This is a genomic window from Microvirga sp. GCM10011540 (genome assembly GCF_042650665.1).
In the GTDB taxonomy this organism is placed as follows: domain Bacteria; phylum Pseudomonadota; class Alphaproteobacteria; order Rhizobiales; family Beijerinckiaceae; genus Microvirga; species Microvirga lenta.
In genome coordinates this window covers 1-56153 of sequence record NZ_JBHSBQ010000018.1, presented here as the reverse complement: position 1 = coordinate 56153, position 56153 = coordinate 1, and the positions used below count along the sequence as shown (strand labels likewise).

Below are 56153 nucleotides of genomic sequence, written 5' to 3'. Positions count from 1 at the left end.
AGTTTCATCGGTTTCCTCCCTGAAGCCTCTGTCGGGCAGGGCTTCTGTCGAACGGGCGCGGCACGGCGCACCGGCCGGCACGTTCCCGGCACCCGCGATACTGCAGATAACCAAGTTGCCTGACAAGCAGGAATTTTCTGTTCTCGTTGCTTTTGAGGGACGCTCCAGATGAACGAAACGGCGGGGCAGTGGGACTGCTCTTCCCTGCCCCGACCAACTCACCTGATCGCATCGAGATAGCGTTCGACCGATATGTCGAAGGCTTGGCGGGCGTTGCCTACGATGTTGCGCTTCCACCAAGCCCCGAAAATGCTGTCGAACCCGTAGGGGACCAGAGAATCACGGATGCGCTCAACGGCAGCCGCATTCACGGGGATGAGGTTGGGATAGCTGTACATGAAGCTGACATGCCGCCGGTCCTGCACCACCTGCAGGATGTCGCCCGTCAGCAGAGCGCCCTGCCCCTCCGCACCGTCGGCCCAGTGCAGCACGGCGCCGCCCTCGAAATGGCCGCCGCAGCGGATCAGGGTCAGGGACGGAGAGAGAGCGTGGGTCTCGCCGCTCCATGCCACAATCGACGGGTGGAGCCGCTGCACCCACTTCATGTCGTCGGCGTGGATGTAGATGGGAATTCCGCCGAAAGCCTCGCTCCATTCGACCATGGTCGTGTAGTAGTGCGGGTGGGAGATCGCGATCGCCTTCAGCCCGCCCCTCGCTTCGATCCTCTCGACGATCTCGTCGTCGATCAGGCTGATGCAATCCCAGAGAACGTTGCCGTCCGCAGCTTCCACGAGGAGCGCCCGCTGACCGATGGCGAAGCTCGGTGTGCTCCCGATCCCGATCAGGCCGGCTCCCTCCTCTTCCCAGCGCAGGCTGTGGGAGGCCCGGATCTCCTCCAGCGTCGTCCATGCCTGTCCCTCCCAGCGCACATATTGGCGCTCGTCCTCGCAGATGGGACAGGCATCCGGTGGCGCCTCGGTTTCGGCGTATTGGGTTCCGCACTCGCGGCAGATGAAGTGGGGCATGGGCCTTCTCTCGTCTCGGTCGTCTCCTCGCCAGTATCCCTGCCCCTGCCCGTACGGCAAAGCGAAACTGCTACGTCTGGCATAAGCCTACCTTATCGCACGGGAGCATCACCATTCGGGTGGCGCTCTGCGAATTGATATCGCTCAAGGACAGAGCAAGACCGTCGCTGCAGGGTGGAGGCCGGACAATCTCAAGTGCCGATGAATGCCGGGCCACCGGCATCAGGTGCAAATAATCGAGAGGGAAACATGACCGCCAAGATGAAAGCAGCCATTTTCGTCGAGCCGAACCGGATCGTCCTGGACGAGAAACCGATCCCCGATGTCGGCCCCCTCGATGCGCTCATCCGCATCACCACCACCACCATCTGCGGCACGGATGTCCATATTCTCAAGGGGGAGTATCCCGTGGCGCGGGGGCTGACCATCGGCCACGAGCCCGTGGGCATCATCGAGAAGCTCGGCTCCGCCGTCGAGGGTTTCGAGGAGGGACAGCGGGTCATCGCCGGCGCGATCACGCCGAGCGGGCACAGCGCCGCGTGCCTGTGCGGCTGCCATTCACAGGACGGGCCGCGCACCAAGTACGGGTTCAAGCCCATGGGCGGCTGGCGCTTCGGCAACACGATCGACGGTGCGCAGGCCGAGTACCTGCTGGTGCCCGACGCCATGACGAACCTGTCGCCGATTCCCGACAGCCTCACGGACGAGCAGGTGCTGATGTGCCCGGACATCATGTCGACCGGCTTCTCTGGCGCAGAGAGCGGCAAGGTTCGGATCGGCGACACGGTGGCGGTGTTCGCGCAGGGACCCATCGGCCTATGCGCCACGGCCGGCGCGAGACTCATGGGAGCGACCCGGATCATCGGCGTCGAGGCTGTTCCGGCGCGAATGGAGATCGCGCGAAGGATGGGCGCCGACCACGTGGTGGACTTCACCAAGGTCGACGCAGTGGACGAGATCATGCGCCTGACGGACGGGCGCGGCGTCGACGTGGCCATCGAGGCTCTCGGGCGCCAGGAAACCTTCGAGGCGGCTCTCCGGGTTCTCCGTCCGGGAGGCACTCTCTCGTCCCTCGGGGTCTATTCGAGCGACCTGAAAATTCCTCTCGACGGGTTTCTCGCAGGTCTCGGCGACCACACCATCGTGACCACCCTCTGCCCCGGCGGGAAGGAGCGGATGCGCCGCCTGATGCAGGTCATCGCCTCCGGACGGATCGATACCCAGGCCCTCGTGACCCACCGCTTCAAGCTCGACCAGATCGAGGAGGCCTACGATCTCTTCGCCCATCCGCGGGATGGCGTTCTCAAGGTCGCGATCACGCCTTGAGCTCTGTCCCACCCGTCCGCACCGACAGGCCGAGGGAGCTGGTCTCACGGCCTGCCGGCGACAACCCACCATTCGTTCGAGGAAGAGGAGAGCGACCGGCGATGGACAGATTCGTCTCCAGAAAAGCTGCTCCAAATCCGCCCGAACCCTCACAGGACCGGCCAGGGGCACCTTCGCGGGCAGGTGAGCCGTGGCATGCCCTTCCTGATGCCGATGTTCTCTCGGCCCTGGCGGCGAACGCATCCGGACTGTCGAGCGAGGAAGCCGCAGAGCGTTTGCGGAGTCACGGCCCCAATCGCCTGCCTCAGGGATCGAAGCGCAGTCCTCTCGCGCGCTTCCTGCTGCAGTTCCACAACCTGCTGATCTACGTTCTTCTCGGGGCCGGCGCTCTTGCGGCCCTCATCGGCCACGGTACGGACGCACTCGTCATCGTCGCTGTCGTCCTGGCCAATGCGATCATCGGCTACGTGCAGGAGGGACGCGCCGAGCGGGCGCTGGACGCGATCCGGGGCATGATCGATCCCCATGCGTCCGTGGTCAGGGACGGGCACCGGGTCACCATCTGCGCCGAGGATGTGGTGCCGGGCGATGTGGTGATGCTGGAGGCCGGCGACCGGATTCCGGCTGACCTGCGCCTCCTCAAGGCGCGCAGCCTGCGAGTGGACGAGGCGGTCCTGACGGGCGAGTCGGTGCCGGTCGACAAGGCCGTCGCACCCGTCGAGGCCGACGCTGCCCTCGGCGACCGCGCCTCCATGGCGTTCTCCGGCACCTTCGTGACTGCGGGCCAGGGCACCGGCATCGTCGTCGCCACCGGCGCCGACACAGAACTCGGGCGGATCAGCACGATGATCGGCGAAGTCGAACGACTCACGACGCCGTTGGTCCGGCAGATGGACCAATTCGCGCGGCAGGTCACCATTGCCGTGCTCGCGGTCTCCGCCCTTGTCTTCGCCTACGCGGTTCTCGTCCGGTTCTATGCGTTCAGCGACGCGTTCATGGCTGTCGTCGGAATCGCGGTTTCGGCGATCCCGGAAGGCCTGCCGGCCGTCATGACGATCACGCTTGCCGTCGGCGTCCAGCGCATGGCGAGACGCAACGCCATCATCCGGCGCCTCCCGGCCGTGGAAACGCTCGGTTCGGTCTCCATCATCTGCTCCGACAAGACCGGCACCCTCACGCGCAACGAGATGATGGTGAGCACGGTCGTGACCTCCGTCGGCAGAATCGAGGTCGAGGGTGTCGGCTACCGGCCCGTCGGCGGCTTCCTTCTGGACGGGCGACAGATCAATGCCGTTTCCGACCGGGTCCTGGAGGAGCTGTCACGCGCGGCTTTTCTCTGCAACGATGCCGAGCTGCGGCAGGCGGACGGAACATGGTCGATCGACGGCGATCCCATGGAAGGCGCCCTGACCTCGTTCGCCGTCAAGGCAGGCCACGACATCGCGGCAGCGCGGGCGTATCTGCGGCGCCTGGACGAGATCCCGTTCGACTCGCGGCACCGCTATATGGCGACCCTCCATGGAGGCAGCGGCGCCCCCGTCATCTACGTCAAAGGCGCACCCGAGCGGATCCTCGCCATGTGCGACCGGGTTGCTGCCCCTGAAGGATTGCGGCCCATCGTGCCCGATGAGTGGCACCGTCGGATCGAGGCGCTCGCGGCGAACGGTCAGCGGGTCCTCGCCCTCGCCTCCGCCCATCCGCCACAGGGCACGAGAGGCATTGCCCCGTCCGACGTGGAGCAGGGCCTGACCCTGCTCGGCCTCGTCGGAATGATCGATCCCCCAAGGTCAGAGGCCGTTGCCGCGGTGGCCGAGTGCAGGGCAGCCGGCATCCGGGTGAAGATGATCACCGGAGACCATGCCGCGACGGCGCGTGCCATCGCGCTGCAGCTCGGCCTCGCGGAGAACCCGATAACCGTCACCGGCCGCGATCTCGACAGCCTCGACGAGGCCGGTTTCCTCGCAAGCGCCCGCGAAGCGACCGTGTTCGCGCGGACCAGCCCGGAGCACAAGCTGCGGCTGGTGGAGGCACTTCAGAAGGACGGCTCGGTCATTGCCATGACCGGGGACGGCGTGAACGACGCACCGGCGCTGAAGCGCGCGGATGTGGGTGTCGCCATGGGCCGGAAGGGCACGGAGACCGCCAAGGAAGCGGGCGAGATGGTGCTTGCCGACGACAATTTCGCCTCCATCGTCGCCGCGGTCCGGGAGGGCCGCACCGTCTACGACAACCTGACCAAGGTCATCGCCTGGACGCTGCCGACCAATGGCGGAGAGGCCTTCACCATCATCCTGGCGATACTGTTCGGCCTCACGTTGCCGGTCACGCCGATCCAGATCCTCTGGATCAATCTCGTGACCGCCGTCACCCTCGGCCTGACGCTGGCCTTCGAGCCGACCGAGCCCGGGGCCATGCGCCGCCCGGCACGGCAGGCCAACCAGCGGCTTCTCTCGGGCCGCCTCCTGTGGCGGATCGTCTTCGTTTCGGCATTGATGGTGATCGGCACCTTCCTGATCTATGCCTGGGCCATCGGCCGCGGGCTCTCGGTCGAAACGGCCCGGACCATGGTGGTGAATGCGCTGGTGACGATGGAGATCTTCTATCTCTTCAGCGTGCGCTACGTTCACGGCACGTCGCTGTCATGGAAGGGGGTTTTCGGTACGCGGGCCGTTCTGATCGGCGTAGGCACGGTGGTCGTGGCGCAGTTCGCCTTCACCTATCTGCCCTTGCTGCAGCGCATCTTCGACAGCCGACCGGTCTCGCTGACGGACGGGTTCGCCATCGTGGCCCTGGGTGCGGCGCTCCTCGTCGTCGTGGAGGTGGAAAAACGCGTCGCTGCCCGGCTTGGAGGTTCGCCAGGGCAACGGTAAACCCGGCGCGACACGGGTGTCGCGGGGAACGCCGTTGGTGTTCCTCAGTACCGGCTGACGGCCGCGTCCCTTGCCCGATCCGGGTGAGTCCGGGTGACGAGGCTGAGGCCGATTTCGGCGATGCCGATGATCAGGTGCGGCAGATAGGTGCGGTCGGCGAAGCCGAAGAGCCACGGTGAAACCGCGAGCAACGCTCCGCCAAGCCCATCGACCGCCAGATGCGCCCCCATGGGAATGACCTTGGCGACGCTCACCTCATAGTCGGTCATGAGGCTCATCAGGATGATGGCGACGCCGAGCAGCACCGGAACCCATTGGGCAGCGGTTCCGTCGGCGAAGCCGAACAGCCACGGTGCGACGATGAGCAGGCCACCGGTGAGATAGTCGATGATCCCGTGAACACGGGTGGACAGAAAACGCATGGCACGACGCTCCATAAGGACGGGTTCTGCCAGTCAATGATCGAATTGTGTCGCATGTTCCCCAGGAATTTGGCCCCATCGGTCACAAAGGCGGCCTCGGCCCTGGAGCCGCCGGGCCTCGCGCCCGATGGAAGAGCATTAGGAATGTCGACTTGACGCACTCTCCTCCAGGACCGGCAAGCAGGCTCGGGACAAGCTTGCTGGCTTAAGAATTCGTTAACCCGGCGATCAGAGAGAAGCACGATGAATCACGAGCCGCGCCTGCCCCGCGCGATTTCCTTGGCGGAACTCAGCCGCGCCGCCGGCAGCTCCATCGGGTTCGGGCGCAGCACCTCCGGCGAGCAGCCGCAGGCCGACGGTGGCGAGGAGCGGACCGGCAGAAGGACGCCCCTGAGCCTGAGGAACATCGCTCATCCCCTGCCCCTTCCCCGCGGAACGGAGCTGATCTCGCTGACGACCTATGACGGGCGGCTGGTCATCCTGACCAACAAGGGGCCCTATCTCTGGCACGGTAGCGAGTGGGAGAAAATCGTCGCTTCAGCCTCGCAGCAGGAGGCCGCTGGAATCTAAGCTCCCGCCCCTGCCGCGCAGAACAGGAGTAGGGATCGCGCAGCCCTACTCGGCATCCTCGGTGCAAGGCCACGATTGAGGCGCGACGAGCCCTGCAGGCAGCTTTGTCTCGGCCGTGCCGCAGGCAATGTCGACTTGGGCCTGCGTCAAACCCGTCGTGCCGCTCAGGTCGGCCCCTCCGAGCTGGGTGAGATAGAGATAGGACCGCGTCAGATCGGTGCCCTGCAGGTTTGCGCCGGTCAGCCGGGCGCGTGAAAGGTTGGAATATCCGAAACTGGCGCCGGAAAGATTCGCGCTCTGGAAGTTCACGCGAGCCAGTTCCGCCTTCGACATGTCGGCCCCCGAAAGGTCGGCGCCGCTGAAATCGGAACGGTTCAGTTCGGACTTGCTGAAATTGGCACCGGCCGCGCGGACCTGGGCAAAGTTCGAACGGCCCATATCCGCCGCATGGAACACCGCTTTGGTGAGATTGGCCTGACCGAAATTGGCACGCCAACCGATCGCCTTCGTGAAATCTGCGAGGGACAGGTCCGCGGCCTCGAAACGCGTGCGGCTGACCTCCGTCTCCACCAGCTTCGCACCGGTCAGCTTGGAGCCGCCGAAATCGCTCAGGGTCAGCAGGGACCGGGTGAAGTTGCTCCCGCTCAAGTCATCGTTGGCAAGAAGAAGCCGGGCCTTGGAGCAGCCGGACCAATCGACGCCCGCATCCGGCCCGTCCTGGCACTTGGCCGAGGCTCCGCCGCAGAGAAGACCAAGGAAGAGCACCGCGCCAGTGAACCGCTTTGCACTTCCCGCACCTGACGGGACGATCCCAGACGGCTTGCCTTCGCTGCGCTGCATCATTCCCTCTCGAACCCCGCCTGCTTCAACCCCCGATCCGAGCCGGCTGTTCCGGGAGGACAGGGAGACCGCTCTTCCGCGCGCGAGTTTCATCAATTCGGGAGCGGGAGACAAGCATTCATGGCGCTGCGCGACAAACAATTCCAGGAGGATCCGCATAGATGAGGGCATTCCTGGGGCCAAGAGCATAGAAGAACCTGCCACGCGCTGCTCTGCCCTTGAATTTCCTGTCGATTTCCTCTTTTCGATCCAGCGCGCTCCGGCACAAGGACTCGACTTCTCGCCGCCATCCCTTACGGTTCCTCTCCGTCACGTCCGGAGGAAACAATGCGTCACCTTGCACCGATCCCTGCCCTTGTTCTGGTCGGAGGTCTCCTTGGCGGCTGCAACACGGGTGCTCCTCAAGGCGTTCTGCCGCGCGACCCGCTTCCGCCTCCTCCCTCGCTGAACGCCTCGGCCTCACGTCAGACGGCGACCGCAACGGCGCGGGAGGCCGGCCCAGGCGTCCGGCGCCGGGCCATCAGCGTGCCGGACCGGATCGAGACGCCTCGCCCTTCGTCGCCGAGCGTCGAGCCCGTGATGACGCCGAGCGGCGCCGGCGCCGGCTTTCGTTTCTAAGCCGGACGCGGACACTCCCCCTCTCCTCGCAACCCAACAGAAAAAGGCAGGACCTTTCGCGCCATGGCCCACCACCCCAAAAGGCAACATCCCGCCATGGAGCGGCCGCGCCACCAGCGCATCATAGCCGCCGTGGTCGTCCTCATGATCCTCGCCCTCGCGATCTACGGCTATCAGTTCTGGTGGGGCGAGTAGCGGCAACAACGAAAGCGAAAGGCGGGCCTAGTCGCCGAAGATGTCGCCGCAACGGGACAGCGAGAAGGCAGCGCCTTCCGTATCCCGGTTGATGCGAACGGCTTGAATGATCCCCTGGTCATCCGCGGTGATCTGCGCCTCGCAGACCAGATGAACATGCTGCGGAGGCCGAACCATCGTCGTGACCTGCGGCGCGGCGAATCCGAAGGACGAGCTCGTCGTCTTGGAGCGGGTGACGGTGACACCCGGAGCCGGGTGGGCGGTCACTGTCGTGGTCCGCTCCGAAACCTTCATGGGGCTCGAGAAGGCCGGGCGCGTCTGGTACTGGGCAGGCCGGACGAAATCCATCTCGCCGCCTCTCCAGGTGTAGATCGTGCCGCCCGAATCCAGGGCATAGCTCGAAACGGGCGGGCCGTTCTCCACGAAGAACCGGTCGATCGGTTCGCCGATCCACTTGGCGCGCACGCTTCTCGCAGCCTCTTCCGTTGTCTTGCACCCGGCCAGAGCCAAGGCGGCCGCAAGCACGGCGCCGACGGATTTGATCATGGTTAAGCCCCCCACTCCCCTTTGTTTGAGGAGCATTTGCCGCAAGGGAAGCAGAGAAAGCAACCCCAAATTTGGGACGATTTCCCTTGTTTCCCTTGGTGCACGACGGGACTAGGTCACTTCACGAAGGTCTTCGACAGGCCGACCGAGCGGTCGACGATCATGACGACCGCGAGGGTGAGCAGGATCAGGAGGACCGAGACGCTCGCGACCAGCGGATCGGCCCGGCTCTCCACGTGATGGAACAGTTCGACAGGCAGGGTCGTCAGGCGCGGACCGGTGAGGAAGAGCGTGATGACGACCTCGTCGAAGGAGACGAGGAAGCACAGGGCCGTGGCTGCGACGATGCCGGGCGCCATCATGGGCAGCGTGACGCGGCGGAACACCGTGATCGGGCGGGCGCCGAGGGTCGAGGCCGCCTCCTCGCAGGCGAGGTTGAGGTTGCCCAAGGTCGTCGCGAGAACACGAAGCGCATAGGGCAGCGTGATCACGAGATGCCCGATGATCAGTCCCGGGAATGTTCCCAGGAAGCCGATCGACGCGAAGACGATGAGGATGGCGAGGCCTAGGACGATGGTCGGCAGCAGCAGCGGCGCCGTGAAGAGATTGTAGAGGAAGGACGATCCCAAGGTGCGCATCCGGACGATGACGTAGGCGGCCGGAATGGCGACGGCGAGGGAGATCGCCGTCACGATGGCGCCGAGCAGGAGGCTCGTCCAGAACGCGGAGATCATCTTCGGGTTGTCGGCCAGTGCCGCATACCAGCGCAGCGACCAGCTTTCCGGCGGGAAGGAGAGGATCTGCTCGCCGCTGAACGAGAGCGGCACCACAAGGATCACGGGCGCCAGGAGAAAGACGAACAGGAGCGCCACGAGGATCTTCATGGGCACGGAGGTGTTGTCGGCTTCCATGTGTCCCTCCTCAATCGATGGCGCGCAGGATGCGGGCATAAACCGCGAGCGCCGCTCCGAAGATGATGAGAACCAGCATCGAGAGCGTCGCCGCCAGGGGCCAGTTCAGGGTGACGATGGCCTGGTCGTAGATCTCGGTCGCCAGGAGGAACACCCGCCCTCCCCCCAGGAGCTTCGGCGTGATGAAGGACGACACGGCGAGCACGAAGCAGAGCAGGCATCCGAGCGCGATGCCCGGAACCGTCAGAGGCAGGATCACGCGCCAGAAGGTCTTGATCGGCGGCGCGCCGAGGGACATGGCGGCCTCCTCCACGCGGGGATCGAGGCGGCCGAACCCGGCGAGCAGGGACAGGATCATGTAAGGCATCAGGATCTCGGTCAGGCCGATGATGACGCCGGTCGTGTTGAACATCAGCCGCGGCGGAGCAAAGCCCAGGGCCGCGATGCCGCTGACGATGGGCCCCTGATCGGCGAGCAGGGCGATCCAGCCATAGGTGCGCACCACAGCGGAGGTCAGCAGCGGCGAGATCACGAGAACCGTGAGGAAGGTTCGCCACCGTCCCGTGCTCCGGTGCAGGTATAGGGCAATGGGGTAGGAGACGACGAGGGTCGCAAGGGTGATGCTGAGGCTCACGGTGATCGAGTTGAGGATCAGCTCGACGTAGAACGAATCCCCGAAAAGCCCCGTCCAGTTCTCGAACGTCACCGTTTCGCGTACGCCGCCTCCGGCCAGCGCCTCGTTGAAAGACATCCGCAGCAGGTTGAGGACGGGCAGGATAAATCCGATGGCGTTGATCAGCGCTATGGGGAGCAGCAGCGCGATGGCCGTTCCCGTGCGGCCGAGCGCCAGGCGCGGCGCCGCGGGAGGTGCGGAAGCCGTGATCGCCGTCATGCGCTCCTCCCGAACACCATCGTGTCCTCGACCCGCCAGGCGAGCGCGACAGGACTTCCGACGGAGCGGATGCCCCGGCCGTGATCGGAAGCGGCCTCGACGACGATCTCCGTCCCCCCGACATCGACCTGATACTGGAGCAGGTCGCCCACGAAGGTGACCCGTGTCAGGCGCCCGGAGAGGAGATTGGTGCCTTCGCCCGATGCGCCTTGCGCCGCATCTGCGTCGAGCAGCCTGATCCGGTGTGGACGCACCATGATCTCGACATTGCCGCCGGGACGTCCCGGCACCTGCACGCTCATCGACCCTACGTTCACCGTCCCGTCGCCCCGCGCCTGCCCTTCGAGGCGGTTCGTGCGGCCGACGAACGACGCTACGAACGGGGTGGCCGGGTGCTCGTAGACGTCGATGGGGGTTCCCACCTGCTCGAGCTTGCCCGCCCGCATGACGACCACCTTGTCGCACATGCTCAGGGCTTCGACCTGGTCGTGGGTGACGAAGACGGCGGTGATGCCGAGGCTCTGCTGGATGTCGCGGATCTCGTTGCGCATCTCGTCCCGCAGCTTGGCGTCGAGGTTCGACAGCGGCTCGTCGAGGAGAAGGATCGACGGGCGGATCACCAGGGCGCGGGCCAGCGCCACGCGCTGCTGCTGGCCGCCCGACAATTCGCGCGGCTTGCGCTCGGCGAGAGCCTCGAGCCGCACCATGGCGAGCGCCTCCTTCACCCGCCTTTCGATCTCCGCCTTGGGAACGGAGCGCATTTCGAGGCCGAAGGCGACGTTCTTCGCCACCGTCATGTGCGGGAAGAGAGCATAGCTCTGGAACACGAGCCCCATGTCGCGCCGGTAGGTCGGCATGGCGGTGATGTCGTTCGAGCCGACGACGATGCGCCCGCCGGTGGGTTGGATGAGACCGGCCACCATGCGCAGGGTCGTGGTCTTGCCGCAGCCGGAAGGTCCCAGGAGAGCCACGAGCTCACCTTTCGGCACCGACAGGTCCAGAGCCGAAACGGCAACGGAATTGCCGTAGGTCTTAGTCAGTCCGTCGAGGCGCAGGTGCACATCGCGGTCGTCGGACACGGTCGGGCTCCCCGAAAGGATCGTCTGATGCATCATGGCGTTCTCCATGCGGGCCTTCGGCTGCGGCAGGTCTGGTCGATCAGCGGCTGAGCGGGATGACGCGACGGCGCCACTGCTCCGTGATCGCATCGCGGATGCCGGCGACGGCGATCCAGTCGATCCCGATCATGTCGTCCATCGATCCGGCCGCCGTGCGGGCCAGGGCCTCCTTGGAGATCTTCTCCTGCGCCTTGGAATTGGTCGGCGCGTAGAACATGGCCTCCGTGAAGGCGGCCTGCGCCTCGGGGCTGAGCGCATAATCGATGAAGGTCTTGGCCGCGTCATTGGCCGGGCTGTTCTTCACCAGGTTGATCGTGTTGATCTGGAAGCCGCTGCCCTCCTCCGGCAGGGCGACGCCGAGCTTGCTGCCGGCTGCATCCGAATAGACTTGCGCACGGGCGTTCCAGCCGATGCCGAGAGCCGCCTGTCCGTTGGCGATGGGCGTGTACACGTCCGGCCTCGGGTCCCAGGTCTGCACGTTCGGGGCCAATTCGCCGAGCTTCTTGATGCCCGGCTCCACGGTCTTCTTGTAGTCTTCCTCGCCGGCCATCTTGTTGGCGATGATCGTCAGGGTCGTGCCCTGAATGTCGGGAACGGCCGGAATGGCGACCTTGCCGGCGTATTGCTTGTCCCAGAGGGCGTTCCACGAGGTCGGCGCCGTCTTCACCTGATCCTCGTTGTAGAGGAGAACGAGGTTGTCGAAAGTCACCCCAACGCCGCCCACGCCCTCCGCGCGAGCTGCCGGATAGAGATCCGCGACGTGCTTCGAGACGCTCTCGTCCACCTTGTCGAACAGACCCTCGTCCGTCGCCGCCTTCGCGACGGACACGTCCATGATCATCACGTCGATCTGGGGCGAGGCCTTCTGGGCGCGAAGGGTGCCGAGCATCTGAGCCGAGTTCGGCATTCCGTAGAACTGGACCTTGATGTCCGGATGAGCCTTCATGAAGGGCTCGACGACCGCCTTGGTATAGTGGTCCTGGAAGATCCCGCTATAGGCAGCGAGCGTCACCGTTTTCTCCTGGGCGAAAGCGGGCATCGAGGCGGCAAATGCGAGCGCCGAGATGCCGAGCAGAGCCGTACGCCGTTTCATCATCGTCATTGTTCCCTCTGTTTTTGACTGCTCTTCCCGTAACCGGCGCGTCAGGCGACGCGCCGGGCCTTCTCTTCAACGATGCGGGTCGCGCCGGAAATGTCCGGCAGCTTCTCGCCGTTGCGAAGCCGCTCCAGCAGCTTGATCTCGGCCTCCTGCATTCCGATGGCCCGCTCGGCCACGGCTTTCGCCTCGGAGGGATGGAGCACGATCACGCCGCTTTCATCCGCGAGGATCGCGTCGCCCGGCTCGATCACCTGCCCGCCGACCGTGACGGGCACGTTGATGGCCCCTTCGAGCCCGAGGATCTTGGTGGTGATGGGCGACGGGCCGCGGCACCACATGGGCATCTCGACCTGGCGGATCTCGGAGAAATCGGTGGCCGGACCGTCCACGATGCCGGCCTTCACGCCGGCGAGCTTCATGGAGTGGGTGACGACACCGCCCCAGCAGGCGTGCTTGTCGTCGCCGCAGCGGTCGACCACCACGATGTCGCCCGGACGAACCAGCTTCGTGAGGTAGTGGAGGACCGTGCTGTCCGCATGGGGCAGCCGTACGGTGACGGCGGTTCCGGCGACGCGCTTCTCAGGGAGAACCGCGCGCAGTTCGCGGTTCACGAAGCCGGAATGCAGGAAATGGCCGACCGTTGCGGTCTCGACCTGCTCGAGGAGCGAGATCAGCTCCTCGGAGATCTGCTTCGGCATCTGATTGACGGTGAACATGCTGTGCGCTCCTCAGGCCAGGACGTGGTGCTGAGCGACAGGTACGTTGCGACGCACGTGCCCCACATAATCCAGGTCGAGGCGGGAGCTGGTGCTCGCGACCTTGTCGGAGCACTGCGCCACGATGTGCCCCCACGGGTCGATGACCATGGAATGGCCCCAGCACCACTTCTTGCCGTCCGAGTTGGACAGCACCTGCCCGACCGCCAGGAAATAGGTCTGGGTCTCGATGGCGCGGGCGCGGGCGAGCGTCTCCCAGTGATCCTTGCCGGTCATGAGGGTGAAGGCGGCAGGCAGAACGATCACGTCGGAGCCGGCGTCGCGCAGCTTCCGGAACAGTTCGGGGAAGCGGATATCATAGCAGATGGCGCAGCCGACCGTGACATCGCCGACCTTGTACGTCACCACGTCCTCGCCGCGGCTGATCGTGTCCGACTCGCGGTAGCTGGTGCCTCCCGGAATATCCACGTCGAACAGGTGGATCTTACGGTAGCGGGCGATCTCCTTGCCCTCGGGCCCGAACACCACGGTCGTGTTGTAGTGGTTGTTGCCCACGCGCTCCACGACGCTGCCCGCATGGATCGTCACGCGGTACTTGGCGGAGAGCTCCGCCATGAGCGTGTAGGCCTCGCCGTCGGGAAAGGTCTCGGCGCTGGCATGGATGTTGTCGCGCCCTTCCCCGAGGAAGGCGTAGTATTCCGGCAGGACGATCAGATCGGGCGTTTCCTCGTTGACGGCCTTTTCGATCATCGTGGCGGCGGTTTTCAGATTTTCCGCCTTGTTGTTCTGGGAATTCATCTGAATTAGACTGACTTTCACGTCACGGCCTCCATTGATCCGAGCCCGAAGTGTGGGCGCGCCGGCCGACCTGCGACAAACACGAAATACTTTTCCTGCAGGCTAAGTTTTGCTTGTTCTGCGCTGCACAACCAGCATTCCCAACGTGTTCGGGGAGCGGCCTACCAGGACGCTCCGTCCGTCTGAGCATGTGAAAATCCATGGGCGACCTCCTGCGCCATTCTCGCCGCGACTGCCGAGATGAGATTGTCCGGATGATCGGAATAGACCGCGTGGAAGCTGAGAGGCGGGAAAGCGGGCGTGACGTCGAGCGCCACGAGGGTTCCGGCCGTGAGCTGCTCCCGCACGATCACCTTCGGCAGCGGCGTCACTCCGATTCCATCCTGCGCAAGGCGGATCACCGTCGCCAGGGAATTGGAATTGTAGATCGTCGGATCCTCGATGCCCGCATCGGCGAGCTGCTTCAACAATCTGTGATGAGGTATGCTGTCCCGCGAATAGGCGAGGATCGGATGGTCGGCCATCTCTGCCAGGGTCAGCGGCCTGTCGGGCAAGTTGAGCTTCGGGCTTGCGAGCCACGTGCAGGCGAACGTGCACAGATCGAGATTGATGATGTCGGGCGCGATGACAGGGCCCATGATCAGGGCCAGGTCGATGCGCCGCTCGGCCACCTCACGCGCCATGTGGAGACTGGTATCGGTGTTGAGGTCCACCGCGACACTCGGATAGCGTGCCCACAGCCGCTCGATGAACTGCGGCAGCCAGGCATGGGCGATCGAATCGATCGTGCCGATCCTGATCGAGCCGCGCAGGCTGCCGGGATCGCTCACGGCCTCGCGAAACTCGTTGGCGACCCGAACCAGCTCCTCCGCCTTGGCGACCGCCTGCTGCCCCAGGCCGGTGAGGCGGACGCAGCGGACATCCCGCTCGAAGAGCCGGATTCCCAAATCCCGCTCGAGGGTGGCGATGCGGTTGGAAATCGCCGCCTGCGTCGTGTTGAGCCTCTCGGCCGCAGCGCTGAAGCTGCCCAAGCGCGCCACCCAGAGGAAAGTCTCCACGAAACGCAGGTTCATTTCTTCGAATACCCTCCAGTCATCGAGACAGAACTCAAAGTCTAAATGCCCTCATCCTCTTCGATACGAAATATCGAAATATCGCCTGATCCCTTTTTGCCTCAGGCGTACTTTAGGACCATCCATGCACGCAATCTATCGGGATGAGGATCAAGCACACATCGAAAATTCGAATATTATATCGGTTGCAGCAATATCTTTCGAAGTATGTGGGAATATTATTCAACCTCTGTCATCGCAGTGCTGCACCCGCCCAACCAAACGGTGCACACCTAAGAACATGCCTGCGGCTCTTGCCCACATGTGCGCGGTCGCATATCCCACCTGACTTCCGCCAATCGATGTTATATGCCGTAACGGTATTCACCATCACGGATGGGTTCCATGACTTTGACCATGACTTGGGTCGAGGCACTCGGCTGGCTCGGTGCGGCTTTGGCCATCACCGGCAGCGCGATGAAGACGATCATTCCTCTGCGCTGCCTCGGCATCGCGACGAACGTGGTCTCGCTGACTTATTCATCGTTCATGGGCCTTTACCCGAGCATGACGGTCAACCTGATCCTGCTCCCGCTCAACAGCCTGCGCCTCTACCAGATGCTGCGGCTGATCAGGAAGGTGAAGCAGGCCTCGAAGAGCGACCTGTCCATGGAATGGCTCAAGCCCTTCATGACCCGCCGGCCGGTGAAGGCCGGCGAGATCCTCTTCGCCAAGGGGGACAGCGCCTCCTGCATGTTCTACACCCTCTCGGGTCGCTACCGGCTGAAGGAGCTGGGCATCGAGCTGCCTCAGGGCCACGTGGTCGGAGAGATGGGCTTCATGTCGCCCGACAACAGGCGCACGCAGACGCTCGAATGCCTGGAGAGCGGCGAAGTGCTGAGCATCAGCTACGACGAGGTGCGCCAGCTCTACTTCCAGAACCCGGAATTCGGCTTCTATTTCCTGCGCCTGGCCAGCGAGCGGCTCTTCAACAACATGGAGAAGATGGAGGCCGAGATCGCCCGTCTCAGAGCCGCCTCCGAAGAGGTCGTCCCCGTCAAGGAAAAGCTGTCGGCGTAACGCCTGCGCGACGGACGTCTGCCCCGCCAGGAAGATCCGTTCGAAAACCCGTGCGCCCGGTCGGGCTCTCCGGTCCATGGACCGTGGTCGCGACGGGCCGCGGGCGAAGGCGATGCAGGTTGCCACCGGCCTGTCGCGTCGCGCTCCATCTTAGAGAGCTTCCAATCTGGGGCCAGTTTAGAAACCCTCTAAATCATTGATGTTACAGAGTTTTTTATTGACCGGATTCGAGGCACGTGTTTTTTGCAGTTTATACGGAGGCTGGCAGAGGCCGCTTCCTGACGTGTGACTTAGGGATTTCCACGATGAAGATGAAAATCGCCCGCACCCTGCTGCTCGGCGCCACGGCCGCCGGTCTCCTGGCAGGGTCGTCCCTGGCCGCCATCGCCCAGGAACTGAACCTCTATACGTCCCGCGAGCCCGGCCTGATCAAGCCGATCCTCGACGAGTTCACGAAGGAGACCGGGATCAAGGTCAACACCGTGTTCGTGAACAACGGTCTCGAGGAGCGCATCCGCACGGAGGGCGAAAACAGCCCCGCCGACGTGATTCTCACCGTCGATATCGGCCGCCTGCAGGCCGCCAAGGACCTCGGCGTCACCCAGCCGGTGAAGCTGACCGCCCTCGAAGAGACCATTCCGGCCGCGTACCGCGATCCGGAAGGCCACTGGTTCGGCATCGCCCTGCGCGGCCGCGTGGTCTATGCCTCGAAGGATCGCGTCAAGCAGGACCAGATCACCTATGAGGAGCTTGCCGATCCGAAGTGGAAGGGCAAGGTCTGCATTCGCTCGGGTCAGCACCTCTACAACATCAGCCTCTTTGCCGCGGTCATCGCCCACAAGGGCGAGGAGAAGGCCGAGGAATGGCTCAAGGGTCTGAAGGCGAACCTCGCGAAGAAGCCCTCCGGCGGCGACCGCGAGCAGGCCAAGGACATCCTGGCCGGCGTCTGCGACATCGCCATCGGCAACACCTACTACGTCTCGCTGATGCGCAACGGCAACAACGAAGAGCAGAAGAAGTGGGGCGAGGCGATCAAGGTGATCCTGCCCACCTTCGAAGGCGGCGGAACCCACGTGAACGTGTCGGGCCTCGCGCTCGCCAAGAATGCGCCCAATAAGGCCAATGCCGAGAAGTTCATGGAGTACATGGTCTCGGACGAAGCCCAGCGCCTTCATGCGGAGGCCAACTCCGAATACCCGGTGAAGGCCGGCATCAAGATCCACCCGACCATCGAGTCGTTCGGACAGCTGAAGCCCGACAACGTGTCGATTGCCGAGATCGCAAAGCTCCGCAAGAAGGCCAGCGAACTCGTCGACAAAGTCGGCTTCGATCAGTAAGCCTGAACGGTCTTTCGACCGTACCGAACCTGAACAGGGGGCGCTGCCGTCATCGGCAGCGCCATTTCCATTGAGCGCCACCGCCACCGCAACGACCGCGCCCTCTCCTGCCCGCCGGCGCCTGGCGCGGCAACTTCCCGGATGGCTGAAAGCCGCCGTGGCCGCGACAGGTCTGCTGGTGCTGATGCCTCTCGTCGCCCTGATCGGCATTGCCGCCGAGGGCGACGCGGAGATCTGGCCTCACCTCATCGCCAATGTTCTGCCCTCGAGCCTCAGGGACACCCTGGCTCTCCTGACCGGCGTCGCGCTGGTGGCCGGTTCCATGGGCATCACCACCGCGTGGCTCGTCACCGCCCACCGCTTTCCGGGGCGTGACATGCTGGTGTGGCTCCTGCCGCTCCCCCTCGCGGTGCCGACCTACATCACCGCCTACATCTACGTCGAAGTCTTCGACGCGGCCGGGCTCGTGCAGATGGCCCTGCGCGATGCCACGGGATGGTCGCGGGCCGATTACTGGTTTCCGGAAATCCGCTCCCTGTCCGGCTGCATCCTGGTGATGTCGGCGGTGCTCTACCCCTACGTCTACATTGCCGCCCGGACCATGTTTCTCACCCAGAGCGCGAGCATGATGGAGGTGGCGAGAACCCTCGGGGCCGGCCGGTTCAAGCTGTTTCGCGTCATTGCCATTCCCCTCGCGCGCCCGGCCCTCGCGGTCGGTCTGTCGCTGGCCCTGCTCGAGGCCCTGAACGACATCGGCGCGAGCGAGTATCTCGGCGTGCGAACGCTCACCGTCTCGGTCTTCACCACCTGGCTCAACCGCGGCAGCCTCGCCGGAGCGGCCCAGATCGCCTGCGTCATGCTGGCCTTCGTGATCGCGCTGATCCTGATCGAGCGGTACGGCCGCCGCGACCGGCGCTATGCCCTGTCCACCAAGCGGCCCCGCGTCGCGCAGCCCGTGCCTCTCTCCGGCGGGCGGGGCTGGTTTGCGGCCGTCCTGTGCGTCATGCCGGTGATCCTGGGCTTCTTCCTGCCGGCGACCTTCCTGCTGCGGGAGACCCTGCGCGGCGGGCTCGTCCGCCAGCTGGACACGACCTTCCTTGCGCATCTCACCACGACGATAGGCCTTTCCACCGTCGCGACCCTGGCGGCCCTCGCTCTCGCGATCCTGCTCGTCTCCGCCTCCCGCCTCACGAAGATCGCGCTTACCCGAAGCGCTCTCTTCGTGGCCGGCCTGGGCTACGCCGTTCCCGGAACGGTGCTCGCCATCGGGCTGATGACGCCCCTCATCGCGTTCGACAACATGGTCGGCACGATCTGGCGCAACCTGACGGGCCAGCGCATCGGATTGCTTCTCATGGGAGCGGCAGGTGGGATCATCCTCGCCTATGTGATCCGCTTCCTGCCCATCGCCACCGGCGCCCTCTCGGCCGGGTTCGAGCGTGTCTCACCAGGGCTCGAAGATGCGGCGCGCACGCTTGGCGCCAACCGGCGCGAGCTGATCAGGAGGGTGCAGGTGCCCCTGCTCCGGCCCGCCCTCGCGAGCGCCGCCCTGCTCGTCTTCGTGGATTGCATCAAGGAGCTGCCGGCGACGCTTCTGCTGCGTCCGCTCAATACGGAAACGCTCGCCACGCTCGTCTACGGCCATGCGGCGCGCGGCGCATTCGAGGACGGCTCCCTCGCCGCCCTCGTGATCGTTCTCGTCGGGCTCCTGCCGGTGATCCAGCTCACCCGAAGCGCCGAAAGCCGCCGGAAGGCCGCGGGCACCGCTTCTCCCTGAGAAAGGACAGCCCCGAAGGGCCGCCCCGCCTCAGGCCGCGTCGGACTGCTTGGAATCCAGCGCGACCTTGAAGTCGGCCTGGGTCTTCGCCTTGATCTCATCCAGCGTGACGCCGTCGGCGAGCTCGATCAGGGTCATGCCGGTGCCGCCCTTCTTGTCGATGGAGAAGACGCCGAGATCGGTGATCACCAGATCGACGACGCCCGTGCCGGTCAGGGGAAGGTTGCACTCCTTCAGGAGCTTCGGATCCTCGGACCCGTCCTTGCCCTTCGCCACGTGCTCCATGACCACGACGACGCGCTTGACGCCCGCCACCAGGTCCATGGCGCCGCCCATGCCCTTCACCATCTTGCCTGGAATCATCCAGTTGGCGAGGTCGCCGTTCTGGGCCACCTGCATGGCGCCGAGGATCGACAGGTCGATATGGCCGCCGCGGATCATTCCGAAGGAATCGGAGCTGGAGAAGTAGCTCGTGGTGGGCAGCTCGGTGATGGTCTGCTTGCCCGCATTGATGAGGTCGGCGTCCTCTTCGCCCTCGTAGGGGAACGGCCCCATGCCGAGCATGCCGTTCTCCGACTGGAGCTGCACGCGCATCCCCTTGGGGATGAAGTTGGACACCAGGGTCGGAATGCCGATGCCGAGGTTCACGTAGTAGCCGTCGCGCAGTTCCTTGGCGGCGCGGGCGGCCATCTGCTCACGGGTCCAAGCCATCAGATTTCCTCCCCTGCGCCCGCGGGAGCGGCCGCCTCGGCGCGCTTGCGGGTCGTGCGTTGTTCGATGTGCTTTACCGGGTTCGGCACGTGCACGATGCGCTTCACGAAGATGCCCGGCGTGTGGATGCAGTCCGGGTCGATCTCGCCGGCATCCACCAGATGCTCGACCTCGGCGATGGTGATCTTGGCGGCGGTGGCCATCATCGGGTTAAAGTTGCGGGCCGTCTTGCGGTAGACGAGGTTGCCCTCCCTGTCGCCCGTATGGGCGTGGACCACGGCGATGTCGGCGAAAAGACCGCGCTCCATCACGTATTTCTCGCCGTCGAACTCGCGCACTTCCTTGCCTTCGGCGATCAGGGTGCCGACGCCGGTCTTGGTGAAGAAGGCCGGGATGCCCGCGCCGCCCGCGCGGATGCGCTCGGCGAGCGTGCCCTGCGGGTTGAACTCGAGCTCCAGCTCCCCGGAGAGATACTGCTGGGCGAAGAGCTTGTTCTCGCCCACGTAGGAGGAGATCATCTTGCGGATCTGGCGGGTCTCGAGGAGCCGCCCGAGGCCGACGCCGTCGACGCCCGCATTGTTGGAGATGAAGGTCAGGTCCTTCGCCCCCGAATCACGGATCGCCTCGATCAGCGCCTCGGGAATGCCGCAAAGGCCGAACCCACCGGCCATGATGGTCATGCCATCCTTGATGAGCCCGGCCATGGCCGAGCCAGCATCGCTGTAAACCTTATCCATCCACCCCTCGTCTATTGGGACTGTGCCTATTTTGCACCACCGACGGCGCTCAGGACGCCACCCTGCAACCTGGCCTCAATTTAGACAATCCCTTCGTATGGATATATGGAAACCTCGATTTCCGGTGCCGTCATCCCCCGGCGGTTCCCCACCAGCGCTTCCGAAGCGAAACCATTAGGTCTAAGACGTCAATCCATGTCGCGTCGCGTCGTATTTCTCATCGCGTTGATCTCGCTTGCGGTCCTGGGAGCGGCGGCCGTTCCCTGGACGCTGACCGGGAGCAGGCTGTCGTCGACCGTGGCCGGGCACCTGCGGAAGAGCTACGGCCTCGACCTCACGGTCGAGGGACGCAGCACCTTCGCCGTGCTGCCGACGCCGCGGGTGAAATTCGAGAACATGACCCTGGCCGCGGCGGATGGATCCGCGAAGGCCGAAGGGGGAACCCTGCGGGGCGAACTGCGCCTCCTTCCGCTTCTTTTCGGGCGGCTTGAGCTGTCCGAAGTCATGATCAGCGAGACCAGGATCACCGCGTCCCATGAGGCCCTGCGAGCCCTGGATTGGGCCGGCCTGTTCAAGGAGGGGACCAAGCCGATCCCGGCCCGGCGCCTGATCGTGGCGGCATCGTCGCTTTCCTGGACCGACCTCAAGAACGCCTCCCTCGACCGGATCAACGGCGTGATCAACTGGGAAGGGGCGAGTTCCCCGCTCTATGCCGTGGGCTCGGCCTCGTGGCGTGGAGAGACCGTGACGGTCGAGCAGGCCTCCTTCACCCCCAACCTTCTTGCGGCCGAGCAGCTGAGTCCGTTCTCGCTGACCCTTTCGGCGCCCTCGGGCCGCCTTGCGGTTACCGGCGAAGCCCTGCTCGGAAGCGATCCCCGGGTCACGGGCGAGAGCCTGATCCAGGCCAAGTCCGTCCGCAACTTCACCCGCTGGAGCGGGCTGGAGCTGCCTTTCGCCTCTCTGATCGACGACCTGTCGATCCAGGGCGATGTCTCGATCAATCGCCGCCGCCTCTCCTGGCCCTCGGTCGCCGTGACCCTCGGGGGAGACAAGCTCGACGGCACCCTGTCGGTGCGTCTCGACGCGGAGCGCCCACTCATCTCGGGCACCCTGGCTGCGGAAAACCTCAATCTTTCGGATTTCGTCCGCCCCCTGGCCGAGGCCCGCGCCCGCTCGGGCGGCTGGAGCGAGGACGCCATCGACCTGACGCGCGCCACCGGCAGCGATCTCGACCTGCGCCTCTCGGCCACGAACGCGCAGTTCGGGCGGATCCTCGTCAACGACATGGCTGCGGGCGTGCTGGTGCAGCCCGGCCGCATCGAGGCATCCATCGGACGCGCCGATTTGGGTGAAGGAACCTTCAAGGGCCGTCTGTCCCTCGTCTCGGTGAACGGTCCGGCCGAACTGAAGGGACAGGCCAGCTTCGAGCGTGTCGATCTCGGGCCGTTCCTGAAGGCCATCGGCGAGCCGCGCTGGATTGCCGGACGCGCCCAGGGCCAGTTCGCGCTCGAAGGATCGGGCAAGAACCCGGCCGAGCTCATGCGGAAAGTCCAGGGACGCATGTCCGTGACGGTCAAGGAAGGCGAGCTTATCGGCATCGCCCTCGACGACGCCCTCCGCAGGGTGGAAAAGCGCCCTCTCCTCGCCTTCCTTCATTGGAAGGGCGGGCGGACGCCCTTCGACCAGGCCCAGGCCCACGTCTCGGTCAAGAACGGCATCGGCGTCATCACCGAGGGGCGCCTGACCGCTCAGGAACTGATCGCCAGCTTCCAGGGAGACATCTCCCTCGCCGACCGGGCCTTGGACGTGAAGGCGGACGTCACCCTCGCGAAGGGAGCTCCCGATTCCTTGTCCGCGATTGCCTTCGAGGTCAGCGGAAGCTGGGACAACATCCTGGTGAGGCCCGAGGTTCGTCCGCTGATCGAAAGATCCGGCGCCGCCAAGCCCCTGTTCGGCCCCAGGCGTCCACCCCTAACCAATCAGGCTCCTCTGGCGACGGCTCAGTGAATGTTGCGCTGGGAGCGCAGCAGCGAACGCTTGCTCAGCAGGGTCGCGGTCGTGACGCCGAGGGCCACGATCCCGATCAGGATCGTCGAGGCCGCGTTGACCTCCGGTGACAGGCCCAGCCGCACCTGGCTGTAGATCCGGATCGGCAGGGTCGTCGCCCCCGGTCCCGTGTTGAAGCTCGCGATGACGAGGTCGTCGAGGGACAGGGTGAAGGCCAGCAGGAATCCGGCAACGATGGACGGTGCGATCAGCGGCAGCGTCACGGAGAAGAACGTGCGCAAGGGCGGCGCGCCCAGGTCCATGGCGGCCTCTTCGAGGGACCTGTCGAAGGTCATCAGCCGCGACTGCACGACCACGGTCACGAAGCACATGGTGAGCGTGGTATGGGCGAGCGTGATCGTCCAGAAACCCCGGTCCAGGCCGATGGCGACGAAGAACAGCAGCAGCGACAGGCCTGTGATCACCTCCGGCATGACCATCGGGGCATAGACCATGCCGGTGAAGAGCGTCCGGCCGGTGAAACGCCCGTAGCGGGTGAGCGCAAGCGCCGCGAGGGTGCCGAGGACGGTCGCGAGGGTCGCCGACAGGAGCGCGATCCGCAACGTGACCCAGGCGGCCTCCACGAGCGCCTGATTGCGGAAGAGCGCGACGTACCACTGGGTCGAGAAGCCGCCCCACACCGTGACGAGGCGCGAGGCGTTGAAGGAATAGACCACGAGCAGCAGGATCGGCAGATAAAGGAACGCGAAGCCGATCACGAGCGACGTGACATTGAAGAAGCTCAGGCGGCGGGTCATGCTCGAGTCTCCACACGGCGCGACTCCACATCGCGGTAGATGACGATGGGCACGACCAGGACGATCAGGAGCAGGATGGCGACGGCCGAGGCCAGCGGCCAGTCCCGGTTGGAGAAGAACTCGCTCCAGAGCTGGCGCCCGATCATGAGGGTCTCCGATCCGCCCAGCAGGTCCGGAATGACGAACTCGCCGACCGCCGGAATGAAGCAGAGAAGCGAACCGGCGATGATACCCGGCATGGCGAGCGGCACGGTGATGGTCCAGAACGCGCGCCAGGGGGTGGAGCCCAGATCGAGCGCCGCCTCGAGGAGCGTGTCGTCCATCTTCTCCAGCGTCGCATAGAGCGGCAGCACCATGAAGGGCAGATAGGCATAGACGATGCCGATGAAGACTGCCGCCTCCGTATTGAGAATGGTGAGCGGTTCGCCGATCACTCCGAGGCCAATAAGCGCCTGATTGAGCAGTCCTTCCGGCTTCAGGATCGCGATCCAGGCATAGATGCGGATGAGAAAGCTCGTCCAGAACGGCAGGATGATGAGGGCGACCAGGAGCGAGCGGTAGCGCACCGGCGCCCGCGCCATGGCGTAGGCGATGGGAAAGCCGACGAGGAGCAGCAGAACCGTCGATATGCCGGCGATCCGCACCGACGAGAGGGTCGCGCTGAAATAGAGGTCGTCGCTGGTCAGAAGCTCGAAGTTCTCGAGATCGAGCCCCTGGAAGAACCCGACGATGTCGCCCCACTCGAAGGTGGGCTTGTAGGGCGGCTGCGCGACCGCCGGGTCCGAGAGGCTGATCTTGAAGACGATCAGGAACGGCACGAGGAAGAACAGGCCGAGCCACAGATAGGGCACGGCCGGCACGAGGCTCTCGGCCAGCTTCTTGGAGAAGGAGGGTCTGGGCGTCATGGCTATTCCGCCAGGATCACCGCCGCATCCGGCGCGAAGGTGACATAGACCTGCTCGTCCCAGTCGATGGGATGCTCGACATAGCGCGACCTGTTGGCCCGGGTCACGCGCAGGATGGCTCCGGAGGCGAGCTTGACCCTGTAGACCGTCCAGTCGCCCAGATAGCCGATGTCCCAGACCTCGCCGGTCAGGACGTTGATGGCGTCGGGACCCGGCGGGTCGCGCCGGATCACCATCTTCTCGGGCCGCACGGCGATGGCGACGGCCTGATCGGAGTGCAGCACCTCGTCCGGGTCGTCGATGGTGAGCGGAGCCTCCGCGGACGGGGTCTGGACCCGCCACAGGCCGTTCTCCTGGCCGAGCACGTTGCCCTCCAGGATGTTCACGTCGCCGACGAATTCCGCGATGAACCGGGTCTTGGGCTGCTCGTAGATCTCGCCCGGGGTGGCGACCTGGACGATGCGCCCGTGATCCATGACGGCGATCCGGTCCGCCATAGTCATGGCCTCCTCCTGGTCGTGCGTGACGACCACGAAGGTCATGCCGAGGTCGTGCTGGATGTCCATGAGCTCGAACTGGGTCTCCTCGCGCAGCTTCTTGTCGAGGGCGCCAAGGGGCTCGTCGAGGAGGAGCACCTTCGGCTTCTTGGCGAGGGCCCGGGCCAGGGCGACGCGCTGGCGCTGCCCGCCCGAGAGCTGGCTCGGATAGCGCTTGGCCAGCCGCTCGAGCTGGACCAGGCGCAGCATCTCGTCGACCCGCGCCGCGATCTCGGCCTTCGGCAGCCCGTCCTGCTTGAGCCCGAAGGCGATGTTCCGCTCGACGCTCATGTGCGGGAAAAGAGCATAGGACTGGAACATCATGTTCACGGGCCGGCGATAGGGCGGCACGCCCGCGAGGTCCCTGTCCGCGAGGGTGATGCGGCCCTCGCTCGGATGCTCGAATCCGGCCAGCATCCGCATGAGGGTGGTCTTGCCGCATCCGGACGGGCCAAGGAGGCAGAAGAACTCGCCTTCGAAGATGTTCAGGGAGAGATGATCGACGGCGACGGCGTCGCCGAACCGCTTCGTCACATTATCGAAGCGGATGAGCGGCTTGGCTTCGGGGTCCGACCAGGGCGCGAAGGAACGGCGCACGGCGCCGACGGAGGCGGATTGGCGGGGAGGAGGCAAGATGTTCGCACTTCAACCTGAATGATGAGGAAACTGCGGGGCAAACTAGGATGTTCAGGCTGGAAGAACAACAGCTTAATGCCCCCTTCCCCATCCGTGCCGATCTCCGGCCGGTGGCCGCCCTCACACTTGAACCGCTGCCAAGCTTTTCTAGTTCACCCTGCACGTGAGTGGAGACGAACTTGCAGAACGACGATGGATTGAGCGGCGCCGATCTGGCGACCGTCGAAGCGAACTCCTGGAATCACGACGCAGACAGCAGCCTGTCCACCGCAAAGACCATGAGGGCAGCGATCCTCACGGGGCCGGGCCGCATCCGGATCGATTCCGTTGCCCGCCCCGAGCCGGGGCCGGGACAGGTCCGCATCCGCCTGGAAGGCTGCGGCGTCTGCGCCTCCAACCTGACGCCCTGGGCGGGGCCGGAATGGATGCAGTTTCCCACCGAGCCCGGCTCCCTCGGCCATGAGGGCTGGGGCGTGGTCGATGCCCTGGGCGACGGCGTCGAAGGGCTCGCGGTCGGCGACCGGGTGGCGGCCCTCTCCTACAAATCCTATGCCGAATACGATCTGGCCGAGGCGGACGCGGTGGTGCGCCTGCCCGAAGCGCTTGCCGGCAAGCCCTTCCCGGGAGAGCCGCTCGGCTGCGCCATGAACATCCTGCGCCGGAGCGACATCCAGCCGGGGCAGACCGTTGCGATCGTCGGCATCGGCTTCCTGGGCGCGATCCTGACCCGGCTCGCCACGGATGCGGGCGCGCGGGTCATCGCCATCTCGCGGCGCCCCTTCTCCCTCGACGTGGCCCGGGAGTTCGGAGCGGCCGAGACGATTCCGATGGAGGATCATCACGCCATCATCGAGCAGGTGAAGGAGCTGACCGGAGGCATGTTCTGCGACCGGGTGATCGAGGCGGTCGGCAAGCAATGGCCCCTGGACCTCGCAGGCGAGCTCACCCGGGAGCGGGGCAAGCTGATCGTCGCCGGCTACCATCAGGACGGGCCGCGGCAGGTCAATATGTGGCTCTGGAACTGGCGCGGGCTCGACGTGATCAACGCCCACGAGCGGGACCCGAAGATCTATATCCAGGGCATTCGCGAGGCCGTCGACGCGGTCGCCTCCGGCCGCCTCGACCCGAGCCCCCTCTACACCCATACCTATCCCCTCGACCGGCTGGACGAGGCGCTCGACGCCACCCGCGACCGGCCGGACGGTTTCCTCAAGGCACTGGTGACCCTCTGATGACACAGGTTCTGCTCGAAAAGGCGCCGGAAGTCTCGCTCGCCCGCCCGCGCATCGGCTTCCTGGGCGTCGGATGGATCGGCCGCCACCGCATGGAGGCCATCCTGAAGACCGGCATGGTGGAGGCGGCGGCCATCGCCGATCCCTCCCCCGAAATGGCGGCGGAGGCCGCCAGGATGGCGCCGGACGCGCAACTCGTCTCGACGCTGGACGATCTGCTCGATGCCGGGGTCGACGGGGTGGTGATCGCGACCCCGAGCGCCATGCACGCGGAGCAGTCGATCCGGGCGCTGGAGCGGGGCGTGGCCGTCTTCTGCCAGAAGCCCCTCGGGCGCGATGCCGTGGAGGCGAAGGCCGTGGTCGATGCCGCGCGCCGGGCCAACCGGCTCCTCGACGTGGACCTCTCCTACCGCTTCACGGAGGGAATGCAGCGCATCCGTGAGGTTATCCGCTCGGGCGAACTCGGGCACATCTATGCGGTGGACCTCGTGTTCCACAACGCTTACGGGCCCGACAAGGCCTGGTTCTACGACCGGGCGCTCTCGGGCGGCGGCTGCGTGATGGACCTCGGCGTCCACCTCGTGGACCTTGCCCTGTGGACGCTCAACTATCCGGGTGTGAGCGACGTCTCCGGCAGGCTCTTCGCCGGCGGAGAGCCTCTGGGGAGCCGGCCCGACAAGGTGGAGGATTATGCCCTCGCGACCATCGGGCTGGAGACCGGAACGGCGGTGCAGCTCGCCTGCTCCTGGCGCCTCCAGGCCGGCTGCGACGCGATGATCTCCGCGGCCTTCTACGGCACCGAAGGCGGCGCCGCGTTGCGCAACGTCAACGGCTCGTTCTACGACTTCGTCGCGGAGCGCTATCGCGGCACGTCCCGGGAAACCCTGTCGAACCCGCCCGACGAATGGGGCGGGCGGGCGGCGGCGGACTGGGCCGTGCGCCTGGCGGCCGGGCAGCGCTTCGATCCCGCCGCCGAACGGCTGGTGGACGTGGCGCAGGTTCTCGACCGGATCTACGGGCGCTAAAAGAGAGCGTCTGACGCTCGGACCCGAAACGAGGAGATGCCTTTGCGACCTCTGTTTGCCCCACGGCTCGCCGCCGCTCTCCTCGCCTGTTCCTGGTGCGCCCTCTCCAGTGCGCTTGCAGCAGACGCGGACCTGGACGCCAAGGTGCGGCGCATCGTCGACGAGGCGGTGAAACCTGTTATCGAGCAATACGGCATCCCCGGAATGGCCGTCGCCGTGACGGTCGATGGAACACGCCATTTCGTCGAATACGGCCTGGCCTCGAAGAGCCCGCGGGCTTCCGTCACGCGAGACACGCTGTTCGAGCTGGGATCGATCAGCAAGACCTTCACCGCGACCCTGGCGACCTACGCCGAGATCGAAGGCAAGCTGTCGCTGAACGGGAAGGTCAGCGCTTATATGCCCGAGTTGAAGGGAAGCGCGCTCGACCATGTGCGCGTGCTGGACCTCGCCACGCATACGACAGGCGGCTTCCCGCTTCAGCTGCCGGGCGACGTGAAGAATCAGGAGCAGCTCGTCGCCTATTTCCGCGCGTGGAAGCCGCGCGTCCCTCCCGGTACGTCTCGCAGCTACGCCAATCCGAGCATCGGCCTGCTCGGCATGATCACCGCAAAGGCCATGGGGGAGAGTTTCGAAACCATGGCGGAGCGTCTGTTCCGCGACCTCGGGCTCAAGCGGACCTACATCGCCGTTCCGGCCTCGGAGATGGCGTCCTACGCCTGGGGGTATAACCGGGCCGGCAAACCTACCCGCGCCTCCCGCGGCCTGCTCGCGACAGAAGCCTGGGGCGTGAAATCGAACGCCGTCGACATGATTCGCTACGTCGAGGTGAACATGGGCATCGGCACGGTGCCGGAGAAGGTCGCCCGCGCCGTCGAGGCGACGCATGCGGGATACTTCCGCTCCGGTGAGCTGATCCAGGACCTGATCTGGGAGCAATACCCCTACCCGGTCGCTCTGGAGAAGATCGTCGCCGGCAATTCGACCACGATGATCATGAACGCCACTCCGGCAGAAGCGATCAATCCGCCGATGGCGCCGCGTGGAGACGTGCTCCTCAACAAGACCGGGTCGACGAGCGGCTTCGGGGCCTATGTCGCCTACGTGCCGGAGAAGAAGATCGGCATCGTCATGCTGGCGAACAAGCCCTACCCCAACGAGGCCCGGGTGAAGGCGGCCCACCGGGTGCTTTCGCGGCTGACGGAGTAGCGCGGGCTCAGTGCCCCGCATCCGCCGGCGGCGCGGCTTTCGGCTTCTTGACGAAGGGCAGCGCGCAGACCAGCGCCAGAAACAGGATCGTCAGCAGCACGAACACGTCTGAGAACGACATCACCAGCGCCTCGCGCCGGACCATGTTCGACACGGTCTTGAGCGCCGCATGGTTGGCATCCGATCCGAGGCTCTGGAAGCCCATGGTCATGGTGTTCAGGGTCTCGACCGCCGTCGAACGGCTCCAGTTCACGCTCTCCCGCAGGCGCTGGAGGTGAAGGTCCCAGCGGTTGTTGAGGGCGGTGTTGATGAGCGCCAGGCCCACCGCCCCGCCCAGGTTGCGGGTCAGGTTGTAGAGGCCGGACGCATTCTTGATCCGGTCCGGCGGCAGGGTGCCGAGCGCGATGTTGTTGATCGGCACCATGCAGATCATGAGTCCGACACCGCGGAAGACCTGGGGCATGAAGAGCTCCCAGAAGTCCCAGTCCTTGGTCAGGCCCGTGAACTGCCAGGTGCCGAAGGCGAAGCAGCCGAAGCCGATCGCCATCATCACCCGCGGGTCGAGCTTGCGCGACAACATGCCGGCGACCGGCGCCATCAGGAACATGCAGGCGCCCGACACGAACATGGTCTCGCCGATCTGCAGCGAAGAGTAGCCGCGCACGCGCCCCAGATAGACCGGATAGAGATAGGTCAGTCCGTAGAGGCCGATGCCCATGACGAAGCTGAAGGCGGAGCCTGCCATGAAGTTCCGGTCCGTGAAGGCCCGCAGGTCGACGATGGGATGCTTCGCCGTGAAGACGCGGTAGAAGAAGGCAATCGCGGTGACGACGCAGAGCACCGTCAGGATGAGAACCGCCTCGTCCTGGAACCAGTCGTTGATCGGCCCCTCCTCCAGCACGAATTCCAGGCTGCCGAGGAAGACCGCCATGAAGCCGAGCCCGGCCCAGTCGAAGGTCTTGAACAGGCTCCAGTCCGGCTCGTCGAAATCGACCAGCAGGTAGGTCGAGATGGTCACGAAGATGCCGGGCACGATGTTGACCAGGAACAGCCAGTGCCAGGAGAACATGTCGGTGAGATAGCCGCCGATGGTCGGGCCGACGGTGGGCGCGAGCGTCGCCACCAGACCGATGATGGGCGAGATCACCGGGCGCTTCTCGGGCGGGAAGATCGTGAAGGCGGAGGCGAAGACGGTCGGGATCATGCCGCCGCCGATGAAGCCCTGCAGCGCGCGCCAGACGATCATCTCCTCGATGGAGGTGGAGGTCGCGCACATGAAGCTCATGAGGGTGAAGCCGCCCGAAGCGATCACGAACATCCAGCGCGTGGAGAGCACGCGCGACAGAGTGCCGGAGAGCGGGATCATGATCACTTCCGCGATCAGATAGCTCGTCTGCACCCATGAGATCTCGTCCGACGAAGCGGACAGGCCGGCCTGAATCTCGGCAAGCGAGGCCGAGACGATCTGGATGTCCAGGATCGCCATGAACATGCCGAAGACCATGCAGAAGAACGCGAAGGTCCGGCGCCGGTCGAGCGGCGCGGACTTCGCTGCGGGCATGGGTGCCGAGGGCTTGCCGGCAATGGCGGCGGAGGCGGCCATGGTTTCGTTCTCTTACCGTTGGGCGGTCTTGGTCGATCCGGTCTGCGTCCGGGTGTCCACGTTCACGACGACGGACAGGCCGGGGCGCAGAAGCCCCTTGCGGGCGAATTCCTGGTCGACGCTGACCCGGACGGGCACGCGTTGGACGATCTTGGTGAAGTTGCCGGTGGCATTCTCCGGCGGAAGCAGGCTGAACACGGCGCCCGAGGCCGGCGAGACGCTCTCCACGGTGCCGACGATGTCCGCATCCGGGAAGGCATCGACCTCGATCCGGACCTTCTGCCCCGCATGCAGGGAAGCGAGCTGCGTTTCCTTGAAGTTCGCATCCACGTGCACCGTGGTGAGGGGCACGAGCGCCGCGAGACGGGCGCCCGGCTGCACGAAGGTGCCGACCTCGACCGCCTTGTTGCCGATCACGCCATCCACAGGGGCGCGGATCTCGGTGAACGACAGATCGCGTTCCGCCCTGTCGACGGCCGTCTGCAGTTCGGCGGCCACGCGCCGGCCTTCGGTCTGCTGCGCCGCGAGAACGTCCACATTGGCCTTGGCCGCCGCCAGCGCGGCCTGCGCGCTCTTCACGTTGGCTTCGGCGCGGTCGCGGCCCGCCTTGGCGGTCTCGAGGGTCGCCTTGCTGGTGTAGTCGGAGCGGGAAAGCTGCAGCTGACGGGCGTAATCGGCCTCGGCACGCTCGGCCTCGGCACGGGCCGCCGCGACCTGGGCCTCGGCCTGCGCAACGGAAGCCCGGGCGGCCTCCACCTGCTTGCCGATGCGCGCGATGGCGCTTTCCTGCGTGGCCAGCTTGTCCTTGGCCGATTGCAGGGCGAGCCGGTAATCGCCGTCGTCGATCTTGGCGATCAGGTCGCCAGCCCTGACGCTCTGGTTGTTCGCGACGCTGACCGAATCCACATAGCCCGACACCTTGGCCGAGAGGATCGTGATATCCGCCTGCACATAGGCGTCGTCGGTCGAAACCATGAAGCGGCCGGTGTTCCACCACTCCATGCCCTCATAGCCGCCGAACGCAAGGCCGCCGGCCAGAACGGCAAGGATAACCAGCCGTTTGCCGAGCTTGCCCTTCGGCCGCTTCGCCGGAGCCGGCTCCTGAACCGCCGCAGGCCGCGGCTCGGCCGCCGCCTCGGGGGCCCTGCTCTCGGGAGCGGGCGTGGAATCGCCCCGGCCGGCCTGATCGTATTCGTCCCGGTAAGCCATCTGGAAAACCTCTAACAGCGCGACAATCGGTACAGCCGGACGAGTCCGCTCGCTTCCTTGCCGCTTTCGCCTATGATGCCTATGTGATCTATATGATTTGACTGAACGGTTCGGTCAATGGCTTGAAGGTGATAAAACGCACATGAGCGACGTGAAAGACATCGCTGTCGCCGGAAATCCGTCTCCTCCTCCCTCGGAGGAAGGCGCCGAGAACCAGAAGCGCCGCCAGATCCTGGACGGAGCCCGGCAGGTCTTCCTGGCCCAGGGCTTCGACGGCACGAGCATGGGCGAGATCGCCAAGGTCGCGGGCGTCTCCAAGGGCACGCTCTATGTCTATTTCGACAACAAGGAGAAGCTCTTCGAGGCGCTGACCATCGAGGAGAAGAGCGGCCTCGCCGAGGTTCTCTTCAAGCTCGACGGGGAGGATCCGGACGTGCGCGCCGTCCTGACCAAGCTCGGCGAGACCTATCTGCGCTACATGGGGCGTCCCGACCATGTTTCGTCGGTCCGGATGGTGATCGGCGCGGCCGAGAAGTTTCCCCGCCTGGGCCAAGCCTTCTTCGACGCCGGGCCGCGCCAGGGCGCCGCCCGCCTCAAGGCCTACCTGGACCGCCAGGTCGAGGCCGGGCGCCTCTCCATCGAGGATACCGGCATCGCCGCCCAGCACTTCCTCGACCTGTGCAGCTCCGGCACCCTGCGCCGCCTGCTCTTCGCCGTGGGCGACATGCCGACCGAGGAGGAGATCGGGAGAAACGTGGAGAATGCGATCCGCGTCTTCTTCGCGGCCTATGGGCCGAGGGCGAGTTAAGCATCAGCTCCACCGGCGCGGCATAGCGACAGGACGGATTGTTGATCGGATCAGGGCCTTCGAATAGCGTCCCAGTCATGGGATAGAATCGGGAATGCTGTGACCGCCGACATCACTACTGTCGCTACCCGCATCGTTTATGAGAACCGGTGGATGCGAGTTCGCGAGGATGAAATCCGCCACCGGGACGGCTCCTGTGGGGTCTACGGCGTGGTCGAGAAAACCAATTTCGCCGTGATCGTGCCGGTCGAAGATAGCTCGACGTATCTCGTTGAGCAGTACCGCTATCCGGTAAAAGGGCGTTACTGGGAATTCCCGCAGGGGGCATGGGAGCAGGCTCCCGACACGGATCCCCTTGTTCTCGCCGGGGCCGAGTTGCTGGAAGAGACCGGCCTAACGGCCGATGAGATGGTTCAGGTCGGGCATCTCTTCGAGGGTTACGGGTATTCAACCCAGAGCTATGACGTCTATCTGGCCAGGGGCCTTGCTCAGCACAATGCCCGGCGTGAGCGGACCGAGCAGGACATGGTCTGCCGTCGCTTCGGCATTGACGAGGTCGAGCAAATGATCGTCGGTGGCATGATCAAGGATGCCGCGACCGTCGCGGCATTTGGCCTTTTGCGCCTTCAGAAGCTGACTTGACTCTCAGAGCCGGCCCGGTTTGAAGCTGCGAGCCAGTCGCCTCCCCAGCCTTCAAGCGTCCTCGCGCATGGCCTCCGCCACGCGGGCCTGGAGCACGTCGGGCTTGCGCAGGATCAGGGCGCCCCTGGTGCGCTCGATCAGTCCCTCATGGGACATCATCGAGAATTCCCGCGTCACCTGCTCGCGGCGGCAGCCGATGCGGGCCGCCATGATGTGGTGGAAGGGCGGCGGCGTGATGACCCGCTCCCCTCCCCGGTCGCCCCGGGGCATGGAGAGACGCAGGAGCTCGGAATAGAGCCTGTGCCGCAGGTCGAGCACCGTCTGCTCGACGAAGCGGGCGTTCAGGTCGCGGATGCGGGACGCCATGAGGCAGAAGAGCCGCTCCGCCACATGGTTGTTGGAGAACAGGATTTCCCGGAAGACCGAAGCCGGCATCACGCAGGCCTCGCCCCGGGTGAGTGCCGTCACGTTGGCGGAGCGCTTGATCCCGTCGAGCGCCGCAAGCTCGCCGAAGAGCTCCCCGGGCTTCATCTCGTCCAGGATGACCTCCTTGCCGGAAGCGGTGCGCATGAGCACCCGCACCTCGCCCGACAGGAGAAAATAGACGTCCGTCGAGAGATCGTCGAAATCGACCAGCGTCTCCTCGGGGTCGAAGCGGCGCCAGTTCGCCCGCGCCTCGAAAGGAGCAAGGTCGATGTCCAACCCCTTGAAGAGCAAGACGCTCGCGAGCCGTGCCATCGTTCGCCTCCCTTCATCCCCTCAAGGGCCTTCCGAGCCACCTTAAGGCCAAGCTTCAATTATATAGCGTAGCCACTCTCAATAAAAGGTCCCTCATGAAGAGGGGCAGCGGGTTCCGCAGCGGAATGCACGAGAGGGGCAGGTCAGGCCTTGACGATTCGCCCGCCGGACAGGCCAGCGCGGGCGCAGGCATTGCGCGTATCGACGACCAGCCTGGCATTGTCGACCACGAGCCGGTAATCCACGTTGTCGTGGTCCGTAGCAATGAGCACTGCGTCGTATGCCGCGAGCGTCGGTGCATCCAGTGCGACTGAGCGGCGCCCCATCAGATCCGCGTGTTTACGGGTCCTTGGGATCTCCGGAATGTACGGATCGTGGTAGTCCACCTGAGCGCCACGGGCCTCGATCAGTTCCATGAGCTTGAGCGACGGGCTCTCGCGCATGTCATCCACGTTCTTCTTGTAGGCCACGCCAAGCAGGAGGATCCGAGATCCGGTGAAGGGTTTTCCGCCCTTGTCTACCGCTTCCGCGAGCTTGTTGACCACGTAGTAAGGCATGCGGGTGTTGATCTGCCCCGCGAGTTCGATGAAGCGGGTGGCAATGTCGTATTCGCGCGCCTTCCAGGTCAGATAGAAAGGATCAATCGGAATGCAGTGCCCCCCGAGGCCAGGTCCCGGATAGAACGGCATGAAGCCGAAGGGCTTGGTCTTGGCGGCATCGATCACCTCCCAGATGTCGACGCCCATGGCGGCGTAGACGACCTTCAGTTCGTTCACGAGGGCGATGTTCACGGCCCGGAAGATGTTTTCCGTCAGTTTCACGGCCTCGGCCGTCGCGGTGGAGGACACCGGCACCGTCTTCACCACGAGCTGGCTGTAGAGGGCATCGGCCAAAGCCAGGGCTGCCGGGCCATCGCCGCCGACCACCTTGGGGATGGCCGAGGTGCCGAAATCCGGATTGCCCGGATCCTCGCGCTCCGGCGAGAAGGCGAGGAAGAAGTCCTTGCCCGACTTCAATCCGGTCGCCTCGAAGATAGGTCTGAGCACCTCGTCCGTCGTGCCTGGATAGGTCGTCGATTCCAGAACGACGATCTGGCCTTCGCGCAGACAGGGCGCGATGACATGGGCCGTATTCTCGACATAGGAGAGATCGGGCTCCTGATGCTTCGTCAGGGGCGTGGGTACGCAGATCAGGATGGCGTCCGGCTCGCCGAGACGGCTGAAATCGGCGGTAGCTTCGAACTTTTGCTCCCTCACCGCCTGGGCGACATACTCATCCGGGACATGCTTGATGAGGCTTTCCCCCTGGTTGAGACGCGCGACGCGAGGGGCGTTGATGTCGAAGCCGAGCACCTGGAACCCGGCCTTCACCGCCGTCAGCGCAAGGGGAATGCCCACATACCCCAGACCGATGATTCCGATCCTGATCTTCCGCGCTTGGATTCGCGCCAGCAGGTCGGCGATATCCACGGCCGGCGCGCCGACATTCACTGCGCGATCTGAACCCATCTCGATCTCCTTCTGCAGGCGCGACGACGCAACCGCATCGGCGTTTCTCTTGGATGCGTCCCTCACGAAGTCAAGCGAGCTGCTTCTGCCGACCTGCGCATCCGGCCTCCCGCGCTCCCGCCAGCTCCGGAAAATCGGCAACCGTCTTGTCAGGAACCCCATGACGGGCCAAAAGGCGCCATGCTTCACGTATCCGACCTGACCTATCGTATTGGAGACCGGCTGATCCTCGATCGGGCCTCCTTCGCCCTGCCCCCCGGCAGCAAGGTCGGGCTGGTGGGACGCAATGGCGCAGGCAAGACCACCCTGTTCCGCATCGTCCAGGGCGAGATCCCGGCGGAGAGCGGCGACATTTCCCTTCCCCGGGGCGTGAAGATCGGCGCCGTCGCCCAGGAGGCTCCCGGCGGGCCGGAGACGCTGATCGAGGTGGTGCTGGCCGCCGACAAGGAGCGCACCGCCCTTCTGGCGGAGGCTGAGACGGCGGACGGCTTCCGCCGGGCGGAAATCGAGACCCGCCTGACCGACATCGGAGCCTATTCGGCGCCTGCCCGCGCGGCCTCGATCCTGCACGGTCTCGGCTTCGACACCGAGGCGCAGAACCGGCCCTGCTCGTCCTTCTCGGGCGGCTGGCGCATGAGGGTGGCCCTGGCCGCTGTTCTGTTCGCCGAGCCGGACCTGCTGCTCCTCGACGAGCCGACCAACTACCTCGATCTCGAAGGCACGCTCTGGCTCTACGACTATCTGGGCCGCTACCCCCACACGGTTCTGGTCATCAGCCACGACCGCGAACTCCTCGACACCTCCGTCAACCACATCCTGCACCTCGACCGGGGCAAGCTGACCATCTATCGCGGCGGCTACACCTCCTTCGCCAAGCAGCTTGCCGAGAAGCGCGAGTTGACCGCGAAGCTCAAGATGAAGCAGGAGGCGGAGCGCAAGCACCTGCAGGCCTTCGTCGACCGCTTCAAGGCGAAGGCCTCCAAGGCGCGCCAGGCGCAGTCGAGGGTGAAGCGGCTGGCAAAGCTCGAGCCCATCGCCACCATCGTGGAAGACGACGTGCTTCCCTTCGACCTGCCGAGCCCGGAACGCCCCCTCGCCCCGCCGCTGATCGCCATCGAGAGCGCCGCCGTGGGCTACGGGGACCGGACGATCCTCGACCGCCTGAACCTGACGATCCAGCCGGACGACCGCATCGCGCTCCTCGGCGCCAACGGCAACGGCAAATCGACTTTCTGCAAGCTCATCGGCGGCAGGCTGACACCCCTGAAGGGCGAGATCCGCCGCCCGGGCAAGATGGAGGTCGCCTACTTTGCCCAGCACCAGGTGGACGAGCTGAACCCGAACGCCACCGCCTACGACCACGTGGCGAAGCTCATGCCCGACGTTCCGGTCGCCAAGGCGCGGGCCCGCGCGGCCCGGTTCGGCTTCGGCGGGCCCAAGGCCGACACGCCGGTCTCGTCGCTTTCCGGCGGCGAGAAGGCCCGTCTTCTCATGGGCTTGGCGGCCTTCCACGGTCCCAACCTGCTCATTCTCGACGAGCCGACCAACCACCTCGACATCGACAGCCGCACGGCTCTCATGGAGGCGATCAACGACTATACGGGCGCCGTGATCCTGGTGAGCCACGACCGCTTCCTGATCGAGGCCTGCGCCGACCGGCTCTGGATCGTCGGCAACGGCACCGTCAAGCCGTTCGACGGCGACATGGACGATTACCGGCAGCTCGTGCTTTCGGGCGACCTCGAACCGCAGAAGCGCCAGGACAAGCCTCAGGCTTCCGGGGCGTCGAAGGTGGACGAGCGCCGAGCCGCCGCCGAGCGACGCGTGGCGCTGGCACCCCTGCGCAAGAAGCTGGAGGCCCTCGAAGCCCGCATGTCGAAGCTCTCGGACGTGATCGCCAAGGTCGATGCGGCTCTCGCAGACGGCAGCGCGTTTCAGAAGGATCCGGCCAAGGCGAGCGAACTGGCCAAGATGCGCGCCGAGGCGGCACAGACCCTCGCCTCCGTCGAGGAGGAGTGGCTGACCGTCAGCAGCGAAATCGAGGAAGCTTCGGCCTGAGCCCGAAGCCGGTCAGGATGCGGCCCCTTACCTCACCACCCGGTCGAGCCGGTTGTTGACGAAGAAATAGAGCTCGCGACCGCCCGGCTCGGAATAGAGCACCTGCACCTCACGCTGGCCCTTGCCGCTCTCGCCGACGAGCACGTCCGTCGCGGGCTTTCCTTTCAGGAGAACCAGTTCGCATTCCGTGATCCCGGGCGCGATGACGGTGGCCGTGGTGGCGGCGGTTCCGGTGCAGCGCCCGTCCGGCCCGAGCACCGGGCCGTCGACGACGGGTCCCGAGGCGGCCATGGGAGCCGGCGCAGAGGCAACGGCGGCGACGGCCGGCGCTTCCGTCCGGCCGCTGTTGCAGGCGGCCAGCCCAAGAGTCACGAGGGCCAGCATCGATACGACCTTCACACGCATTCCGTTCAATCCCTGTTACTCGCAGCCCGCGCCTGCAGGGCCTCCTCGAAGAGGCGCCGCACGTCGTCCCGGAAGGCCTGGCGCGAGTCCTGGCGCGAATAGAACATGTGGCCGCCTTCGTAAACCTCGAGGGACAGGCGCTTCTCCGGACCGAGATCCGGGATCTGGTTCATGATGAGCTGCGATGCGTAATAGGGCGTCACAAGATCGGTGAAGCCGTGAGTGACGAGAACCCTTAGGTTTCCGTCGAGCGCCATGGCCTGCCGCAGCTCCTCCACGCTTTCGGGAGCGTCGCGTCCGCCGCCCCACCTCCATGCCTGGTTCACACCGCCGTTGAGCAGGTTGTACCGGCCTTCCGCCTTGTAGTTCAGGGTCCTGGTGAGATGATCGATCGTGGCGCTCGTCAGAGGAGCGGTCATGCCGTCGAGGACAGGATCCTCATAGCGGGACATGTAGTTCGTGGGGTTGGGATCGGCTCCCGAGACATTGGTGTCGTAAGCGCTGACAACCGTCGAGGAGCCACGGCGTAACTCCCGCTGGAGGGTCGTCACGTCGATGCGACCGGCGAGCCGGCGGACCAGATCGGCATCGAGTCCCGTCAGTTCGGTCACCCGGCGGGCGACGCGCTCCACCGCCTCCTTGTCCTGCACGCCGCGGATCAGATCGACCAGATACTCTCCCGAGGCATAGCGCTCGGCCTCCGCCAGAGCCTCCCGGGTGACCGGTCCTCGGTCGCTCATGGCCGCGGCGGCGGCGGAAGGCAGCCTTGCGGCGACGGCCCAGGGATCGGTCACGTCCTGATCGATCCAGGCGAAATCCAGAACGGGCGAGACGAGCACCAAACCGCTGAAGCCGATGCCCTGATCGCTTTGCAGCTTCTGAGCCAGCAGGGGACCGCGGAACCCGCCATAGCTCTCGCCGGCGAAGAACTTGGGCGATTGGAGCCGGTTGTTCTCCTTCAGCCAACGCATGACGAAGGCGGCGAGACCGTCGATATCGCCCTGAATGGAATAGAACCGCTCCCTGACCTGGTCGCCGCCGACGATGCGGCTGTACCCCGTTCCGGGCGGGTCGATGAAGACGAGGTCCGTGAATTCGAGCCACGTCTCCGCATTCGGGACCAGGCCCGGCGAAGCCGAAGGGTTGATGGTCGGGCCGTCCAGGGGAAGGCGCCAGGGCCCTACGGCCAGGAGATGGAGATAGGCCGACGAGGCTCCGGGCCCGCCGTTCACCGCGAAGGTCACCGGCCGTGTGGCGGGATCGGCGTCCTCCCGCGTGTAGGCGGTGAAGCCGATCTCGGCCTGCGGAGCTCCTTGCGGGTCGGTCAGGGTCAGGGAACCCGCCGTTGCGATGAAGCGCAAGGTCCGGCCGGGAAGCTCGAGGGTATGCCGTGTGACCGATTCCGGCGGAAGCTGCGCATCGGGGCGCCGCGGCTCCGGCCGCTCCGCGGCCGGCCTCGCCTCCTGGGCCTGAAGCGTGAAAGGCGCTGTCAGGGACAGGCACAGCGCGGCGAGCAGGGAAAAACGGGACATCCGGGTCATCAAGGGGATCCTCCTGGCTTCCTTGCAAATGGGAAAGCCGCACCTGCGTTCCACAAACGATTCCGCGAGGTTCAGGCCTTGCGCTGCCAGCGGCCCCGCTCGTCCTGCTGCCAATAGGTGGCGTCGTGCCCCTCCTCCTTCACCTTGCGCCATTGGTCGCGCGCCAGGGCCAGGGCCTGGACGTCGCCTCCATCGAAGAGGATCGCGATCCTCTGATAGGCGGAGATGTCCGACGGCAGGTCGGCGCCCTCGGCCAGGAAGCGAATCGAGGCGCCGTTGGGATTGCCGTCGGAAAGGGTGATCAGCACGGGCTGGTCCGCCGCATGAGCCTCGCGGTCGGTGCCGTGCGGAAGAAAGCTCTCATCCGTGAAGGTCCAGAGGTGGTCGTCGAGGGCGGCCAGGCGCTCCTCCGTCGTCACCTGGACCACCGCGCGCCAGTCCCGCTCCAGGGTCTTCTGGAGCAGGGTCGGGAGAACGGCCTCGAGAGGCTGGTTTTGGAGATGGTAGAAAAGGACCTCGGCCATCGCCTCTCACGATCCGGAAGGGCGGTGAGAGGCTGCGAGCTCCGGCAGGTCCTTTCTGGCCGTCATCCTCAACCCTCGTAGTGGTCCCGCACGAGGCGGTCGAGCAGGCGGACGCCCCAGCCGGAGCTCCAACCCTTGTTGATCTCGGTCTGGGGCGAGCCCATGGCCGTGCCGGCGATGTCGAGATGGGCCCAGGGCACGTCGTTGACGAAACGCTGGAGCAGCGCCGCCGCCGTGCTCGACCCGCCGTGCCGGCCGCCGGAATTCTTCATGTCGGCGAATTTCGACTCGATCATCTTGTCGAATTCCGGACCGAGCGGCATCCGCCAGACCCGCTCGCCGGTGGCCTGTCCGGCCGCCGTGATGCGCTGGGCGAGTTCGTCGTTGTTCGAGAAGAGCCCAGCATATTCCTGGGCCAGCGCCACGAGGATCGCGCCCGTCAGGGTTGCCAGGTCGATCATGAACTTGGGCTTGAACCGCTCCTGCACGTACCAGAGCACGTCTGCCAGGACCAGACGGCCCTCCGCATCGGTGTTGACGATCTCGATGGTCTGGCCCGACATGGTGGTGACGATGTCGCCCGGGCGCTGGGCATTGCCGTCGGGCATGTTCTCCACGAGGCCGATGACGCCGACCACGTTCGCCTTCGCCTTCCGGCTGGCCAGCGCATGCATGAGGCCGACCACGCAGGCCGCGCCGGCCATGTCGCCCTTCATGTCCTCCATGCCGCCGCCCGGCTTGATGGAAATGCCGCCGGAATCGAACACCACGCCCTTGCCGATGAAGGCGACGGGCTTGTCGGCCGCCTTGCCGCCGTTCCAGCGCATGATGGCGACGCGGCTGCCGCGGACGGAGCCCTGCCCGACGCCCAGCAGCGCGCGCATGCCGAGCTTCTGCATGGCCTTCTCGTCGAGGATCTCGACCTCGACACCCACCTTCGTCAGGGCCTCGGCCCTGGCGGCGAACTCCTTGGGGCCGAGCACGTTCGGCGGCTCGTTGACGAGATCGCGGGCGATGAGGACGCCGGCCGCCACACCCTCGCGGGCCTTGTAGGCCTTCTTCATGGCCGCGGGATCCGCCACGCTGAAGGTCAGGCGGGTGGTGCCGTTCGGCTTGGAATCGTCCTTCTTGGTCTTGTAGCGGTCGAAGCTGTAACGCCGGAGCTGGACCCCGAGCGCCATGTCCGCCACCGCATCCGGCGTCACGTCGATCCCGGGCATGTCGAGGACGGCGGTCGCGGTCTTGCCCGAGGCCTTGCCGGCGATCAGGCCGCCGAACTGCGCCCAGTCCAGGGAGGCCCGGTCCTTCTCGCCGCCGACGCCGATCACGACCAGGCGGTCCGCCGCAATGACCGTCGGCGCAGGAATGGTCAGGCTCGATTTGGCCTTGCCCTTGAAGCCCTCGGCGGCAGCGGCCCTGGCAATGAGATCGACAGCCTTCGGCCCGATCCGCTTCGCGACCGAGGGACTCGGCTTGAGATTTTCGTCGACGAAGACGATGAGATCACCGGCTCCGACGTCCCCATGGGCCTGGAAATCGATCTTGAAGCTGTCGGCCATGAAATCCTCTTGATGGTGGCTGCTGACGCCGGCTCGGGACCGGCTGCGACTTGTTGACATACAGCATATAGGGCACGGGATCACGCAGGCATTGCCGTGAAAGCGGCGCAATCCCAAGCTGTTGAGACGGCGCCGGCCTTGCCTGCGAGCAGGTGACAATGTACCCAGGGCGTTCGCGCCCAAGAGGCGAAGGGCTTCATGACACTTCTCGAACGATACATCCTGAAGATCGCATTCACGGCCTTTACCGCGTGCCTGATCGCCCTCACGGGCGTCATCTGGATCACGCAGGCCCTGCGGGAGCTCGACCTCCTGACCGGCAAGGGCCAGACGCTCTTCATCTTCATGACCGTGACGGGGCTGTCCCTGCCCGCCCTCATCAGCGTGATCTCCCCCGTCGCCCTGTTCCTGGCGACGATCTACGCGCTCAACAAGCTCAACAGCGATTCCGAGCTGATCGTCATGAGCGCCGCCGGCATGCGGCCGCTGCGCCTCCTGAGGCCGTTCGTCACCCTGGCGGCCTTCGTGTGCCTCGTCGTGGGAATGATCACCGTCTACGTGATGCCGGCGAGCTTTCAGGAGATGCGAAACCTCGTCACGAAGATCCGGGCGGACTTCGTGGCGACCATGGCCAAGGAAGGCCAGTTCATCACCCTCGAGAACGGCATCACCTTCCATTACCGCGAGCGTTCGGGCGATGCCCTGCTGGGCATTTTCATGGAGGACCAGCGGGAGAAGGACAAGGTCATCGTCTACCTCGCCGAGCGGGGACAGACGGTCGAAAACAACGGACAGGCCTATCTCGTCCTCGAAAAGGGCAGCGTTCAGCGCAAGGAGCCGAACAGCCGCGATTCGTCCATCGTGGCCTTCGAGCGCTATGCGGTCGATCTGTCGGCCTTCAACCAGGACGGCAACGGCGAGATCGTCTATCGCCCCCGCGAGCGGAGCACCACTCAGCTCCTCTTCCCCAATAAGGACGACGCCTTCTACCAATATCAGGAAGGCCGGTTCCGGGCGGAGCTCCACGACCGCCTTTCGTCCTGGCTCTACCCGCTCGCCATGATGATCATCGCCTTCGCGGCTCTCGGCGACCCGCGCACGACGCGTCAGGGACGTGGCCTCGCCATTGCGACGGCGGTGGTGGCCGTGGTCGCGCTTCGAATCGCCGGCTTTGCCGCCTCGAGCGCCGTCGTGCGGTCGGAAGCGGCGGTTGTTGCCGTCTATGCCGTTCCCCTGTCGGCGATCGTCATCTCCCTGATGCTGATCATGCAGGGCTCGACCACCAGGGCCATCCAGGCAAGGATCCGTGCCCTGATTCCCTCCAGAACCCCCGCCATCCGGAGGGCCTGAGCATGCTTATCGGCGCAACGCTCGGCACCTATTTCTCACGGCAGTTTCTGAAGACTATTTTCCTGGTCTTCGCAACGGTCTTCGCCCTCGTCTACACCCTCGATTTCGTGGAGCTGATGCGCCGGGCCGGCGATACGGAGGGAGCCACGGCCCCTCTCATGGCCCAGTTGGCCCTCTTCCGGACGCCGGCCATCGCCGAGCAGGTCATGCCGTTCGCCGTTCTCTTCGGAAGCATGGCCACCCTCCTGCAGCTCAGCCGCAAGCTTGAACTGGTCATCGCCCGGGCCGCCGGCATCTCGGCATGGCAGTTCCTGCAGCCGGGCCTGTTCGTGGCACTGGCGATGGGCATCCTTTCCGTAACGGTCTACAATCCTGTCTCCGCGTTCCTGAAGCAGCAGGCCTCCGACATGGAGGCGAAGGTCTTCAGCAATCCCGTGCAAAGCAGGGACAAGCCGATCTGGATTCGGCAGAAGAGCCTCGACGGGCAGGCGATCTTCCGCGCCGAGGGAGCGCTCCAGGATTCCACGACGATCACCGGCGTCACCGTCTACGCCTTCGACAATTCGGGTGCCTTCAGCCAGCGAATCGAGGCCAAGGAGGCGACCCTTCACGAGGGCTACTGGGAGCTCAAGGAAGCGAGGGTCCTGAGCGCGACGGAGGAGCCGCATTCCTATGACCGATACCAGGTTTCCTCCAGCCTCCAGCCTTCAGAGGTCAAGCAGAGCTTCACCAATCCCGACGCGGTCCCCTTCTGGAACCTGAAGGAAACGATCGACCGCCTGGAGCAGGCCGACATCAACACGACGGCCTATCGCCTGCATTACGACATCCTTCTCGCCCGCCCCCTTCTCTTCATCGCGATGGTTTTCGTAGCGGCATCGGTGTCGTTAAGATTCTTTCGATTTGGCGGTGTAGCGATGATGGTTCTGGGTGGCGTCGCCGCCGGCTTCATGCTTTATGTCGCGACGGAGCTTATGGCGGAGCTTGGGGCGGCCGGAATCATCAGTTCGGTTGTCGCCGCCTGGCTCCCTGCTGTAGTAGGCAGTTTGTTAGGGACTCTGGCGTTGTTGTACCAAGAGGACGGCTGACCGTTCTCGACAAAGGGGCGCGGTAGGGGAGTAGGCATGGAACGGTTCACGACAACGATCGCAACGTCTGCGGTCGCGATGGCGCTCCTTTGTGCCGTCGGGTCTGAGCCTGCGCTTGCCCAGTCCCTCAATGACGCCATCAGCGCGCGGGCGCAGTCCGGCTCGGGCCAGGACCGCCTCCTCGTCGATGCCAACGAGATCATCTACAACAACGACAACAATACCATCGCGGCCTCCGGCGATGTCCAGATGAACTATCAGGGCCGGACCCTGCAGGCCGATCGCGTCACCTACGACCGGAACACCGGGCGGGTTTTTGCCGAGGGCAATGCGAGGCTGACCGATTCGAGCGGCGCCGTCGTGACCGGCGACCGCTTCGAACTGACGGACGACTTCAAGAACGGCTTCATCAACTCGCTTCGGGTCGTCCAGACGGTCGAGGAGAACGGCCGTCCCGTCACGACCCGGTTCTCCGCCCCCCGCGCCGAGCGCTCCGAGGGCGAGACGACCGTTTTCGAGCGCGGCACCTACACCGCCTGCGAACCGTGCAAGGACAATCCGGAAAGGCCGCCGCTCTGGCAGGTCAAGGCCGCCCGGATCATCCACAACAACAGCGAACAGACGATCTATTACGAGGATGCGAGCCTCGAAATTCTCGGGTTGCCCGTCGCCTATCTGCCCTATTTCTGGACCCCCGATCCGACGGTCAAGCGCAAGACGGGCTTTCTGTCCCCGCGCTACGTCTATTCGAGTTCTCTCGGCGTCGGCGCGTCGATCCCGTTCTTCTGGGCCATCGCACCCAACTACGATCTCACAATCACACCGACCATCCTGAGCCGCCAGGGTGTGCTCGGGGAGGTCGAGTGGCGGCACCGTCTGGAGAACGGCGCGTATAACATCCGCGCCGCCGGCATCTTCCAGCGTGACGGCGACGCATTTCTCAGCAGCCCCTACGGAGCGGGCGACCGGGATGCGCGCGGCTCGCTGGAATCCACGGGTCTCTTCTACATCAACGAACGCTGGAAATGGGGCTGGGACGTCGCCCTGCTCTCGGACAAATGGTTCCTGCAGAACTACCGGATCCGCAGCGAAAGCCTCAGCTCCCTTTACGTCAAAGAGTCGATCTCCACGCTCTATCTGCAAGGTCAGGGCGACCGTTCGTTCTTCGATGTCCGGGGGTACTATTTCCAGGGCCTCTCGACGAGCGACTGGCAGAAGCAGCAGCCTGTCGTGCATCCTGTCCTTGACTATAACAAGCGCATCACTCCGGCCGGGATCGGCGGCGAATTCGCGATCGACGTGAACGTGACGAGCCTCTCTCGCGAGGCCGCTCAGTTTCAGAGTCTGACGAGCCAGAAGGGCTATCTCTTCGGTCAGTACGAGACCTGCGCCGTCTATGACCCGGAATCGTGCCTCGTTCGCGGCATCAGCGGTTCCATGTCGCGCGCTTCGATCAACTTGTCCTGGCGTCGCGAATTCATCGATCCCATCGGGCAGGTCTGGACGCCGTTCACCTATTTCCGCGCCGATTCCTTCTGGATCGCCCCGGACTTCAACGGCTATCCGAACATCGAACTGTCGAACTTCATCGGCGGCGACGACGATTTCCTCTTCCGGGCCATGCCGGCTGTCGGCCTCGAGTACCGGTTCCCGTTCGTGGCCGATATCGGCACCTCGGGTACGCAGATCATCGAACCGATCGCCCAGATCGTTGCCCGACCCAACGAGACTCGAATCGGACATCTGCCGAACGAGGACGCGCAGAGCCTCGTCTTCGAGGACAGCTCCCTATTCGAATGGGATAAGTTCTCCGGCTATGACCGCGCGGAAGGCGGTGTGCGCGCCAATCTCGGCCTCCAGTACACTGTCACAGGCGCGGAAGGCTTCTATGCCAACCTACTGTTCGGCCAGTCCTTCCAAGTGGCGGGGCGCAATTCCTTCCGACAGGGAGATCTTGCGAATGTCGGCCCGGCCTCCGGCTTGGAATCCCGTGCATCGGACTATGTCGGCCGTTTCCAGCTCAAGCCGAACAACAATTTCTCGTTCGTGACCCGTGCCCGGTTCGATCAGGAGGATTTCAGCCTCAACCGCTTCGAAGCCGGCGTCACTGCGAACTTCGATCCCTACCTGCCGATCTCTGCGTCGCTCACCTATGCCCGATATGCGGCCCAGCCCGAGATCGGCTTCAATCATCGCCGCGAAGGCCTCCAAGCCTCTGCGCGGTGGAATATTACTCCGAACTGGTACGTCTCAGGCTCGGTCCTCTTGGATCTCGACCGTTATCTCCTCGCCCGCGATCTTTACGCTGCCCAGTACGCCGTGGACCCTGTGAATGCCGTCTACAATCGCACGGATTCGGCCTATGTCAGCTCCTTGGGCCTCGGCATCGGCTACATCGACGAGTGCACGACCTTCTCGGTCAACTACTCCGTGGCACCGCGCGACACGGCTATCACGTCGGGCGAGAGCGAGCGGAACCATACCGTGCTGCTGCGGCTCGAACTGCGGACGCTCGGTGAGGTCACGCTCAATCAGAATCTCGGCGACGAAGCCGGACAAGAAGGCGTTGCCGCCCAGTGATGGACGCGGACGGACGGCCGCTCCTCGTCACCCAGGGCGATCCGGCCGGCATTGGGCCTGAACTGACCCTCAAGGCATGGCTCCAGCGGAAGGAGGCGCGCCTTCCGGCTTTCGCGGTCCTGGCCGATCCCGATCACTTGAACGGGCTTGCCTCCAGATTGAGATGGAACGTCCCCATCGTGCCGGTCCGTCCTGCCGAGGCTGTGGCCGCCTTCGATGGCGCCCTGCCCGTCATCCCTCTGAGTACCACCGTCAAGGCCAGCCCGGGGCAACCCGATCCCGCCTGTGCCCCTTCCGTGATCGAGGCCATCGAGACCGCCGTGCGCCTTGTCCGCAAAGGCGAGGCGCCGGCGCTCGTGACCAATCCCATCGCCAAGCATGTGCTCTACGATGCCGGCTTTCGGCATCCGGGCCATACGGAGTTCCTCGCCGCGCTCGCATCGGAAGGCGGGAGCGAGTCCCCGCATCCCGTCATGATGCTCTGGAGCGATGAACTCGCGGTCGTGCCCGTGACGGTCCATATCCCGCTCTCCTCCGTGCCCTCGGCCCTGACCACGGACCTGATCGTCCGGACCGGCCGCATCGTGGCGCGGGAACTGAAGGAGCGTTTCGGCCTTTCCCATCCGCGACTTGCCTTGGCGGGCCTTAACCCTCACGCAGGGGAGAGCGGGGCCATGGGAATGGAAGACGACCGCATCATCGCGCCTGCCATCGAGATCCTGCGGGCAGACGGCATCGAAGCGGCAGGCCCCCTGCCTGCGGACACGATGTTCCATGCCCGCGCCCGCCAGCGCTACGATGCGGCGTTGGCGATGTACCACGACCAGGCTCTGATCCCGATCAAGACCATCGCGTTCGACGAGGCCGTCAACGTGACGCTGGGGCTTCCCTTCGTGCGCACCTCGCCCGACCATGGAACCGCCTTCGACATCGCCGGCAAGGGCATTGCCCGGCCGGACAGCCTGATGGCGGCCATTCGCCTGGCCGCACGCCTCGGTTCGCGGCGGGATGCGCCATGAGCCAGATCGACGACCTGCCGCCCCTGCGCGAGGTGGTTCGCGCCCATGGCCTTATGGCCAAGAAATCCCTCGGCCAGAACTTTCTCTTCGATCTCAATCTCACCAGCAGGATCGCACGCTCAGCAGGCCCGCTGGAGGATGCCACAATCATCGAAGTTGGCCCGGGTCCGGGCGGGCTGACCCGCGCCATCCTGGCCGCCGGCGCCAAGCGGGTGATCGCCATCGAACGCGATTCCCGGTGCATGCCGGTTCTTGCGGAGATCGCCGCCCATTATCCGGGCCGGCTCGAAGTCGTCGAAGCGGATGCCCTGGAATTCGATCCCCGGCCCATGGTCGGCGAAGGCACGGTCCGCATCATCTCCAACCTCCCCTACAACGTCGGCACCGCCCTTCTGACCGGCTGGCTCACGACGGAATCCTGGCCGCCCTGGTGGTCGTCGCTCACCCTGATGTTCCAGCGGGAGGTGGCCGAGCGCATCGTGGCCGACGAGAGCGATCCGAAGGATTACGGCCGCCTCGGCGTCCTCTGCGGATGGCGCACGCAGGCCCGCATTCTTTTCGACGTGCCGCCTTCGGCCTTCGTGCCGCCGCCGAAGATCACGTCGAGCGTCGTCCACCTGACGCCGCGGCCGGAGCCCCTGCCCTGTCGCATCGGCGCGCTGGAAGCGGTGACCCGCGCCGCCTTCGGGCAACGGCGCAAGATGCTGCGCCAAAGCCTGAAATCCATCACGCCGGACCCGTCCGCGGTCATTGCGGCAGCGGGCCTGGAAGAGACGACAAGGGCCGAGAACGTTCCCGTGGAAGGCTATGTCGCCCTCGCGAACGCCTTGGATCGCAGCCGGGAACGATGAGCCCCCGAGCCCGGAGTCTCAAGGCGGACAGCACGGTCCCCGGCACAGGCCCGAGACAGCGGCAGGGACGACCTAGCCGACAGGCTCCCCCAGCAACCCGTCGATGAAGCCTTCGAGTTCCACCTGGCGCTCGCGGCGCAGGCGCTCGGCGGCCAGGATGGACTTCAGGTCGCCATAGGTGCGGTCGAGGTCGTCGTTGATCAGCACGTAGTCGTAAGCAGCCCACTGGGCGATCTCGTCGCGGGCATTGCGCAGGCGGCGGGCGATCACCTCGGGCGTGTCTTCGGCCCGGCGCTCGAGCCTTGCCTTCAGCTCGGCCATCGAGGGCGGCAGGATGAAGACGCTCACCACATCCGCGCGCATCTTCTCGACGATCTGCTTCGTGCCCTGCCAGTCGATGTCGAACATCATGTCCTCGCCTCGGGCGAGGGACTGCTCCACGGGCTTGCGCGGCGTGCCGTAGTAATTGCCGTGAACCTGGGCCCATTCGAGGAGATCGCCCCGGTCCCGCAGCTCCTCGAAATCGGCCACGTCTTCCATGAAATTGTAATGGACGCCGTTGATCTCGGACGGGCGCTTCTGTCGGGTCGTGACGGAGATCGACAGACGGATTCCCCGGTCCTCGCGCACGAGGTTGCGCGTGAGGGTCGACTTGCCCGCCCCAGACGGGGAGGACAGGATCAGGAGAAGACCGCGCCGCTTCAGTTCCACCACACCCGTACTCCCTTGCTACTCGACGTTCTGAACCTGCTCGCGGAATTGTTCGATCACGGCTTTCAGGTCAAGACCGATCCGCGACAGCGAGACGTCGTTGGCCTTGGCGCACAGGGTGTTCGCCTCGCGCCCGAACTCCTGCGCCAGGAAATCGAGCCGCCGCCCCACGGGACCGCCCTCCTGCAGCAGCCCCCGCGCGGCATCCACATGCGCCCGCAGCCGGTCCAGCTCCTCGCGAATGTCGGCCCGGGCGGCGATGAGCACCGCTTCCTGGTGAAGCCGGGCCGGATCGAGGGTGGACTTGCCTTCGAGGATCTGGTCGATCTGCGCCTCGAGCCGCAGGCGGATCGCCTCGGGCCGGCGGGCCGGCGCCGCATCGGCCTCGTCCACGAGACGCGCGACGAGATCGAGATGCTGCCCGAGAACTCCCCCGAGCGCTTGGCCCTCGGTCCGACGGGCGGTCTTCAGCGCCTCGATGAGCGAGCCGACGCCGGCCTTCAGTGCCTGTACGAGAGCCTCGTCCTGCCCCGGATCGACCGCATCGTCGTCGAGTTCCACCACGCCGCGAACCGAGAGCAGCCCGTCGAGGGATGCGGGCTGCACGTTCGCGGGAAGCGACAGGCCGCCCACCGCTTCGAGGAGCGATTGCAGCACGTCCTGGTTCACCCGCAGCTTCGGCGCGGAGGAGGCCCTGGCGAGGGAAAGGTTCAACTGGCCCTGCCCGCGGGTGAGCGCCTTCATGATCTGGCCGCGTGCATCCTCGCCGACAGCGTCGAGGCCGGACGGCGTCCGCACGCGGATCTCCAGACCGCGCCCGTTGACGGTCTTGATCTCCCAGGCCCACTGATAGGAACCGGTGATGCCGGCTTCTCGGGCGAAGCCGGTCATGCTCGCAATAGCCATACGCTGAACCTCGGGCGGGATTGAAAAGTGGCGCGACCATAATGCGCGCCCGCCTCCGCCACAAGCAGCGAAGCCGTCAGGGATCGGACAGGACGGGGACGTTCTTCGGCGAGTTCAGGTCGTAGGACTTGTTCTTGAGAGGATCCTTGTCGGTCCCCTCGCTGGCGTCGAAGCCCCGGGCGCGGCCGGCCGGGAGAGTTCCGCGCGCCACGTTTGTGGAGCCGCGGAGTTCCTGGTTCAGGCTGCCGGACGTACCGGGCGGAACGGCTCCCTCGCTCTCGGGCTCGACCCGATCCACGTCGTCCGGCGTCTCGGCCGCGCGGGCCTTCTCGATTTGGCGCCAGCGGGCGACGTTGCGCTGGTGCTGCTCGTACGTTTCGGCAAAGGCATGGCCGCCGGAGCCGTCCGCGACGAAGTAGAGATCCTTCGTCCGCGACGGATTGGCCACCGCCTCGAGGGCGGCCCGGCCGGGATTGGCGATGGGTCCCGGAGGCAGTCCCTCGATCACGTAGGTGTTGTAGGGCGTCGCCGCCTCGATCTCGCTGCGCAGGATCCCGCGGCCGAGGGTGCCCTTTCCGCCGACGAGGCCGTACACGATCGTCGGGTCGGATTGCAGCTTCATGCGCTTCATGAGGCGGTTGATGAACACGCCCGCCACGCGGGTACGCTCATCGGCTCGTCCCGTCTCCTTCTCGACGATAGAGGCCAAGATGAGCATTTCCTGCGGGGTCTTGATCGGCAGATCCGAGGAGCGGCGCTGCCAGATCTGCGTCAGGGCCTGCCGCTGCGCCGCCTGCATGGAGTTGATGATCTGCTGGCGGGTCGTGCCGCGCTCGAACTTGTACGTGTCGGGCAGAAGCGTGCCTTCCCGCGGCGTCTCCATGATGTCGCCGGACAGGATCTCGTTCTCGTAGAGGCGCGCCACGATCTGCTCGCTGGTGAGTCCCTCGGGGATCGTCACCGAATGCAGGATGGCCTTGCCCTGGGCCAGGGTGTCGATGGCCTCGCTGATGCTGGTGCCCGCCTTGAACTGGAACTCGCCGGCCTTGAGCTGCCCCCGCTGCCGGCTGACCAGCGCGTAGACCTCGAACAGCAGGGGCTGCTCGATCACTCCTTCCCGCTTGAGGATGTCGGCGATCTCGCCGGTGCCGGTGTTGCGCGGAATCACGACGACCTTGTCGTTCTGCAGCGGCCCGTCGGCGGTCACCTCGCGCTCCAGCATCCCGAATCCGAAGACGGCAGCGATGGCAAGCGCCACGAACAGGGTCAGGACACCGCTCAGGATGGACAGGGGCCCGCCCCGGCGGCGGCGCAGGCGCGGCGGTGGCGGCGGGGCCGCCATGGGCTTGATGGCCTCGCTCGGAGATTTGGGAGCGAGGCGCGGCTGCTGCGCTTCCTCTTGGTGCGCTTCGGGCGACGAGATCAGAGTGTGCTTTTTTCTGCCGAACATCACGATGCTTTTCTGGTGCCGATCGGCGAACCTGCCGTCCCTCCGACACCCTAACGGGGATTATGGCGAAAAGCCGTAACGTGTCACCATAACGATCAGGAAACCCGTCGCATCACCAGCGACGCATTGGTGCCGCCGAACCCGAAGGAGTTGGACAGGACCACGTTGATTTCCTTGTTCTTCGCCTTGTGGGGCACGAGGTCGATCGGGGTCTCGACGGACGGATTGTCGAGATTGATCGTGGGCGGCACGACGCCGTCGCGCATCGCCAGGATCGAGAAGATCGCCTCCACCGCGCCGGCGGCGCCCAGGAGATGGCCGATGGCCGACTTGGTCGACGACATGGACAGCTTGCCGGCCGCGTTGCCGACAATGCGCTCGACCGCCTTCAGCTCCAGTTCGTCGCCCAGCGGCGTCGAGGTGCCGTGGGCATTGATGTAGTCGATCTCGGACGCGGAGATTCCGGCGCGCTTGATCGCGGCGGCCATGCAGCGATAGGCCCCGTCTCCGTCCTCGGACGGAGACGTGATGTGATAGGCGTCGCCCGACAGGCCGTAGCCGATGACCTCGGCGTAGATCTTGGCGCCGCGCGCCTTGGCGTGCTCGTACTCCTCCAGCACGACGACGCCTGCGCCCTCGCCCATGACGAAGCCGTCACGGTCCTTGTCGTAGGGGCGCGAGGCCTTCGTCGGCTCGTCGTTGTAGCCGGTGGACAGGGCGCGGCAGGCCGCGAAGCCGGCGATGGAAAGACGGTTGATGGGCGATTCCGTGCCGCCGGCTACCATCACCTCCGCGTCGCCGAGGGCGATGAGGCGGGCCGCGTCGCCGATGGCGTGCGAGCCGGTGGAGCAGGCGGTCACGACCGCGTTGTTGGGGCCCTTGAGGCCATGCTCGATCGAGACGTAGCCGCCTGCGAGATTGATGAGCCGGCCGGGAATGAAGAACGGCGAGACCCGGCGCGGACCGCGCTCGATGAGGGTCTGGGATGCCTCGTAGATGCCGCCGATGCCGCCGATGCCGGAGCCGATCAGCACGCCGGAGGCGCACTGGTCCTCGTACGTGGTGGGCTTCCAGCCCGCGTCGTCGAGGGCCTGGGTGGCGGCCGCCATGGCATAGACGATGAAGGGATCGACCTTGCGCTGCTCCTTCGGCTCCATCCACTGGTCGGCGTTGAAGGTGCCGTTGGTGCCGTCGCCGCGCGGGATCTGGCAGGCGATCTTGCAGGCCAGGTCGTCGACTTCGAAATCGGTGATCCGGTCGGCGCCGCTCTGCCCGTCGCGGATACGGGCCCACGTCTCCTCGACGCCGCAGCCCAGCGGGGTGACCATGCCAAGACCGGTGACGACAACACGCCGCATGATGTTTCCTGCCCTTTGAACAAAATACGGGCGTCGGATGGCAATCCGACGCCCTCCTGGCTTTTTAGGCCGCGTTCTTCTCGAGGAATTTGATCGCGTCGCCGACCGTCACGATGGTCTCCGCCGCGTCGTCCGGGATCTCGACGTTGAACTCTTCTTCGAACGCCATGACGAGCTCGACGGTATCCAGGCTGTCGGCGCCCAGGTCGTCGATGAAGTTGGCATTGTCGGTGACCTTGTCGGCTTCGACGCCCAGGTGCTCGACAACGATCTTCTTCACGCGATCAGCGACGTCACTCATCGTTTTTTCCTCAGTGGCTGCCGCCTCAGGATTGGGCGGATCAAGAAATTGAAATTGGATCAGCTGCTCAGCTGACAACGCTGGAACCGCTAACTTGCGTCGTGCAAAGCCGCATTTTTGAGCGTCGGTCAACCCCTCCGACCAAATCGAGTTCATGATTAACACAAGCTTATCGGCTCTGGCGAGGGGTTCGCGAGCACTCGCAAACAGATTCCGAAAGGGCCGCCAAGCCCTTTTAGAACATGGCCATTCCGCCGTTCACGTGCAGGGTGTGGCCCGTCACGTAGCCGGCTTCCGTCGAGGCGAGATAGACGACGGAGGACGCGATTTCACCGCCCTGGCCGAGGCGGCCCATGGGGATGGTGCCCAGGATTCCCTCGCGCTGCTTTTCGTTGAGAACGTCCGTCATGGGTGACTCGATGAAGCCCGGGGCGACGCAGTTCACGGTGATATTGCGGCTCGCCACCTCCGCCGCAAGGGCCTTGGTCATGCCGATGAGGCCCGCCTTCGAGGCGGCGTAGTTGCCTTGGCCGGGATTGCCGGTGGAGCCCACCACGGAGCCGATATTGACGATGCGGCCGTAGCGGCGGCGCATCATGGTCTTCACGGCCGCCCGCGAGAGGCGGAAGGCGGCGGTCAGGTTCACGGCGAGCACCGTGTCCCACTCGTCGTCCTTCATGCGCATGAAGAGGTTGTCCTTGGTCACGCCCGCGTTGTTGACCAGGATGTCGAGCCCTTCCATGGCCGATTCCGCCGCTGGAACAAGGGCTTCCACCGAGTCCTTGTCGGACAGGTTCGCCTCGACCACGTGGACCCGCTCGCCCAGCGAGGCGGCCAGTTCGTCCAGGGCGGCCCGGCGGGTGCCGGACAGGGTGACGGTCGCGCCCTGCGCGTGCAGCGCGCGGGCGATGGCGCCGCCGATGCCGCCCGTGGCGCCGGTGACGAGAGCCTTGCGGCCGGAAAGATCGAACATGCGTGGTTCCTTATCCTTGCAGGGAAGCTTTGAAGGCGGTCACGTCGTCCGGGGTGCCCAGCGCGGTGGCCGAGGCTCCTGCCGCGATGCGTTTCACGAGTCCGGTCAGCACCTTGCCCGAGCCGACCTCGTAGAACGCTTCTACGCCCTGGGAGGCCATATAGGCCACGCTCTCGCGCCAGCGCACCGTTCCCGTGACCTGGCGAACCAGGGCGTCGCGGACGGCGTCGGGATCGCCGATGGGAGCCGCCTCCACGTTCGCCACCACCGGCACGACCGGGGCATGGACCGTCACCCTGGCCAGCGCCTCGCGCATGGCGTCGGCGGCGGGCTGCATGAGGGCGCAATGGAAGGGGGCGGACACGGCCAGCATCACGGCGCGCTTGGCGCCCTTCTCCTGGGCGATGGCGACGGCGCGCTCGACCGCCGATTTATGGCCCGAGACCACCACCTGCGCCCCGCCGTTGTCGTTGGCCGCGTCGCAGACCTCTCCCTGAGCCGCCGCGCGGGCGACCTCGAGGGCGGCGTCGTATTCGAGGCCCAGCAGCGCCGCCATGGCGCCCTGCCCGACCGGCACCGCCTCCTGCATGGCATTGCCGCGAATCCGCAGCAGCCGGGCCGTGTCGGCGATCGTGAGGCTGCCGGCGGCGGCCAGGGCCGAGTACTCGCCCAGGGAGTGGCCGGCCACGAAGGCGGCATCCCTCCCGAGGTCGAGTCCGGCCTCGGCCTCCAGCACCCGGACCATGGCCAGGCTCACGGCCATCAGGGCCGGCTGGGTGTTAGCGGTCAGGGTCAGCTCGTCCGCAGGCCCCTCCCACATGATGGCCGAGAGCTTCTGCGACAGCGCCTCGTCCACCTCGTCGAAGACCGCTTTCGCCTGAGGAAACGTCTCGGCGAGGGCCTTGCCCATACCGACCGACTGACTTCCCTGCCCCGGGAAGATGAATGCGCGCTTCATCGAGAGCCGCCCTTTCACTGGAAACCGGGCGCCGACTCGCACCCGGACGCGCGCGAGTCAAGGCGAAGAGCGCGCTCCCTCGCACCTGGACTGTTCATAGCTCCAGGCGCCGCCATCGTCCAAACAGGCGTCGATCATCCCGGATTCGGTAAAATTCGCCCAGAACCAGACCACGGCCCAGAACGAGGACAGAGCCAGCAGGACCAGCGCGATCCATTCCAGGCGCACGTCCGAAAAATACCTCCTCATGGAGCCCTCCAGATTTGACCTTAGGGAAGATTGCCTAACGTCACGCTTAGCTGGAGTGCGGCGGCGCACTCCCGAAGCGCAAAAGGCACGGGTGATCGGGCTCCGGGCGTGCTGCGCGGAACCGTGCTGGGTCGAGGGGGCGCGAGGAGCGAACCGGCTCGAAGGGTGGTGGTGGAGAGGGAAGAGCCGGATGGCCCCTCGCGCACGGTTCTTTTCAGGCGTTCAGGCGGCGCTGGTCCGTGAACGGCCGCAGGCGAACGCCGCACGCCTGGTGCGGCCGGGCCTGCGACCCGCTCCGGCCCCAGGGCGGGTGCCTGGGCCTCCTGCCGCAGGAGGGTGCGTTCCCCTCCGGCGCAGGACCGTGTCCGGTCCCACAATCACGACGCCTCGCGAGCGCGCCCCTCGGTGGACCGGACCCGAACGATATAGCTTAGCTTACAACAACAGTCAAGAACAAAGTGGGAACACGATCCGCTGTCCACCAGACGCCCCGCTGTCATCCCGGTGCGGGAAGGCGCGTGCCGCTCGCCCGTCATTCCGGGGCCGCGCAGCGGAGCCCGGAACCAATAGCCGCTGACGGCACAGAACGAGGCGAAGCGCTGACAGTCCTTTCTTGAACCCGTTAGTGTTTATGGGTTCCGGGCTCGGCTCTAGTGTTCTGTCACTGACGGGTGTTTCCGAAATCTGGTCTGACGTGCGATGCTGCTCGGATGGGCAAGATCGAACGCATTGAGGTTTCCGCCGCTGATCGGGAGCGCCTGGAGACCCTGGTCCGTG

At 65.4% G+C, this 56153-nt stretch carries 52 protein-coding genes; 20 read left to right on the top strand and 32 right to left on the bottom strand.

From position 1 onward, the window contains the following. Positions 1 to 218: 218 nt before the first annotated feature. The gene (locus tag ACFOYU_RS07710; protein ID WP_377033102.1) at positions 219 to 1025 is read right to left on the bottom strand and encodes an MBL fold metallo-hydrolase; all 807 of its coding nucleotides are present in this window, start codon (positions 1023 to 1025) and stop codon (positions 219 to 221) included. Between the two features lie 249 nt (positions 1026 to 1274). Between ACFOYU_RS07710 and ACFOYU_RS07705 the strand changes: the two genes are divergently transcribed. Together ACFOYU_RS07705 and ACFOYU_RS07700 are read left to right on the top strand one after the other, a co-directional pair. Next, a complete protein-coding gene (locus ACFOYU_RS07705; RefSeq protein WP_377033101.1) occupies positions 1275 to 2351 on the top strand; it encodes an NAD(P)-dependent alcohol dehydrogenase in 1077 nt (358 codons plus the stop codon). A gap of 101 nt (positions 2352 to 2452) precedes the next feature. Continuing rightward, on the top strand, positions 2453 to 5221 hold the full coding sequence (locus tag ACFOYU_RS07700) for a cation-transporting P-type ATPase (protein WP_377033100.1): 2769 nt from the start codon (positions 2453 to 2455) through the stop codon (positions 5219 to 5221). A 44-nt stretch (positions 5222 to 5265) separates the two neighbouring features. Here ACFOYU_RS07700 and ACFOYU_RS07695 read toward each other — a convergent pair whose 3' ends face one another. Then, a complete protein-coding gene (locus ACFOYU_RS07695; RefSeq protein WP_226741099.1) occupies positions 5266 to 5643 on the bottom strand; it encodes an SPW repeat protein in 378 nt (125 codons plus the stop codon). A gap of 243 nt (positions 5644 to 5886) precedes the next feature. On the opposite strand from ACFOYU_RS07695, the gene ACFOYU_RS07690 reads away from it, so the two are divergent. Next, the gene (locus ACFOYU_RS07690) at positions 5887 to 6213 is read left to right on the top strand and encodes a hypothetical protein (protein ID WP_377033099.1); all 327 of its coding nucleotides are present in this window, start codon (positions 5887 to 5889) and stop codon (positions 6211 to 6213) included. Between the two features lie 45 nt (positions 6214 to 6258). Here ACFOYU_RS07690 and ACFOYU_RS07685 read toward each other — a convergent pair whose 3' ends face one another. Beyond that, positions 6259 to 7056 carry a pentapeptide repeat-containing protein gene (locus ACFOYU_RS07685; protein WP_377033098.1) on the bottom strand — a complete coding sequence of 266 codons (798 nt, stop codon included), beginning with the start codon at positions 7054 to 7056 and terminating at the stop codon, positions 6259 to 6261. 324 nt (positions 7057 to 7380) lie between these two features. On the opposite strand from ACFOYU_RS07685, the gene ACFOYU_RS07680 reads away from it, so the two are divergent. Then, positions 7381 to 7671, top strand: a complete 291-nt coding sequence (locus ACFOYU_RS07680; RefSeq protein ID WP_226741102.1) for a hypothetical protein — start codon at positions 7381 to 7383, stop codon at positions 7669 to 7671. Positions 7672 to 7734: 63 nt separating this feature from the next. Further along, the gene (locus ACFOYU_RS07675; protein WP_264196500.1) at positions 7735 to 7866 is read left to right on the top strand and encodes a hypothetical protein; all 132 of its coding nucleotides are present in this window, start codon (positions 7735 to 7737) and stop codon (positions 7864 to 7866) included. 27 nt (positions 7867 to 7893) lie between these two features. Here the strand turns inward: ACFOYU_RS07675 and ACFOYU_RS07670 are convergent, their stop codons facing one another. The 8 genes from ACFOYU_RS07670 to ACFOYU_RS07635 form a co-directional block, all read right to left on the bottom strand. Next, the gene (locus ACFOYU_RS07670) at positions 7894 to 8412 is read right to left on the bottom strand and encodes a hypothetical protein (protein WP_377033097.1); all 519 of its coding nucleotides are present in this window, start codon (positions 8410 to 8412) and stop codon (positions 7894 to 7896) included. Between the two features lie 116 nt (positions 8413 to 8528). Continuing rightward, positions 8529 to 9323, bottom strand: a complete 795-nt coding sequence (locus tag ACFOYU_RS07665; RefSeq protein WP_377033096.1) for an ABC transporter permease — start codon at positions 9321 to 9323, stop codon at positions 8529 to 8531. Positions 9324 to 9333: 10 nt separating this feature from the next. Next, a complete protein-coding gene (locus tag ACFOYU_RS07660) occupies positions 9334 to 10215 on the bottom strand; it encodes an ABC transporter permease (protein WP_226741105.1) in 882 nt (293 codons plus the stop codon). Next, entirely contained in the window at positions 10212 to 11330 is a 1119-nt protein-coding gene (locus ACFOYU_RS07655) for an ABC transporter ATP-binding protein (protein WP_377033095.1), read from the bottom strand. The genes ACFOYU_RS07660 and ACFOYU_RS07655 overlap by 4 nt, the downstream gene beginning before the upstream one ends. A 43-nt stretch (positions 11331 to 11373) precedes the next feature. Beyond that, entirely contained in the window at positions 11374 to 12426 is a 1053-nt protein-coding gene (locus ACFOYU_RS07650) for an ABC transporter substrate-binding protein (RefSeq protein WP_319004855.1), read from the bottom strand. Between the two features lie 50 nt (positions 12427 to 12476). Then, on the bottom strand, positions 12477 to 13148 hold the full coding sequence (locus ACFOYU_RS07645) for an RraA family protein (RefSeq protein WP_377033094.1): 672 nt from the start codon (positions 13146 to 13148) through the stop codon (positions 12477 to 12479). A gap of 12 nt (positions 13149 to 13160) precedes the next feature. After that, complete coding sequence (locus ACFOYU_RS07640) at positions 13161 to 13967, bottom strand: carbon-nitrogen hydrolase family protein (RefSeq protein ID WP_377033093.1); 807 nt, start codon at positions 13965 to 13967, stop codon at positions 13161 to 13163. A gap of 140 nt (positions 13968 to 14107) precedes the next feature. Beyond that, positions 14108 to 15019: a LysR family transcriptional regulator gene (locus tag ACFOYU_RS07635; RefSeq protein ID WP_377033092.1), complete on the bottom strand. Its 912-nt coding sequence runs from the start codon at positions 15017 to 15019 to the stop codon at positions 14108 to 14110. A gap of 384 nt (positions 15020 to 15403) precedes the next feature. Here ACFOYU_RS07635 and ACFOYU_RS07630 point away from each other — a divergent pair, with 384 nt between their 5' ends. From ACFOYU_RS07630 to ACFOYU_RS07620, 3 genes are all read left to right on the top strand, one after another. Then, complete coding sequence (locus ACFOYU_RS07630) at positions 15404 to 16078, top strand: Crp/Fnr family transcriptional regulator (RefSeq protein ID WP_226741111.1); 675 nt, start codon at positions 15404 to 15406, stop codon at positions 16076 to 16078. Between the two features lie 305 nt (positions 16079 to 16383). Beyond that, complete coding sequence (locus ACFOYU_RS07625) at positions 16384 to 17415, top strand: Fe(3+) ABC transporter substrate-binding protein (RefSeq protein WP_226741112.1); 1032 nt, start codon at positions 16384 to 16386, stop codon at positions 17413 to 17415. Positions 17416 to 17485: 70 nt separating this feature from the next. Then, positions 17486 to 19192: an ABC transporter permease gene (locus ACFOYU_RS07620; protein ID WP_377033091.1), complete on the top strand. Its 1707-nt coding sequence runs from the start codon at positions 17486 to 17488 to the stop codon at positions 19190 to 19192. Between the two features lie 30 nt (positions 19193 to 19222). Here ACFOYU_RS07620 and ACFOYU_RS07615 read toward each other — a convergent pair whose 3' ends face one another. Both ACFOYU_RS07615 and ACFOYU_RS07610 read right to left on the bottom strand, forming a co-directional pair. Continuing rightward, positions 19223 to 19903, bottom strand: a complete 681-nt coding sequence (locus tag ACFOYU_RS07615; RefSeq protein ID WP_226741114.1) for a 3-oxoacid CoA-transferase subunit B — start codon at positions 19901 to 19903, stop codon at positions 19223 to 19225. Further along, complete coding sequence (locus ACFOYU_RS07610) at positions 19903 to 20640, bottom strand: CoA transferase subunit A (RefSeq protein WP_377033090.1); 738 nt, start codon at positions 20638 to 20640, stop codon at positions 19903 to 19905. The genes ACFOYU_RS07615 and ACFOYU_RS07610 overlap by 1 nt, the downstream gene beginning before the upstream one ends. Positions 20641 to 20835: 195 nt before the next feature. Between ACFOYU_RS07610 and ACFOYU_RS07605 the strand changes: the two genes are divergently transcribed. Beyond that, a complete protein-coding gene (locus ACFOYU_RS07605; protein ID WP_377033089.1) occupies positions 20836 to 22647 on the top strand; it encodes an AsmA-like C-terminal region-containing protein in 1812 nt (603 codons plus the stop codon). Here the strand turns inward: ACFOYU_RS07605 and ACFOYU_RS07600 are convergent. From ACFOYU_RS07600 to ACFOYU_RS07590, 3 genes are read right to left on the bottom strand one after another with little or no spacing between them, the layout of a single operon-like run. Beyond that, a complete protein-coding gene (locus ACFOYU_RS07600) occupies positions 22641 to 23444 on the bottom strand; it encodes an ABC transporter permease (RefSeq protein ID WP_377033088.1) in 804 nt (267 codons plus the stop codon). The two genes, ACFOYU_RS07605 and ACFOYU_RS07600, sit on opposite strands and share 7 nt — an antisense overlap. After that, entirely contained in the window at positions 23441 to 24349 is a 909-nt protein-coding gene (locus ACFOYU_RS07595) for an ABC transporter permease subunit (RefSeq protein WP_226741118.1), read from the bottom strand. Before ACFOYU_RS07595 ends, ACFOYU_RS07600 begins: the two co-directional genes overlap by 4 nt. 2 nt (positions 24350 to 24351) lie before the next feature. Next, on the bottom strand, positions 24352 to 25518 hold the full coding sequence (locus ACFOYU_RS07590) for an ABC transporter ATP-binding protein (protein ID WP_264196501.1): 1167 nt from the start codon (positions 25516 to 25518) through the stop codon (positions 24352 to 24354). Between the two features lie 281 nt (positions 25519 to 25799). Here ACFOYU_RS07590 and ACFOYU_RS07585 point away from each other — a divergent pair, with 281 nt between their 5' ends. Genes ACFOYU_RS07585 through ampC form a run of 3 tightly spaced genes read left to right on the top strand, consistent with a single transcriptional unit; the run spans position 25800 to position 28987 of the window. After that, the gene (locus ACFOYU_RS07585) at positions 25800 to 26753 is read left to right on the top strand and encodes a zinc-binding dehydrogenase (RefSeq protein ID WP_377033104.1); all 954 of its coding nucleotides are present in this window, start codon (positions 25800 to 25802) and stop codon (positions 26751 to 26753) included. Next, positions 26753 to 27778 (top strand): Gfo/Idh/MocA family protein, encoded by a 1026-nt coding sequence (locus ACFOYU_RS07580; protein ID WP_377033087.1) that lies wholly within the window; start codon positions 26753 to 26755, stop codon positions 27776 to 27778. Before ACFOYU_RS07585 ends, ACFOYU_RS07580 begins: the two co-directional genes overlap by 1 nt. Before the next feature lie 36 nt (positions 27779 to 27814). Beyond that, entirely contained in the window at positions 27815 to 28987 is a 1173-nt protein-coding gene (gene ampC, locus ACFOYU_RS07575) for a class C beta-lactamase (protein WP_377033086.1), read from the top strand. A gap of 7 nt (positions 28988 to 28994) precedes the next feature. On the opposite strand, the gene ACFOYU_RS07570 is transcribed toward ampC, so the two are convergent. Together ACFOYU_RS07570 and ACFOYU_RS07565 are read right to left on the bottom strand one after the other, a co-directional pair. Further along, positions 28995 to 30590 (bottom strand): DHA2 family efflux MFS transporter permease subunit, encoded by a 1596-nt coding sequence (locus ACFOYU_RS07570; RefSeq protein ID WP_377033085.1) that lies wholly within the window; start codon positions 30588 to 30590, stop codon positions 28995 to 28997. Between the two features lie 12 nt (positions 30591 to 30602). After that, positions 30603 to 31799 carry an HlyD family secretion protein gene (locus tag ACFOYU_RS07565; protein WP_377033084.1) on the bottom strand — a complete coding sequence of 399 codons (1197 nt, stop codon included), beginning with the start codon at positions 31797 to 31799 and terminating at the stop codon, positions 30603 to 30605. A gap of 142 nt (positions 31800 to 31941) precedes the next feature. Between ACFOYU_RS07565 and ACFOYU_RS07560 the strand changes: the two genes are divergently transcribed. Together ACFOYU_RS07560 and ACFOYU_RS07555 are read left to right on the top strand one after the other, a co-directional pair. Continuing rightward, entirely contained in the window at positions 31942 to 32607 is a 666-nt protein-coding gene (locus tag ACFOYU_RS07560; RefSeq protein WP_377033083.1) for a TetR/AcrR family transcriptional regulator, read from the top strand. Between the two features lie 99 nt (positions 32608 to 32706). Continuing rightward, complete coding sequence (locus ACFOYU_RS07555; RefSeq protein ID WP_377033082.1) at positions 32707 to 33249, top strand: NUDIX domain-containing protein; 543 nt, start codon at positions 32707 to 32709, stop codon at positions 33247 to 33249. Positions 33250 to 33300: 51 nt separating this feature from the next. On the opposite strand, the gene ACFOYU_RS07550 is transcribed toward ACFOYU_RS07555, so the two are convergent. Next, entirely contained in the window at positions 33301 to 33987 is a 687-nt protein-coding gene (locus tag ACFOYU_RS07550; RefSeq protein ID WP_226741123.1) for a Crp/Fnr family transcriptional regulator, read from the bottom strand. 143 nt (positions 33988 to 34130) lie between these two features. After that, positions 34131 to 35495 carry a nucleotide sugar dehydrogenase gene (locus tag ACFOYU_RS07545; protein ID WP_377033081.1) on the bottom strand — a complete coding sequence of 455 codons (1365 nt, stop codon included), beginning with the start codon at positions 35493 to 35495 and terminating at the stop codon, positions 34131 to 34133. Positions 35496 to 35675: 180 nt separating this feature from the next. Here ACFOYU_RS07545 and ACFOYU_RS07540 point away from each other — a divergent pair, with 180 nt between their 5' ends. Then, positions 35676 to 37553: an ABC-F family ATP-binding cassette domain-containing protein gene (locus ACFOYU_RS07540; RefSeq protein WP_377033080.1), complete on the top strand. Its 1878-nt coding sequence runs from the start codon at positions 35676 to 35678 to the stop codon at positions 37551 to 37553. Between the two features lie 27 nt (positions 37554 to 37580). On the opposite strand, the gene ACFOYU_RS07535 is transcribed toward ACFOYU_RS07540, so the two are convergent. The 4 genes from ACFOYU_RS07535 to ACFOYU_RS07520 all read right to left on the bottom strand — a co-directional run bounded on the left by ACFOYU_RS07535 (position 37581) and on the right by ACFOYU_RS07520 (position 41582). After that, entirely contained in the window at positions 37581 to 37958 is a 378-nt protein-coding gene (locus ACFOYU_RS07535) for a hypothetical protein (RefSeq protein ID WP_377033079.1), read from the bottom strand. 5 nt (positions 37959 to 37963) lie between these two features. Further along, positions 37964 to 39499: a S10 family peptidase gene (locus ACFOYU_RS07530; protein WP_377033078.1), complete on the bottom strand. Its 1536-nt coding sequence runs from the start codon at positions 39497 to 39499 to the stop codon at positions 37964 to 37966. 71 nt (positions 39500 to 39570) lie between these two features. Beyond that, on the bottom strand, positions 39571 to 40023 hold the full coding sequence (locus ACFOYU_RS07525) for a DNA polymerase III subunit chi (protein WP_226741127.1): 453 nt from the start codon (positions 40021 to 40023) through the stop codon (positions 39571 to 39573). Positions 40024 to 40091: 68 nt separating this feature from the next. Beyond that, entirely contained in the window at positions 40092 to 41582 is a 1491-nt protein-coding gene (locus tag ACFOYU_RS07520) for a leucyl aminopeptidase (RefSeq protein ID WP_226741128.1), read from the bottom strand. Positions 41583 to 41780: 198 nt separating this feature from the next. On the opposite strand from ACFOYU_RS07520, the gene lptF reads away from it, so the two are divergent. The 5 genes from lptF to rsmA are packed head-to-tail and all read left to right on the top strand — an operon-like array spanning position 41781 to position 48470. Further along, positions 41781 to 42932: an LPS export ABC transporter permease LptF gene (gene lptF / locus ACFOYU_RS07515; RefSeq protein ID WP_377033077.1), complete on the top strand. Its 1152-nt coding sequence runs from the start codon at positions 41781 to 41783 to the stop codon at positions 42930 to 42932. 2 nt (positions 42933 to 42934) lie between these two features. Continuing rightward, positions 42935 to 44020: an LPS export ABC transporter permease LptG gene (gene lptG / locus ACFOYU_RS07510; RefSeq protein WP_377033076.1), complete on the top strand. Its 1086-nt coding sequence runs from the start codon at positions 42935 to 42937 to the stop codon at positions 44018 to 44020. 36 nt (positions 44021 to 44056) lie between these two features. Next, positions 44057 to 46600: an LPS-assembly protein LptD gene (locus ACFOYU_RS07505; protein ID WP_377033075.1), complete on the top strand. Its 2544-nt coding sequence runs from the start codon at positions 44057 to 44059 to the stop codon at positions 46598 to 46600. After that, entirely contained in the window at positions 46600 to 47619 is a 1020-nt protein-coding gene (gene pdxA, locus ACFOYU_RS07500; RefSeq protein WP_377033103.1) for a 4-hydroxythreonine-4-phosphate dehydrogenase PdxA, read from the top strand. The genes ACFOYU_RS07505 and pdxA overlap by 1 nt, the downstream gene beginning before the upstream one ends. Beyond that, positions 47616 to 48470, top strand: a complete 855-nt coding sequence (rsmA, locus tag ACFOYU_RS07495; RefSeq protein WP_377033074.1) for a 16S rRNA (adenine(1518)-N(6)/adenine(1519)-N(6))-dimethyltransferase RsmA — start codon at positions 47616 to 47618, stop codon at positions 48468 to 48470. The genes pdxA and rsmA overlap by 4 nt, the downstream gene beginning before the upstream one ends. A gap of 72 nt (positions 48471 to 48542) precedes the next feature. Here rsmA and gmk read toward each other — a convergent pair whose 3' ends face one another. From gmk to ACFOYU_RS07455, 8 genes are all read right to left on the bottom strand, one after another. After that, positions 48543 to 49184 (bottom strand): guanylate kinase, encoded by a 642-nt coding sequence (gmk, locus tag ACFOYU_RS07490; protein WP_226741133.1) that lies wholly within the window; start codon positions 49182 to 49184, stop codon positions 48543 to 48545. 15 nt (positions 49185 to 49199) lie between these two features. After that, positions 49200 to 50087, bottom strand: a complete 888-nt coding sequence (locus ACFOYU_RS07485; RefSeq protein ID WP_377033073.1) for a YicC/YloC family endoribonuclease — start codon at positions 50085 to 50087, stop codon at positions 49200 to 49202. Positions 50088 to 50163: 76 nt separating this feature from the next. Further along, positions 50164 to 51537, bottom strand: coding sequence for an endolytic transglycosylase MltG (gene mltG, locus ACFOYU_RS07480; RefSeq protein ID WP_377033072.1), 1374 nt, complete (start codon positions 51535 to 51537; stop codon positions 50164 to 50166). A gap of 95 nt (positions 51538 to 51632) precedes the next feature. Then, positions 51633 to 52895: a beta-ketoacyl-ACP synthase II gene (gene fabF / locus ACFOYU_RS07475; protein ID WP_226741136.1), complete on the bottom strand. Its 1263-nt coding sequence runs from the start codon at positions 52893 to 52895 to the stop codon at positions 51633 to 51635. A gap of 64 nt (positions 52896 to 52959) precedes the next feature. Then, on the bottom strand, positions 52960 to 53196 hold the full coding sequence (locus ACFOYU_RS07470; protein ID WP_114185050.1) for an acyl carrier protein: 237 nt from the start codon (positions 53194 to 53196) through the stop codon (positions 52960 to 52962). A gap of 235 nt (positions 53197 to 53431) precedes the next feature. Beyond that, on the bottom strand, positions 53432 to 54169 hold the full coding sequence (gene fabG / locus ACFOYU_RS07465) for a 3-oxoacyl-[acyl-carrier-protein] reductase (protein ID WP_377033071.1): 738 nt from the start codon (positions 54167 to 54169) through the stop codon (positions 53432 to 53434). A gap of 10 nt (positions 54170 to 54179) precedes the next feature. Then, a complete protein-coding gene (gene fabD, locus ACFOYU_RS07460; RefSeq protein WP_377033070.1) occupies positions 54180 to 55127 on the bottom strand; it encodes an ACP S-malonyltransferase in 948 nt (315 codons plus the stop codon). A gap of 57 nt (positions 55128 to 55184) precedes the next feature. After that, on the bottom strand, positions 55185 to 55376 hold the full coding sequence (locus ACFOYU_RS07455; protein ID WP_377033069.1) for a hypothetical protein: 192 nt from the start codon (positions 55374 to 55376) through the stop codon (positions 55185 to 55187). Positions 55377 to 56153 lie beyond the last annotated feature (777 nt).

Coding starts and splice junctions, on each gene's coding strand:
- fabG (WP_377033071.1), bottom strand. CDS start 54,169: ATGTTCGATCTTTCCGGCCGCAAGGCTCTCGTCACCGGCGCCACGGGC.
- ACFOYU_RS07635 (WP_377033092.1), bottom strand. CDS start 15,019: ATGAACCTGCGTTTCGTGGAGACTTTCCTCTGGGTGGCGCGCTTGGGC.
- ACFOYU_RS07470 (WP_114185050.1), bottom strand. CDS start 53,196: ATGAGTGACGTCGCTGATCGCGTGAAGAAGATCGTTGTCGAGCACCTG.
- ACFOYU_RS07690 (WP_377033099.1), top strand. CDS start 5,887: ATGAATCACGAGCCGCGCCTGCCCCGCGCGATTTCCTTGGCGGAACTC.
- ACFOYU_RS07615 (WP_226741114.1), bottom strand. CDS start 19,903: ATGGCTTGGACCCGTGAGCAGATGGCCGCCCGCGCCGCCAAGGAACTG.
- ACFOYU_RS07700 (WP_377033100.1), top strand. CDS start 2,453: ATGGACAGATTCGTCTCCAGAAAAGCTGCTCCAAATCCGCCCGAACCC.
- ACFOYU_RS07595 (WP_226741118.1), bottom strand. CDS start 24,349: ATGACGCCCAGACCCTCCTTCTCCAAGAAGCTGGCCGAGAGCCTCGTG.
- pdxA (WP_377033103.1), top strand. CDS start 46,600: ATGGACGCGGACGGACGGCCGCTCCTCGTCACCCAGGGCGATCCGGCC.
- ACFOYU_RS07520 (WP_226741128.1), bottom strand. CDS start 41,582: ATGGCCGACAGCTTCAAGATCGATTTCCAGGCCCATGGGGACGTCGGA.
- fabF (WP_226741136.1), bottom strand. CDS start 52,895: ATGCGGCGTGTTGTCGTCACCGGTCTTGGCATGGTCACCCCGCTGGGC.
- ACFOYU_RS07550 (WP_226741123.1), bottom strand. CDS start 33,987: ATGGCACGGCTCGCGAGCGTCTTGCTCTTCAAGGGGTTGGACATCGAC.
- ACFOYU_RS07570 (WP_377033085.1), bottom strand. CDS start 30,590: ATGGCCGCCTCCGCCGCCATTGCCGGCAAGCCCTCGGCACCCATGCCC.
- ACFOYU_RS07660 (WP_226741105.1), bottom strand. CDS start 10,215: ATGACGGCGATCACGGCTTCCGCACCTCCCGCGGCGCCGCGCCTGGCG.
- ACFOYU_RS07680 (WP_226741102.1), top strand. CDS start 7,381: ATGCGTCACCTTGCACCGATCCCTGCCCTTGTTCTGGTCGGAGGTCTC.
- ACFOYU_RS07455 (WP_377033069.1), bottom strand. CDS start 55,376: ATGAGGAGGTATTTTTCGGACGTGCGCCTGGAATGGATCGCGCTGGTC.
- rsmA (WP_377033074.1), top strand. CDS start 47,616: ATGAGCCAGATCGACGACCTGCCGCCCCTGCGCGAGGTGGTTCGCGCC.
- ACFOYU_RS07665 (WP_377033096.1), bottom strand. CDS start 9,323: ATGGAAGCCGACAACACCTCCGTGCCCATGAAGATCCTCGTGGCGCTC.
- ACFOYU_RS07585 (WP_377033104.1), top strand. CDS start 25,800: ATGAGGGCAGCGATCCTCACGGGGCCGGGCCGCATCCGGATCGATTCC.
- ACFOYU_RS07630 (WP_226741111.1), top strand. CDS start 15,404: ATGACTTTGACCATGACTTGGGTCGAGGCACTCGGCTGGCTCGGTGCG.
- ACFOYU_RS07670 (WP_377033097.1), bottom strand. CDS start 8,412: ATGATCAAATCCGTCGGCGCCGTGCTTGCGGCCGCCTTGGCTCTGGCC.
- fabD (WP_377033070.1), bottom strand. CDS start 55,127: ATGAAGCGCGCATTCATCTTCCCGGGGCAGGGAAGTCAGTCGGTCGGT.
- ACFOYU_RS07540 (WP_377033080.1), top strand. CDS start 35,676: ATGCTTCACGTATCCGACCTGACCTATCGTATTGGAGACCGGCTGATC.
- mltG (WP_377033072.1), bottom strand. CDS start 51,537: ATGTTCGGCAGAAAAAAGCACACTCTGATCTCGTCGCCCGAAGCGCAC.
- ACFOYU_RS07645 (WP_377033094.1), bottom strand. CDS start 13,148: ATGTTCACCGTCAATCAGATGCCGAAGCAGATCTCCGAGGAGCTGATC.
- ACFOYU_RS07560 (WP_377033083.1), top strand. CDS start 31,942: ATGAGCGACGTGAAAGACATCGCTGTCGCCGGAAATCCGTCTCCTCCT.
- lptG (WP_377033076.1), top strand. CDS start 42,935: ATGCTTATCGGCGCAACGCTCGGCACCTATTTCTCACGGCAGTTTCTG.
- ACFOYU_RS07525 (WP_226741127.1), bottom strand. CDS start 40,023: ATGGCCGAGGTCCTTTTCTACCATCTCCAAAACCAGCCTCTCGAGGCC.
- ACFOYU_RS07675 (WP_264196500.1), top strand. CDS start 7,735: ATGGCCCACCACCCCAAAAGGCAACATCCCGCCATGGAGCGGCCGCGC.
- ACFOYU_RS07685 (WP_377033098.1), bottom strand. CDS start 7,056: ATGATGCAGCGCAGCGAAGGCAAGCCGTCTGGGATCGTCCCGTCAGGT.
- ACFOYU_RS07695 (WP_226741099.1), bottom strand. CDS start 5,643: ATGCGTTTTCTGTCCACCCGTGTTCACGGGATCATCGACTATCTCACC.
- lptF (WP_377033077.1), top strand. CDS start 41,781: ATGACACTTCTCGAACGATACATCCTGAAGATCGCATTCACGGCCTTT.
- ACFOYU_RS07485 (WP_377033073.1), bottom strand. CDS start 50,087: ATGGCTATTGCGAGCATGACCGGCTTCGCCCGAGAAGCCGGCATCACC.
- ampC (WP_377033086.1), top strand. CDS start 27,815: ATGCCTTTGCGACCTCTGTTTGCCCCACGGCTCGCCGCCGCTCTCCTC.
- ACFOYU_RS07505 (WP_377033075.1), top strand. CDS start 44,057: ATGGAACGGTTCACGACAACGATCGCAACGTCTGCGGTCGCGATGGCG.
- ACFOYU_RS07605 (WP_377033089.1), top strand. CDS start 20,836: ATGTCGCGTCGCGTCGTATTTCTCATCGCGTTGATCTCGCTTGCGGTC.
- ACFOYU_RS07655 (WP_377033095.1), bottom strand. CDS start 11,330: ATGATGCATCAGACGATCCTTTCGGGGAGCCCGACCGTGTCCGACGAC.
- ACFOYU_RS07600 (WP_377033088.1), bottom strand. CDS start 23,444: ATGACCCGCCGCCTGAGCTTCTTCAATGTCACGTCGCTCGTGATCGGC.
- ACFOYU_RS07610 (WP_377033090.1), bottom strand. CDS start 20,640: ATGGATAAGGTTTACAGCGATGCTGGCTCGGCCATGGCCGGGCTCATC.
- ACFOYU_RS07565 (WP_377033084.1), bottom strand. CDS start 31,799: ATGGCTTACCGGGACGAATACGATCAGGCCGGCCGGGGCGATTCCACG.
- ACFOYU_RS07650 (WP_319004855.1), bottom strand. CDS start 12,426: ATGAAACGGCGTACGGCTCTGCTCGGCATCTCGGCGCTCGCATTTGCC.
- ACFOYU_RS07625 (WP_226741112.1), top strand. CDS start 16,384: ATGAAGATGAAAATCGCCCGCACCCTGCTGCTCGGCGCCACGGCCGCC.
- ACFOYU_RS07710 (WP_377033102.1), bottom strand. CDS start 1,025: ATGCCCCACTTCATCTGCCGCGAGTGCGGAACCCAATACGCCGAAACC.
- ACFOYU_RS07705 (WP_377033101.1), top strand. CDS start 1,275: ATGACCGCCAAGATGAAAGCAGCCATTTTCGTCGAGCCGAACCGGATC.
- ACFOYU_RS07580 (WP_377033087.1), top strand. CDS start 26,753: ATGACACAGGTTCTGCTCGAAAAGGCGCCGGAAGTCTCGCTCGCCCGC.
- ACFOYU_RS07530 (WP_377033078.1), bottom strand. CDS start 39,499: ATGACCCGGATGTCCCGTTTTTCCCTGCTCGCCGCGCTGTGCCTGTCC.
- ACFOYU_RS07535 (WP_377033079.1), bottom strand. CDS start 37,958: ATGCGTGTGAAGGTCGTATCGATGCTGGCCCTCGTGACTCTTGGGCTG.
- ACFOYU_RS07545 (WP_377033081.1), bottom strand. CDS start 35,495: ATGGGTTCAGATCGCGCAGTGAATGTCGGCGCGCCGGCCGTGGATATC.